Here is a 57,671-nt window from a genome sequence, read left to right as displayed (position 1 = left end):
TGCGGCCACCATAGAACGGGTTGAATCCGCACCCTTTTCAGCTGCTTCGAGAATTCTGTTCCACATTTCCAGGCTGCTCAAGCCGTGCGTTCGCGCGTCAACAGCCGTTTCCATCGCCGGTATCCATGCATCCAGCATGGTTTTATCGCCACGTTGTCCCTTTCCGCGTTCCTGAATGCCTCGTGTGATCGCCTCGACGATGCCGGCCTGGTCCTCGGCGTCGAGGCTTTCGCGCGGTTTAAGGGCCTTGGAAGCGTGGCGAAATGCCGTCGCATAGAGGGGACCGGTGGAAGCGCCCACGGTGTCGAGAAAAGCGGCTGCAGCTGCGGCGAAAATCTCGGAAGGGAGTATGTGCTCCAAATCCAACTTGGCAAGCGCGCTGTTGATGGCTGAAAAGCCCAGCACCATGGTGATGCCGTGATCCGCATCGCCAATTGCTCCGTCGAGATCGGAAAGTCGTTCTTTTTCCTCCTTCATCGAAAAGGCAATGAGCTGGAACATTCGGCTTAGACGACGCGCTGCAGTTTCCTGCATTTGTACCTCCCAGACAATCTGGAATTCATGTAACCGCCGAAAGCGGCTTTAATCAGTTGACCCGCAGAAAAGCCGTATCGCAAGGATGCGACAAGAGATCGGACAATTCCTGATCGAGGTGCATGACGGATATAGATGCTCCGTTCATGTCCAGCGATGTGCAGTAGTGGCCTACCCAATTGGCTTCGATTGTTATTTGCTTGGCGCTCAGCCGTTGTTCGACGCGTCGGAACAAAATGTAGAGTTCCATCAGCGGCGTTGAGCCGAACGAATTTACCAGTACCGCCACCCGATCTCCCGGCGATGCATTCATCTCACTGAAAATCCGGTCCATGATGTGATCGACAATGGCATCGGCGGACATCATTTTCTCGCGAACAACGCCACGTTCGCCGTGAATACCCACGCCGATCTCCATTTCTTCAGCGCCGATTTCGAAATTGTGGCGCCGTGTCTGGGGCAGGGAACAGGGCTCCAGCGCAACGCCCATCGTAAAGGTTCTTCGGTTGGCCTTGCGCGTCACCGCTTCGCATGCCTCGAGCGACATGCCGCGGTCACACGCTGCACCGGCTGCCTTGAAGATGAAGAAATTTCCCGCTACGCCGCGCCGACCGTCGCGATCCTCCACTGGGGACGACGATATATCGTCTGTTGTCAGAACGGTCCGTGTGGGAATGCCAGCTTCCTGCGCCATTTCGGCCGCCATCTCGAAATTCATGACATCCCCGACATAGTTGCCATAGACGAAGAGGACGCCTTCTCCGCCGGAGGCGGCCTTGGCGCATTCGAGAATTGGGGCAGGGGGAGGCGAGGAAAAGACATTCCCGATGGCTACCGCATCGGCAAGCCCTTTTCCGACATAGCCCAGAAAACACGGTTCATGCCCGGACCCGCCGCCAATCACCAGTCCTACTTTTCCCTGTCGGGGCCCGGTCCGTGCGACGAGCGCGCGTTTCGATCCGTTGATAGGAGCGAGATAGGACCGGTGCGCTCTGGTGGCGCCATCAAGCATTTCCTCCACGACATCGTCGGGACTGTTCAGAAACTTCTTGATATGCGTGCGGTAATGGCTGGACACGTGGGCCGGCTCCGCACGCAGCTTCTGCGAAAGCTTGCTGTCGATTTCAGTCACGCCATCCGCGTTGAGGATACCGCGTCCTGTCGCGGCATCGGTAATCAGAATGTTGATATAACCGCCCCGCAAGGCGGCGAGAATTGCAGGTACTTTGTCGAAACCACCTGCAACTGCGATGCGCATGTCGATGTTGCGCAACCTGTCGAGCGTAATACCGATGGTCCTGTCGTCAAGCGGGCCTGATACAGGCTGTCCATGAGAATCGATGAAGCGCCCGGCGACGACGCCGACGGCATTCTTGGCCAGATATTCCTGTATGGAGACGTTCTCGAAAAAGCCGCTGGTATGAATCGTGGAATTCGGTCGGAGCGAAGAAATACCGAACAACGCCTTGTTCGCGTGGTCCAATGCCTGGAACTGCTCCGCAATAATCGGTTCTCCGACTATTGCTGCCTTGACGTGAGCACTGGATACGATAGCTGGCGCTGTGATGTTGACGAGATGCGCATTTGTCGCCCGTGCCATGGCTGCCGCGCATAATTCGGGGGTGTAAGCGAAACTGGCGCGTGTTCCACCGGTAGCCTGAACGACGGTCACATCCTGCAGATTGGCTATGCGGGTGTTCTCAGCGATAGCGAGGACCGTCCGCCCCCAGGCGACAGCGAGCGTATCCCCGGATTTTAGAAGCTTGGCGATTGCTTGCGCAGCTGCGGTTCCAAGCCGGTCGATAAGCGCCTGCGCGCCGTCATCATTTGGCACTACCAGACAGTCGTTCAATCCGAAATGGCGCTTGAGTTCCTGCGCGATTGCAAGGGAACCGAGGCGCGCGGGTTCGATCGAGATGTTGACGATGCCACGGCTACGGGCATCCGCCAGATAGCTGTTCACGGTAGCCCGCGAAATCCCCATGATTTCAGCGATTTCACCCTGCGTGCGCCCATCTTCATAATAGAGCCAGCACGCCCAAACGTACGGATCGTCACCATAGCGCAGCGGAATGCCGTGGGTCGGTTCCACCTGTCCAATCTTGCTTGCGGTTGTTTTTCCGTTTGGCGCCATGTTCTCTGCACTGAACCTCTTGTTTCCTTCTAAACATATCCAACAAAAGTGCGAAGCGGTTTTGTGTTGGATAATGCGTAAAAACAGAAGATTGAGCGGTTCTGCTGAACCTGTCTTAACCGGACTGCTCTATCGTCGGGTTGCCTGGCAATACAACGGTTTTGCTTGGAGTTTTTTAGAATGCGCGGAAACAGCAGGCCCGGTTCCTGGCTTTACACCGGGCCTGCTGATCGTCGGTAATCCCTACTGGAACCGCACCCGTGCGCCGTCGGAAAGTTCCTTGAGGATAATGGCGCAGGATGTCGCTCCGGCATCCAGAACACCCAGCGACCTTTCGCCAAGACGGCTGGCGCGACCGATCTTCGCCACCAGATCGATCGTCGAATCCCGGCCTTTCTCAGCGGCTAAGACGAGAGCTTCGAGGGCCTCGGCAAATGACTTTCCGGCAGCGGTGGCTTCATCGAAAGCTTCGATGGCAGGCACGAGCGTGTCCAGCAATGTCTTGTCACCGACCTTTGCAGAGCCGATTGACTGGATACCTTCAAGCCCGGCGTGAAGCATGCGGCTGAACGCAGCCGCATCGATATTCTCGATCCCGTCTATTTTTTCCGCAAATTCGGTGAACATCACGCCGTAAAGCGGCCCCATCGAGCCGCCGATCTCGGTCATGAGCACTGTGCCAAGCGTATCGAGAGAAGCGGCCAGTGTCTCGTTCTTCCCCTTCAGTCGTTCGGCGGCCATGTTGAACCCCTTGGCCATGTTGACGCCGTGATCGCCATCACCGATCTTGCCGTCGATCTCGCTGAGATAGGCGCGGTTCTCGACAATCCGGTCGGCCATTGCCAGCACGATGTCTCCGGCTTTTGCGTTATTGAGTGTTTGCACAGGTCTCTTCCTTACAGAATGGTGGTGCAGCGCACTTCCACGTCGAGCAGTTCTTTCAGTTCGTTGTCCAGCGCCATGATCGTCAGCGTTGCGCCGACCATTTCAAGCGAAGTGAAATAATTGCCGATATAAGTGCGATGGATTGTCAGTCCGCGTGCCCGGATCTCGGATTCAATCGTGTCGTTGAGGATATAAAGCTCGTTCAGCGGCGTTGCGCCCAGACCCGAAATAAGCACGGCCACTTCGGTGCCTTCAGCAAGTTCGTGGTCATCGAGCACGATCTGGCACATATCTTTTGCGACTTCGGCTGCGGGCTTGAGCGGCTCCACCCGCACCCCAGGCTCGCCGTGATGCCCGATCCCGACTTCCATCGTTCCCGGCGCGATCTCGAAATTCGGATGACCGACGGCAGGCAGCGTGCATGGACCGAGCCCCACACCGATCGAACGGCAGTTATCGATGGCCTTCTGCGCTGTGGCGCGAACCTCCTCCAGCGCGGCTCCAGTTGCCGCTTTTGCGCCGCCAACCTTCCACATGAAAATCTCGCCGGCAACGCCGCGCCGCTTTTCGCGTTCGTCGGCAGGGGCTGAACAGACATCGTCGTTCGCGACGACTGTCGCAACTTCGATGCCGTCCTTGGCGGCCAACTTGGTCGCCATCTTCACATTCATGTTGTCGCCCGCGTAGTTGCCATAAAGGACGACAACGCCCTTGCCGCCGTCTGCTTCGCGTATGGCATCGTGAAAACTCTTGGCGGTTGGCGAGGAAAACAGTTCCCCCACCGCTACCGCATCAAGCATGTTCTTCCCCGTGTAACCGATGAAAGCGGGCTCATGACCGGAACCGCCACCTGTAACGACACCGACCTTGCCGGCGACGGGGGCATCTTTCGCAGCAATGACACGCGGGTTTTCCGCGAGCCGGACGATGTCGGAATGAGCTTTGACAAAACCCTTCACGGTATCTTCCACGACTTCGTCCGGATTGTTGATGAAGCGCTGCATGATATCTCCTGTAAGATGAATGAGCGCTGGGCTCAAAGAATGGTATAGCCGCCGTCGATCAGGAGATCGGCACCAGTAATCATGTCGGCTCCTGCAGATGCGAGGAATACGGCTGCTGCGGCAATCTCTTCTGGATAGGCAAAACGCCCTGCGGGGATACGCTTCTTTGCGGCCTCGCCCTTTTCACCGGCCCAGGCCTTCTTGCCGAGTTCCGTGAGCACGATGGTCGGTGAAAGTGTGTTGACGCATATTCCATGCTTGCCCCATTCGGCTGCGAAGGTCTTCGACATGCCGATGACGCCGAACTTCGACGCGCAGTAGGCGACGTGTTCTTCAATAGCGACTGTGCCTGCCTGAGAGGCGAGATTGATGATCTTGCCGCCCTTGCCCGCAGCGATCATGGCGCGACCGACCGCCTGAGTAACGAGGAAACTTCCTTTCAGATTATTGGAGATGGTCTTATCCCATTCATCGAGCGAAATTTCTTCTGCGGGAGCCAGATAGACGACACCTGCGCTATTGACCGCAATGTCGATTGTGCCGAACTCATCATTGACCGCTGCGATTGCGTCATTGACCGACTGCTGGCTCGAAACATCGCAAACGAACGGCTTTGCGTTTTCGCCGAGTTCCGCGGCTTTGGCTTTCGCAATATCAGCGCTGATATCGAGCACTGCGACTTTGGCGCCTTTGGCGATGAAAGCTCTGGATATTGCAGCACCGATCCCGGAAGCGCCTCCGGTCACGATTGCAATTTTTCCGGAAAGCGGGAAGTTCAGGTCAATTTGGGGAGCTTGATCGGACATTTTGTGCCTCGGGAGTCTGGTTTGTGAGCCTGGCGGCCCGGCATCCCTATCATGACTTTCACGATAAGTGGCGGGGCCGCCCAGGCAGCGTTACTTGCGGCTTTCCAGGAGCTTGTCGACGTTTTGAGCGGTCACGGGCGTCCATGGAACATTGTAGTTCTTGTTCTTGCCGTCGTTAAACGGCATATCCGGATACTGCGCCCAGATATCGGATTGAGGCTTGTACTCGCCCTTCTTGGCGTGGAAGATCGCAAGGTCGAGAGCGCCTTGTGCCTGCGCATTTGCATCCTGCAGAATGGAAGTCATCGTGCCTTCCTTGACCGCATGCAGTGCATCGGTAATACCGTCGATGCCGGCGATTGCGAAATCACTCACCTTGAGGTTGGCGGCCTTGATCGCCTCGATCGCTCCGAGCGCCATTTCGTCATTCTGGCCGATCACGCCCTTGATCTGACCGGGATGTGCGGTCAGCCAATTCTCCATAAGGGTCTGCGCTTCAGCGCGAGACCAATTCGCAGTCTGGTCTTCAAGAACATTCACGTCCGGGCATTCGGCCAGCGCTTTCTTGTTGCCTTCCAGACGGGAAATCTGTGCGGATTGGCCGATTGGTCCTTCAAGGATGACGACATTTCCCTTGCAGCCGATCTTGTCGAGCACGTCCTTGGCTTCCATATAGCCCGACACCGTATCGTCGGAGCCGACATAGGCCGCGAGCAAATCGGAGTTGACGCGTGTGTTCGAACCTACAACCGGGATGCCTGCGTCGCTGGCGGCCTGAACGGCGGTAGCACCTGCCTCGATATCAATAGGCACGAAGATGATCGCGTCGAACTTCTGCGTAATCATCGTATTGAACTGTTCCTGCTGGACCAGCGCATCATAACGCCCGTCGAATATAGTCAGGTCAACCTCGCCGTTCTTGACCGCCGGATGCTTTTTCAGGGCTTCCGACCAGACCTGCATGAACTCGGCATTCAATCCGTAAGGCGCCGCGCCGATCTTGAGCTTCTTGTCTTGTGCCAGTGATGGCGTAACGATTAGTGCGGACGCCGCAGCGAGCGCGATCAACAGTTTTTTCATTGCAATCTCCTCCTTGTTGATTTGGCATACCGATCAGTATGCCGTTCTTGAAAATGGGGGCGGTGCGGCTAGGCAATTTCCCGTTTGAATTGAATCGGAAGAAATGCCCTTCCGTTTGCTTTTGCGCATGTCCTTACCCCGAAACCGTTTCCTGCTTTCGGGAGGCCTGCTCTAGGCGCCCTGGTTGCGTTTCTGATCAAGCATGACCGCGCCTACGATGAGTGCTCCCTTCAAAACCTGCTGGTAGTAGGACTGGATACCCATCAGATCGAGACCGTTGTTCATGACACCGATGATGAGCGCGCCGATGAGTGTTCCCGTGATGCGCCCGACGCCGCCCGACAGGCTGGTGCCGCCAATGACGACCGCTGCGATGGCATCGAGTTCATAGCTGATACCCGCTTGCGGCAGCGCCGATCCGGTGCGGGCCGACAGGACCATGCCTGCAAGGCCGGCCAGCCCGCCGGAGATGACGTAAACAGAAAAGCGCACCCGTGATATGTTGATGCCAGAAGTATTCGCGGCGTGGGGATTGCCGCCAACAGCGTAGATATAGCGGCCGAACCGCGAGCGATTCAGAATCCACCATGATACCAGAAACACGATCGCGAGCAGAATGACAGGAACCGGAACGCCGAGAATGTTGCCGGTTCCAATCCAGCGAAAATCCGGGACAAGGGCGGGTACCGGCTTGCCGCCGCCGTAGATCAAGGTCAGGCCGCGCGCTGCGGAAAGCATGCCGAGCGTGGCCACGAATGCCGGAACCGCGAAGCGTGAGACTATCGTGCCGACCAGCGCGCCACAGCCGATGCCCACGAGCAGGCCGACGGGAATGGCTATGAACGGTGAATATGGAGCCCCCGCAATGCCTGCCGTCGCCGACGTGGTTGCAAGGCTGGCGCTGACGATACCGGCCAATGCGACCACAGAGCCAACGGAGAGGTCGATGCCACGCGTCAGAATGACGAAGGTCATGCCGATGGCGAGAATGCCGTTGATGGAGGTTTGCAGCAAAACGTTGGAAATATTGCCTGCTGTCAGGAAATACTCGTTGGAGAACGAGAGGATCGTGGCCAGAAGCAGGAAGGCGATGAATATGCCATATTCCTGAACGACCAGCCTGCGACGTTCGGAGCCAAACCAGCTGGTTGGTGAATTATTCTCTGTGGTGGACACTGTTCTACCTCTCCAGAACCGGCCGCAAGTGCTGATGCAGGCGACTGTTCTATCTCCTTGGTCTCAACCGATACGCGGTGCTTCCGTGTCAATCTTCATGTCGAAAGATGCACCAGCGTCTGCGCGTTCGTTTCCGCCCTGCGATAAATGCCAACCGATTGTCCCCCGCGCATGACCATGATGCGATCGGACATGCCGAGAACCTCATCGATCTCCGATGAGATCATGACTACAGTTCCGCCTTCGGCGGCAAATTCGCAGATGACGCGGTAAATTTCCTGTTTTGCGCCGACATCGACACCGCGCGTTGGTTCATCAAGCAGCAGAACGCGCGGGCTTCGCAGGAACCATTTTCCAAGTACGACCTTCTGCTGGTTGCCACCCGAAAGGCCGGAAACCGCCATCGTGTCATGCGCGACCTTGATCCTGAAACGCTCGATCATTGCCCTGCTGGCTGACGATTCCTCGCGTCGGTTCATTGCAAAATGCGGGCTCATCTCGGGCAGGCTGGCAAGGCAGATATTGTTGCGAACGCTGTCGCCAAGATTGAGTCCGGTGAGTTTTCGGTCCTCCGTCACGAAGGCGAGCCCGAGCGCCATGGCATCCGAGGGACGCCGGATGCTTATCGTCTCACCTTCCAGACGGATTGCGCCTTGGGAGGCTTTATCCAGTCCGAAAAGACAGTTGAATATTTCCGAACGACCCGACCCCATCAATCCGTAGATGCCGAAGATCTCACCCTTGTGCGCGGTGAAGGAGATATCGGTTATCTTGCCTGGTGCGCTGAGGCCCAAGACCTCGAGGCCTGGAACTTCTGTCGGGACATTCGTCTTGATGTATTCGTCACCCAATTCCCGTCCGATGATCAAACGGATCAATTCTGCGCGCGTGATAGCTCCGAGATCGCCGCTGTCGATATAGCTGCCGTCGCGAAACACGGTATAGGTGTCGGCAATCTGAAAAATTTCCGACAGGCGATGCGAGACGTAAACGACCCCTTTGCCGCTCGCTTTCAGCCGTTCGATCGCGGCAAAAAGCTGCTGGGCTTCCTTTTCGCCAATGGCAGACGTCGGTTCGTCCATGAAAATGACTTCGGCGTCGTGACTGAGCGCTTTTGCGATCTCAACCAGTTGAATCTGGGCGACGGACAGATTCATCATGAACTGATTGGCGCGAATTTTGAATTCGAGTTGGTCGAGAAGTTTTTGGGCATTCCGGTTCATCGTTTTGAAGTCGATGCCGCCGAAACGACGAAGCGGTTCTCTGCCCAGATAGATGTTTTCCGCCACGGTCATGTGCGGGATGGGGCTCAGCTCCTGCTCGATTATGGCGATGCCCGCCTGCAACGCTTCAGCAGGGCTGGAATATGTGACTTCTTTTCCGCGCCGCCGGATATGACCTTCGTCACGGGCGTGAATGCCCATCAAAATTTTCAGAAAGGTGGATTTGCCCGCGCCGTTGCCCCCGCAAAGTGCATGCACCGAGCCGGGCCGCAACTGGAGGCGTCCGTTCCGCAAGGCGGCAACGCCGCCAAAGGACTTTTTCAGCCCCTCCACATCCAGCAGAAGTTCCAATGCATTTCCTCCGGTGGCGGCAGTTGTTCTGCCGCCGGTTTCAACGGCCTCGCCGTCGTTTTGACAATATTCGATAAATGATCGACAAATGTCAACCTTTCATGTAAGAAGGACAAAAAGGGGAAAAGCAACATCAGCCCTGACGGTAGCTGGGCGGCGACAATAACGTTCCTATTCAATGGGTTAAGTGTAATCAGACGGATCGGCAGGTTTTGAGTGTAGATCTGGCCCGTGATTGCGCTTCCAGCTGAGGGATCTCCCGTTTTTGAGAAGATTTCGGTGTTGAGGGGAAATGTGTTGACAAGAGACAGAACTGTCTGACAAATGTCAAAATGTGGAGGCGGTCTTCAAGCTATCACCTGTCAGGAGGCGGCAGGGTTTGAAGAACGAGAAATGCTTCGATAGCGGGAGGATGGACGTGTCATCGAACAGCCTAGATCGACAGACGCTGTTTCTGGCGTTGATCAATGTCGCCGTTCTGGCGGCGGGCGGCTTTCTGGCCGGTTCAAATTTCATGGACAGCTATAACCTGCAATCGATGGCGTCGCAGGTTCCCGAATTGGGACTGCTGGCCTTCGGTGTCATGCTGGCGATGATTTCAGGCAATGGCGGTATCGATCTTTCGGGCATCGCGCTGGCAAATCTTTCCGGCATCGTCGCGTTTCTGCTGACACGCCATTATATTCCGGCTGCCGATGCACCGCTGCTTTTCTCGTGGGTATTTGCCGGTCTGGCGCTGGTCGTCGGGTTGATCGGCGGTGTCATCAATGGGATCGTGATTGCCTATGCGCGCCTGACGCCATTGATCGCAACGCTCGGAACCCAGCTTCTTTTTACCGGCATTGCCGTGTTCCTGACCAACGGCTCCGCCGTCAGCATGGGCTTTATCGAGCCGCTCGATAATTTCGGCAACATGCCCGTTCTTGGCGTTCCGATGTGCTTTGCGCTGTTTATCGCTATCGCTCTGGCGCTGTCATTCCTGCTCAAATACACGCCTTTCGGCGTGAAACTGATGCTACTTGGCAGCAATGCCAAGGCGGCTCGCTATGGCGGTATCAATGAAAGGCGCATGCTTCTCATCACCTATACGCTGTGCGGCCTTCTTGCTTCAGTTGCGGGGATCATCATTGCTGCGCGCAACTCTTCGGTGAAGTGGGATTATGGCGGGTCTTACGTCCTGATTGCGATCCTGATTGCCGTCTTGGGCGGTGTGAAGCCGGAGGGCGGCTGCGGGAAGATACTCTGTGTGCTTCTGGCCGCTACGGCTCTGCAGATACTCTCAAGCCTGTTCAATTTCATGAATATCTCGAATTTCTTCCGCGATCTTGCCTGGGGTGTTCTGCTGATGGCGCTTCTGGCATCGGCACGCATGCACTTCAGCTACTGGCTGCGGCCCAGAAGACAATAGCGACAAGGCTGCGGTTCCGGGATGAAGCCGCCAGTCGAGGACCCAAAAAACAATCTGCTTATATTAATGGAGGAGTCTTATGAGCATGTTTTCCAAACTGATAGCGGGCACGATGCTTGCGGGAACAGTCATGGCCGGCGCCGCACTCGCGGCAGACAAGCCGACCATCGTGACGGTAGTCAAGGTTACTGGTGAAAACTGGTTTACCCGCATGAACGAAGGGGTTGATGCTTATGGCAAGGACAATGCCAATGTGAGCGCCAGCCAGGTGGGCCCGGCAAAGGCTGATGCCGCGCAGCAGACCCGCATCATCGAAGACCTCGTTGCCAAGAATGTCTCGGCGATTGCCGTTGTGCCGATGGACCCTTCTGCACTTGAAGGCGTGCTACGCCGCGCTTCACAGCGCGGCATCAAGGTCATCACCCATGAGGGTGACAGCCTCGTGAATACCGATGTCGATATCGAAGCCTTCGACAACAAGGCATTCGGCGCGCGTATCAATGAAAAACTTGCCGAATGCATGGGCAAATCGGGCAAGTGGACCTCGTTCGTGGGATCGCTTGGCAGCCTCACGCATAATCAATGGGTCGATGCCGGTGCCGAAAACGCCAAGCAGTATCCCGATATGGAACTGGTGGCAGAGAAGAACGAATCCTTCAATGATGCCAACCGGGCCTATGAAAAGGCCAAGGAAATCCTCCGTAAATATCCGGATATCAAGGGCTTTCAGGGATCGTCCGCTATCGATGTGATCGGCATAGGTCGTGCCGTGGAGGAAGCGGGACTGCAGGACAAGACCTGCGTGTTCGGTCTCGGGCTTCCGAAGGATACCGGTCCATATCTCGAAAGCGGTGCTGTCGACCAGATTTTTTTCTGGGACCCGAAGGATGCCGGCTACGTCATGAACAAGGTCTCCGATCTCGTTCTCAAGGGCGAGGAAATCAAGGATGGCATGGATCTGGGTGTTCCGGGTTACGAGAAGATGACCGTCATCAAGGGGCCGGGCAAGGGCATCATCATCCAGGGCCAGGCCTGGGTTGATGCGGACAAGTCCAACTACAAGAACTTCCCGTTCTGACTACGAAGCAACGCGCCACGCTGACCTCCAGGGCCGCCCGCACCACAGCGGCCCTGGAGGGACCATCCGGAATTTCAGGAATTCGCCATGCTCGCCACCGATACAACGACACATTCTGCGCCGCCGTTTCTAGAGGTCAGAAACGTCAAGAAATCCTTTGGCGGCGTAAAAGCACTCAAAGACGTCAGCCTGACAATTGAGGCCGGACAAATCTACCATTTGATGGGAGAGAACGGTTGCGGCAAGAGCACGCTGATCAAAATCCTCTCAGGCGCACAGCCCGCCGATGAGGGGCAGATACTGATCGACGGCGAGGCGACCGGTGCAACGGCTGGCGATCTTGGCGCTATTGGAGCGCTTCGTGCAGGAATAGAAACTGTTTATCAGGATCTGTCGCTGCTACCCAATCTCTCAGTGGCAGAGAATGTAGCATTTACCGAACAACTCGTTGAAGCTTCCGGGCGTCTTGCCCGCCGGTTGAATATTTCGCTTCTGAACGAAACTGCGCGGCGGGCGCTTGCGGAAGTGCATTTGCCTACAGACAATGCGTTTCTTTCGCTCCGAACCGACACGCTGCCGCTGGCAACGCGCCAGTTGATCGCCATTGCGCGCGCGGTCGCTTCCGAGGCACGCCTTGTCATCATGGACGAGCCCACGACATCGTTGACCCGCCAGGAAGTTGAAAACCTGCTGCATGTGGTGGAACGCCTTCGCAGCAAGGGTGTGGCCGTGCTGTTCGTCACGCACAAACTCGATGAGTGCAAGTCTCTTGGCGGGCGTGCAATCATCATGCGCGACGGGCTGAAGGTTGCCGAGCTTGATGTCGCCTTGCACAGCAAGGCGGAGTTCAGTCATTGGATGACCGGTCGTGAAATCAGCGAAACACGCTATCGCACGGATCCGAAACTTGGCGAAGTCATGCTCGAAGTCGAAAAGCTTGGCGATGGCAAGGCATTTCGGGATGTTTCACTCAAGCTTAGAAAAGGTGAAATCCTCGGTATCACTGGCCTGCTGGATTCGGGCCGCAACGAGCTTGCGCTCGCTCTTGCTGGTGTCAAAACAGCAACAACCGGAAAGATGCGCTTGAACGGGCAGGAGATCGCACCGCAGTCGACGGCGCAAGCCATTGAATATGGGATCGGTTACGTGCCGGAAGACCGGCTGACTGAAGGTCTTTTCCTCGAGAAACCGATTCAGGACAACATTACCCTTCCGATCCTCGACCGGTTGCGCAATGCGCTTGGCGTGATTAGCGTCCGGCGTGCGCGTAGCGTCGCCGAGCAAAGCGTTGCCGACCTGCAGATCGTCGCGCCGGACGTAACCATACCGGTGCAGTCCCTGTCCGGAGGCAATCAGCAGCGCGTTCTGATCGGCCGATGGCTGACGATCAACCCTCAGCTTCTGATCCTGCATGGTCCGACGGTGGGGGTGGATGTAGGCTCGAAGGACACGATTTTCCGTATCATCCAGCGTCTGGCTGATGATGGTATGGGCGTCATTATCATCAGTGATGATTTACCGGAGCTTTTGCAGAACTGTGACCGCATTCTCGTCATGCGTCAGGGCCGTATCGTCGCTACGCACGCTGCCGAGGACCTGAGCGAAGATGCCATCTACCAATCCATGGCCAGCACGTCGAAGGAGGTGGCACAATGACTGAGATCGCATCTGCTTCGGTTTCGGATAAGGGTCGGGGCGGCATTGGCTCGCGTCTCTGGGATCTGCTGGGGCGCCGGCCAGAAATCTTCACACTGCTTCTGATTATCGTCACCTGTCTGGTGGTTATCGGTGCCAATCCTGATTTCCTTCAGATGAGCAATATCGTGGATATTCTACGCGCTTCCGTCGTGAGAGGATTGTTTGCGATGGGCGTGCTGGTCGTGCTCGCTTCCGGTGGGATCGACGTTTCATTCACGGCTATTGCAGCCTTTGTGATGTATGCTCTGACCATGCTGGTCACGAACTGGTTCCCTGAAATGCCGATGACGATCACCCTGATCCTTGCGGCTCTGGGCGGCGCGGCGTTTGGGGCTCTGAACGGCCTCCTCGTCCAGAAACTGCAAGCGCCCTCGCTGATCGTCACCATCGGAACGCAATATGTCATCCGCAGCTTTCTGCTGACCTTTGTCGGCACTGCGCTGTTCATGAATATTCCGGCGGCAATGGATGCTTTCGGCAAGGCCTCGCTCTTTACCCATCACGCATCGAACGGCGTCGTTTCAGTACTACCAGCCACGGTTCTGGTTCTCGTTGCCGCCGCGCTGGTAACATGGTTCATCCTTGAGCGGACGTTGATGGGACGGGCAATCTTCGCTGTCGGCGGCAATCCGGGCATAGCCGAACGACTTGGCATCAATCTCTTCCGCGTGCGTATTTTCGTCTTCGCCTATGCGGGGCTTCTGGCTGGTATTGCGGGCGTGGTTCACGTCTCAAGCAATCGTCTCGCCAATCCATTCGATCTTGCCGGTATGGAACTTGAAATCATCGCTGCTGTCGTGCTCGGCGGTGCGCGAATTACGGGTGGTTCCGGTTCGGTGATTGGAACACTGTTGGGGGTGCTTTTGATCACGATCGTCAGCAACGTTCTGATCTTCGTGGGAATTCCGAGCACGCTGCAGCTTGCCATTGTGGGCATTTTCATCCTGCTTGCCGGTACGATCTTCGCCTTGCGCAATCGCAGTTGAAATCAAATCGGCCGCGCTTTTCTGTCACAGCACAGGTGCGGCCTCACGTATTTTCTGGGAGGGTTTCATGTCACACGATGTGTCGGTCGTAGGGCTTTATATTCTTGATGTGCTCGGTCGACCGGTCGATGCAATTCCACCGGGCGGGAATGTCGAATTCATTGATGAAATTCGGTTGACCGTCGCGGGTACCGCTGGCGGTACGGTTGTCGATCTGGCCAAGCTTGGTCTCAACTGTCTGGCCGTCGGTGCCGTTGGAGACGACGAGAAAGCCGATTTCGTCATTGCGACGCTACAAAGGTTCGGTGTCGATACCGCGCAGATGCAACGTCTCAAAGGCGTGCCGACCTCAGCGAGCATCCTGAATATTCGCCACAACGGCGATCGTCCGGCTCTGCATGCACGCGGGGCATCGGACCATTTCGAGATTGCGGACAGTGCGCTGGATGCAGTGCTGGCGCCGCCGATCATCCATCTTGGCGGAACTGGTCTTCTGGCCAAGCTTGATGGCGAACCCAGCCGAAAGCTTCTTGCTGAAGCGAAGGCACGCGGAAGAACGACGACCTTCGATCTTCTCGGTGCAAATGATGGCACTCTCGACCTGATTGCTCCGCTTTTCCCGCATATCGACTATTTCATGCCTTCCATCGAGGAAGCGAAGCAGATTTCGGGTGCTGAGGATGTTGAGGGCGCAGGCGTCTTCTTTCTTGAGCGTGGCGTGAAGCATTGTGTATTCACGCTCGGCGGTGACGGCGTCTGTTTCATGGACGCATCAGGCCAAATCGTGCGCCAGCCTGCTTTCCAGATCGAAGTCGTGGATACCACCGGATGCGGCGATGCTTTCGATGCCGGTTTCATTGCGGCCTTGCATCACAAGATGGATTTGAAAGCGGCCTTGAACTTCGCTCAGGCGTCGGCCGCGCTCGTTGCAACAGGCCTCGGCTCGGATGCGGGTATTCGCTCCTTCGACGAGACGCTGGCGTTCATGAACACCGTGCCTGTCCGGCAATAGTTTAACAGAGGCGGGTGGGTTTAGAAGACCGCCCCGCCTTCTAATCAGCAAGGAGCCGTTCGGCAGCCTCCATATCGGTCACCAGATGCGTGGCATACCCGCCCGCCAGAACAGCGCGAATTGCTTCGACCTTTTGCGCGCCACCTGCAACGCACAACCTGTTCGGGACGCCACGCAGTTCATCAAGCTCGATGCCGATGACGCGCTGGTCGAGCTCGCGGACAATCTGCTTTCCGTCTCGATCAAGGAAGCGGCAGATCAGAACCGCCGCCGCCCCTTCACGTGCATAAGCGTCGATTTCGTCATTGCTGGTCACATCCGCAATGCGCATCGTGCTTTCGGCAGCAAGACCGCCGACGCCGAAAACAATCATGTCGGCCTGGCCGATCAGTTCGAACTGGCGCTGGAGTACAGGTTCGCCCATCAGCGCATCTCGTAGTTCAGCCGTGCTGAGCACGGCAGGGGCCAGCATGTTGATGCTGGTGGCGCCCATGTTGCGCGCCATGATGGAGGTGCAAAGCTCTGCGGAAAACTCCCGTTTGCCGATGGATGAGCCTGTGACCTGTACTATCGTGAGCCCTTCCATCGGCTGCGGCAGCGAAATTGCATCGGCAATGGCGAGTACCGTGCGTCCCCATGAGACGCAGATAGTCTCGCCGGGCTTCACCATACGCTCCATCAATCGCGCTCCGCCCGCGCCCAGCGCTTTCAGGCGAGCTTCGGCGGTGATTGATTTTTCGGATGGAATGACGAGTGCCTCCGCCAGCCCGAACCGCGTCGCCAATTTGCGAGCGATATGCGTGCGTGTCGCGATTTCAGGGTTCATCAGGATGCGCACGACACCTCTCTGCCTCGCCTCCTGCAGATAGTTGACGATGGTTGCGCGCGAAACACCGATCATTTGCGCGATTTCGTTCTGGGTCAGCTGGTTCTCGTAATAAAGCCAGGCTGCCCAGACAACGGCGTCATCGAACTCGGCCGGGATAGCATGCGTAGACGATGTTTGAGCGCCCGATGTCATACTCGTTTCCTGTTGTCTCTGTTGTTCCTGAGTTGCACAGAAAACCCTTTCGATCAACACGACAATCAATCGAGTTGACTAATGTCAGTTATTGGTGTCAATTGTATATGAGAGGAAGAGGAATCTCCACAAGTCTTTGTTGCGCCGTGGAAAATGCGAGGTTTTCCACGATGGCGCCTTTGTGTCTGCACTTCAATGCGCAGGCTTGCAGCTAAGGGAACGGCGGATGAAATCGAATTGGTCACAAGCGGATTTCGACAGGATTGTCGGTGTGTATGAACGGGCAGGCGTGAACCGCGATGTCGCGATCCGTACTTATACCACGCGTCTTCTCGGTTCCGAGCCCAAGCTGGTTTTGCACGGCGGCGGCAACACCTCGGTCAAGACCACGCTGATTGATCATGACGGCAGTGAAGTTTCCGTACTGTGCGTCAAGGGCAGTGGGTGGGACATGGGCAGGATTGAGCCGGCAGGTCTCCCCGCTCTGCATCTGGAACCGTTGAAAGCGATGGTGAACTACGAAACCTTGTCGGATGACGATATGGTCATGCTGCAACGCCGCTTGCTGCTCGATCCCGCAGCGCCCAATCCATCCGTGGAAGCCATCCTTCATGCGATCCTGCCATTCAAGCATGTCGACCACACGCACGCCAACGCGATCGTGGCGCTTACCAATCAGCCGCGGGGCGAAGAGATCATTCGGGAACTATTCCCGGAGATGATTATCGTGCCTTATGTCATGCCGGGCTTCGATCTTTCGAAGGCGTGTCTGAAGGCATTTTCCGCAAGGCCCGATGCACCCGGCATGATCTTGCTGAAGCACGGTATTTTCACCTGGTCGGAGGACCCGCGTGAAGCCTATGAAAATATGATTGCCGCGATTGACCGTGCTGAAAAGCGCATCGCGGAAGGCAGGTCACGCCCATTCGGAACGGCGAGCGCAGCACGATCGGCTAAAACCCTGGCCTCGGCGGAGGAAATCGCACCTCTATTGCGTGGAGCGATTGCACTCCCTGGCAGGGGAGAGGGACGGCCGCGCCGCTTCATTCTCGAGCACCGCTCTAATGACGATATTCTTGATTTTTGCGGTGCGCCGAACATCGCGGATCTGGTGCGGTGCGGGAATGCGACACCAGAACATGTCATTCATATCAAGCGCTATGGCGTGGCGCTGCCAAGGCCGGAAGCCGATAACTTTGAAGCGTGGACAGTCGGCGTAAAAGAGGCGGTGGCCGCCTATGCGGCCGACTACACGGCCTATTTCGAGCGTAACAATGCGCGTGTCGGCGGCGGCAAGAAGATGCTCGATCCGATGCCGCGCGTTTTCTATGTCGAGGGTGTGGGACTTTTTGCGGCTGGAAACACGCAGAAATCCGCTGGCGTCTGCGCGGACGTCGCCGAAGCGACGATTGAGGTCATTCGCGGTGCCGAAGGTATCGACCGTTTTGAAGCACTTTCCGAAGAAGACCTTTTTGACATCGAATACTGGTCACTGGAACAGGCAAAGCTTACCAAGCAGACCGAAAAGCCGCTCACTCGGCAGGTGGCGGTCGTGACAGGCGGAGCAGGCGGTCTCGGTCTGGCTATCGCGGAGCAACTGAAAAATCAGGGTGCGGAACTTGCGCTGATTGACATCGATGGGGAGCGTGTAGCCGCGGAAGCGAAGCGGCTGGGTGGCTTTGCCCTTGCATGTGACCTGACTGATCCCGTTGCGGCGGACAATGCACTTGCACAGATCGCCGCAAAATTTGGCGGGGTTGATATACTCGTCTCCAATGCGGGTGCAGCTTTTCAGGGCGCTTTGACCTCTGTCGATGACGATCTGTTCAAGGCTGCGTTCGATCTCAATTTCTGGAGCCATCATTATATTGCGCGGGCTGCGATCAAGGTCATGCAGAAGCAAGGCACCGGCGGTGCCATCGTGTTCAATGTCAGCAAGCAGGCCGTAAACCCGGGGCCTGATTTCGGCCCTTATGGCACATCGAAGGCGGCATTGATGGCACTGATGCGTCAATATTCCCTGGAGCATGCCGCTGATGGCATTACGGTAAACGCGGTCAATCCAGATCGAATACGCACGGGCCTGATGACCGACGAAATGGTCGATGAGCGTGCGCGGGCACGTGGTGTGACCCCGGAAGTCTATATGCGCGGCAATTTGCTGAAGCGTGAAGTCTCTGGCGAGGACGTTGCCGAGGCGGTTCTGCATCTGGTGCAGGCACGCGCATCCACTGGCGCTGTCATAACCGTTGATGGCGGCAACGTGGCGGCGATGATGAGGTAAACAGGTGCCAGTCGGGGTCCCGCCCGTTTCACCCTAAGCTTGATAGTTCGTTGTGATCGGGCGGTGTTAGGGAACCTTCTCGCCTGTTACGCCACTCCACGACAGTCATCATCCAGATGTGGAATATCAGAACATAGGTGAGTGACCCTCAAGGTGCGCTGAAGAACCCGATGGAATTACGGCTCCCAAAGCTAGGAACCGCCAATTGGGTTTTCCAGTCGCCAGGCACCCTGCATAGGCTTTCTGAGCAGGTTCCCCTGCTAGTACTAAGCCAATAAATTACATTTACCTAATATTTCAATCATAAGTCATAAACAATAATCAGTTAGTAATTTTACGATTAACCAAAACATGCGTTCTAACTTGTTCCGGTAATACTTGATGCGTATAACCACGCTGGTTGATTCAGTTTCGTTAAGGGGAGGCAATCATTACTTTTGGTTGCATTTTTCTCCCTGCACGGCACTTATTTTTTAAGGCGCCGCTGGTGCGAGGAGAAAGCATGTCTGGCAGTTATTCAATCTGGAAATCTTCCCGTCGAATGTTGGCGCGCGGCGTTGCTGTAGCGCTTGTGACTGCAGGTCTTATCCTGCCTCAGGCTGCTTATGCATGCACCAGTTTCATTCTTCCGACAAAAGACGGCAGTTTCGTTTACGGGCGCACGATGGAGTTGGGTTTTAATATCGATTCCAAAATGATCATGATCCCGCGCAACTTCAAAATGACTTCGCAGCTTTCGGCCGATACCGCAGGGAAGACGTGGAATGCCAAGTATGCGGCTGTAGGCATGAACGCCTTTGGCCTCCCGGCACTGATCGATGGCATGAACGAAAAAGGTCTTGCGGGTGGCATCCTCTATTTCCCGGATTTTGCGCAGTATCCTGATCCGTCCTCTGTAAAGCCGGAAAACAGCCTCGCCCATGGGATTTCCTGAGCTGGGCGCTGGGCAATTTCTCGACAGTGGCAGAAGTGAAAGCTGCGCTCGAAACGGTAGCCGTCGTGGGCGTCAAGCAGTCTGATATGGGCTTCGTCCCACCGGTCCATTACACGCTGCACGACACAACCGGCGCGTCGATAGTGATTGAACCGGTCGATGGCAAGCTGAAGGTCTATGACAATCCGCTAAGTGTCTTGACCAACGCGCCTACATTCGACTGGCATATGACAAATCTGCGCAACTACGTGAATCTGTCGCCAAAGAATGTCAAGGCGCTGAAAATCAACAATGAAACCATCAAGCAGCTGGGCGAGGGATCTGGCATGCTCGGCGTACCGGGCGATATGACGCCACCGTCGCGCTTTGTTCGTGCCAGCGCCAATCTTCTATCGGCTCGCAGCGTAGGAAGCGGCATCGAGAGCGTGCGCCTGGCGGAACACATTTTGAACAGTTTCGATATCCCGATCGGCCTTGTTCAGGGCGAAGCGGGTGAGGAAGACAAGCCTGTTGATTATACGCAGTTGTCGACGGTCGCCGACATGAAGAATGACGTGTACTACGTCAAGACCTATGAGGAACAAATCCTGCGGGGAGTTTCCCTCAAGGACCTCGACCTTGATGTCAAGGAACTTCTGACGATCAAGATTCCGACAGCAGTGGAGTCACTGCCGGTCTTGAAACAGAAATAAGGAAAAAGGAGCGGCGCGAGCCGCTCTTTTGCTTCACGCGCGGTTAATTTTCTTCGAGCCGCGATCAGACGTCAGTTCTTTGTCTTTGGAACTTGTGCACCGACGCCGGTGGGATATTGCGGAACGAGCGGCCAATCTCTTCCGTTTTGAGTCCGAGTGCAGAGAGCAGTTCTGTATGGACGGGACAACGCATGGCGTAGGTGAACTGATAGAATGAACCGAGCTGCGCGAGATAGTGGAAGCTCCCCCGCAAGACCGCTTCCACCTGCACTTTATCCATCGCCAATAGGCCGAGACCGCTGACGATGTTCTTGCAGGACCCCGGCGGTAAAAGGTCGAGCGCGGCGAGTTGTGTCGCGTCGGCCTGAATGACAGTTGAACGCGGAAAGCGTTTGCGTAACATACTCACAAAATCCGGATTGAATTCGATCAGTATCAGATCGCGGGGATCGACGCCTCGTTTGAGCAGAGCATAAGTGAATACGCCCGTTCCAGGGCCCAATTCGATGACGGGGCCGGTGCCCGGGCTGATTTCGCGCGTGATCAACCGGGCAAGAGACGGCCCGGACGGTGCTATTGCGGCAGTTAGCAGCGGATTGCGCAACCATGCAGCAAAGAAGGGAACGAAATCTGCAATTGGCATTCGGCGGCTCCTCGTGAAAACTGTTCTCCGATTCGTCCGGCAGAACCGCTGCAATTTCGAAGCTTCACCTGTCAAAGACCTGTCGTCCGGGTCGCGTGTAATCGTAAAATAGGCCGGGGCTTCGGGAACCGTTGGCCGATGCCAGCCTGATGCCAGACACGATGGGTACACCGAGCAAATGCGAGCAGGAAAAGGCACGGCAGATGCGAATTCTGGTGGTTGAGGATGAACGCGAACTGGCGTCGATGTTGGAACAGGTTCTAACGTCGCAAAACATGGTGGCGGACACTGTCGCTACCTGTGCTGAAGCCGAACATATGCTCGCGGAAGATTGCTACGATGCCGTCATTCTGGACCGCCGTCTGCCCGACGGGGATGGATTGTCCGTGCTGCGAAGATTGCGCGGCCGCGGCAGTTCGATCCCGGTTCTGGTTCTGACTGCAAATGGCGATTTGCCGGATCGCATTCACGGCCTCGATAGCGGTGCTGACGACTATCTGGGCAAACCCTTTGCTTTCGATGAACTCATGGCGCGGTTGCGGGCAATATTGCGCCGCAATGGCGATGTTCGCCCTGACATTGTCCGACTCGGCCGTGTGTCCTTTGATTTCATCGCCCGCGAGGCTTTTGTGGGCGAGACTCCGCTTTCCATGCCGCGCCGGGAACTGCTTGTGCTTGAGGCCTTGATGCGCCGAAAAGGACGTATGGTGCAAAGGCCAGTTCTGATGGAAGCGGTTTTCGGCATGAACGATGAAGTGGAGCCAAACGCTCTCGACACGCATGTCTCGCGCGTGCGTCGAAAGCTGGCAGCGGCGGCTGCGGGCGTCACGCTGAACGGTGTGCGGGGTGTGGGCTATCTTTTGCGCGAGACCGTTAATTGAAAAAACTACCCTCTTCTCTGAAGTGGCAGCTTATTACTCGGATCGTCTTCGCACAGGCGTTTATCGTTCTATCAGCGCTGGCACTTTTCGTTGCATTTCTCTGGCTGTCGGGTTTTGTTCACGAACGCTACGATCGAGGCGTAATAGACGTCATCAAGGAGGCGGTGAGCCGTGACGGGGACGGGCATCTAACCCTGAAAAACACGTCTGGACTGGCGGCGTTGCGTCGAGATGAAAAATCGCTCTGGTTTATCATTCACGATGCTTCCGGCAATCAGCTTATTGAAGGCACCGTGCCAGACGCCTACCGGACAATGAGCAACGCCCTGTCGAACGTGCTGGAAGCCCGTCTTGGCGACGATAAGGCCGGGGCTTCCAGGCCCGATGCCGTCATAAGACGGGAAGACACATCTGTGGGGCGCATTCTGATCATGGCAAGCACGGGAGGTGGTCTCACCTTCGGGCGGCTGGCCGAAGCGGTCGGGGAAGGATTCAAGATGCTCGTTCTTCCGGGTCTTCTCCTTGCCGCCATGGCAGCCTTGCTGGTCATTCCGCTGGTTGTGCGTATGACATTGAGGGGAGCCTCGGCAATCGCTGAGAAAGCCTCGCAAATCGAGCCTGAGCGGCGTGGAATCCGTCTGTCTACTGAGGATGTTCCTGCCGAGCTTTCACCATTGGTGGACGCGTTCAACGGCGCACTGGAGCGCCTTGATCAAGGATACTCGCGTCAGCAGCGTTTTTTGGCACAGGCGGCGCACGAATTGAGAACCCCGATCGCAATCCTCTCCGCCCGACTGCATGCCCTGCCGGAAAACGAAGTGAAATCTGGCCTCACGCGCGATGTGGCCCGGCTTGGAACTTTGGCGGGCCAGCTTCTCGACCTTCAGCGACTGGAAGGGCAGTCAAACAAGTTTCATGCGGTAGATATTGTCTCCGCTGCCCGGCAGGTGATTTCGGATATGGCGCCGCTCGCATTCGCTGCTGGACACGACGTGGTTTTCGATAACGATGCCGAAGTCATTAACGTCCGTGGTGATCGTCAGGCGATAGAGCGTGCCATTACCAATCTGTTTCAGAACGCGATTGATCATGGAGATAAGCAAGGGACGATTGCAATAAGCGTTCTGAGGCCAGCCGTGATTGAAGTTGCTGACGAGGGCAAAGGTATTCCTTCGGATATGAGAAGGAGCATCTTTGAGCCCTTTAGTCGCCTTGATGACCAAGGCCCCGGGGCGGGCCTTGGGCTTAATCTTGTCCAACAGATCATGGCGCTTCATGAGGGAACCATTGAAGTGGGTGAAGCCAGCTCGGGCGGCGCACGCATGAGGCTGGTCTTTCCTCAAACTGTTTCATCTTCAAACCGGTAGGCGATCTGCGGCAGGCCTGTTAATTATTGCCCTTGCGCGTAATCAGGTTCGCTCCAATTTTCCAGAAAGCGATTTTTGTGTTGCTGCGTCGGCTGCCGCATCCTTCGTTAATTGCGGGATCGGCGGGAATCCGAAACCCAAACGGGGGAAAGGGAACTCCGCCACGATCAAGCCAATACGCATTCAGATCCGGCAGCTTTCTTTTTCGCCGTTTCGAGGTGCGGTGATTGATGACATGGTTGGAGTTGCTGACTGCAATCAGATAGGAAGTGGCGCCGTGCGCTATCAAACCTTTCAGCACGAGCATGATCGCATCTTTCGGTCGCAAACCGCCGAGATCACGGGTTGCGGAAATTACCGCGCGTTTGGCGTCTGCACGGGCCGACCCTTGCAATCCGCCGACGATCAGACTGTATGATTGGCCCGGACGACGCACGAACACGAAGCTCGCCATGCAGAGAAGTGCGTCATCTGTCGCGTCCACCAGGCGCACCGTAAACGCGCCTTCGTGCCGACTGCCGCAATGATCGGAAAGCAGCAATTGGAGGTGATACGCGCGTTCCCGGCCACAAATCGTCCCAAGCTCGATCTTTTCGCCTCGCCAGAGCGCTTGCAATACGTGTGGGCACAATAACTGCCGTGCCAGTTCGAAATGCTGGGTGAGAATGTTGAACCGGGTTTTCCACGCCATCCGATGCACGAGGAATGACGAGAGGGATTTGCGGATAAGATCGTCGTGAGGCGGAGCGAAGGTGTGCTGCTCGGTGTATTCACCGAGAAATCTAAGCCAGCGAAGAGTGAGTCTAGGCGACAGACTGCTTCTAAGCATGAAAGCCAGAGTTTTGCGGAACTTCAGTCGCGAAAAAATGCTGACCGTCTGCCGCAACATCGAATGGGAAGCAGCCAGATGCTTCAGGGGCACATTCTGGTTGCTTGGCTCGGCACTATGATGGGGTTGGCCTGGTTCAGGCCTTCTTGTGGCGGACGTCGAATGGGAAAGTTGTTCAGCCAGCATGATCATTGTCCGTTACGGCGGGTAGGATGCGTGCCGGAATTTTCGTCAGCTTTGTCAAGGTTCGATGGAGAATTGTCGTGTGCTCGGCGAGCGTAAAACCGCATGCCGAATTGCTTTACGCCGTTGTCGATCGCCCTCGCCTGGCTGGAAATTCGTCGCCAGAGCCACATCATCAGGCACAGGACCAGCCCCCAGGCGACTATGACATCGGACAGGAAATGAGCGCCGAAGATAACCCTGTTGAAGGAAACGAAGAACAGGATCGGAACTGCGACCACAGTTCCTACGGATCGCCATTGCAAGGGAACGAAGACGATAAGCGACAGGGTTGCGGCGGCTACCGCGGCCTCGCCCGAGGGAAAGGAGCAACTGTGCCTGCAAGCGGCCGCATATTGCCATACGGGCGTAAAATCGGCGGTTCCACCGAATTCGACGATTTCGCGCGGACGAGCTCTTCCAATGGTGTTCTTCAGAAACTGTACTGTGACGAGCGGACCGACTAAAAAACTCAGCAGTACGAACAGGGCTTTATGCGGCGGGCAGAAGGAGAATTTGCGCGGCAAGAAGGCATACAAGCCCGTTGAGAGTAGCATCAAAGGCAAAAGGTAGATCAAGCCCTGCCGGTTTATATCGCGCACAGCTTTCAAAAACGGATTCTCAGACAATGGAAACCCATGGCCGTCCGCAAAAACGCGCGAGATGGTGAGGTCGACCGACGGAAACACCACGAGGATGAAGCTTGCAGCAAGAATAGAGCGAACCACAAACTGCGTCTGGCGGGACGCAGACTTGTAATGTTCGGGAACGCTGGCTGCCGAATGAGAATCGCTTGAGCCAAGGATAGTTTCCTGCATGTCGACACCTCGAAAGAGTTGAACGACCGCGATTTGAAGGCCGATTATCAAGACTCTGCGAAGATCGAACCGGCAAAGTGTCTAAAACCGATCTTCGGATGGCGCGCATATTGTTTGGAAATTGCACGTTGAGGATTTGCCGGTCATAGTCCGCGCAGATTTTACCGGGATTATTATCAACGACCTATATCTGGAGCCGCCAGTGGACAACAGTCTCGTTCTTATTGTGGAGGATGAGCCGGAAATTGCGCAAATCCTGGATGCCTATCTCGTGCGGGAGGGCTATCGCACGGTGCGGGCCGCCGATGGCGAAACGGCGCTGCAACATCACGCGCTGCTGTCGCCGGATATCGTTCTGCTCGATGTTCGCATTCCCAAGCTTGATGGTTTTGCCGTGCTTGCACGTCTGCGACAAACCAAAAACACGCCGGTCATCATGGTGACCGCGCTGGCCGAAGACATAGACCGGCTCAGCGGACTTCGCCTCGGTGCGGACGATTATGTCGTCAAACCCTTCAATCCGCAGGAGGTTGTAGCTCGCGTCAAGGCGGTGCTCCGCCGTACAAAAGGCGATCAGCAGGAGACGCTCCGCCGCTTCGGGGCGATTGAAGTGGATTTCAATGCCTACTCGGCTTTCGTCAATTGTAACGGAGAACGGATTGCCCTCCAATTAACACTCAGCGAATTCAGAATTCTTGCTTACATGGTGCGACGTCCCACGCACGCCTTCGACCGTGCCGATATTCTCGATGCCTGCCTGCCGGAAAGCGACGCGCTGGTCCGCACGGTGGATACGCACATATCCAATCTGCGAAAGAAGCTCGAAGCACTTGGGCAGAAGGATTTCTTCCCCGCCGTCCGTGGCATCGGTTATCGCTTGGCAGACCCCAAATGAAGCTACCCACGCTCCCTCTTGCCACGCTGACTGCCATCATAATTGCTGCCATGCTGGTGCTCAGTGTCGGACTGGCCTATCTGGGGGTGACCTCTTATGCCGCTTATCTGGAAGAGGGCGTAGTAAAGAGCCTGCCCGCCAATGCGGCGCAGGCTTACCGCGATATGAATTCCGGCATCGTTCCGGAACCTGCCGCGATCAGGGAACTGTTCGACCATCTTGATGGTCTTTCTGATCCGGTCGACTTTCAGCTCTACTTGTCCGTGCTTGTCTGCGGTCTGTTTTCGGCGCTTATTTGCAGTGTCATCGGAATATATCTGGCGCGACGGATCGCTCGGCCTCTGGAGCAGCTGACGCAGGTAGCGGAGGGGCTAAAATCGGGGGACTTTACCGTCCGGCTGGCGGAATCTCATACGAGCACGGTGGAGGTCAAGAGCCTTATCGAAAGCTTCAATGCATTGGCAACCAGCCTTGAAACTATGGAAGAACGTCTGCGCTTCAACAATATGGCTGTAGCACATGAGTTGCGCACACCACTGACCATATTGCGTGGCTCCATGCAGGGCATGGTGGACGGCGTATTTCCGATGGACACGAAGACGGTGGCGAGCCTTTTGCTGCAGGTGGAGGGGTTGTCCCGTCTTGTCGAGGATCTGCGAACGCTGTCGCTGGCGATAGGACAAAAACTCGTCATGGACCGCGAGCGCTTTGAAGTGGCGGAACTGGTGGACGCCGTAATCGATTCAGCCAAGCCGATGCTCGAAGCAAGCAAGCTTACTGTCGAAAAGGAATTGTCGCCAAGGACAGCGATAGCCGATCGCCAGCGTATTCGGCAGGCCATACTCGCGCTTCTGGAAAATGCCTGCCGTTATGCTGCCGGTGGCGGAGTGTTGCGATGCCAGACTGAACTGACCACTGATGGCTTCATCGCCATACGCGTCCTGGATCGAGGTCCCGGCTTTCCTGAAAATATGGGCGACATAAACGTCAATCCCTTCTGGCGAGGGGACGCGTCTCGTTCGCGGGCCACCGGAGGAACCGGACTGGGCCTTTCGGTTGTGCAGGCGATAGCGGCAGCCCATGGTGGAAAGCTCGAACTCCAAAACCGGCCTGGCGGGGGCGCCATCGTATCCATTCTTATTCCTGGGGACTCTGCAGAGCGTTGCTCCTGATTGCCGCAGCGCACCTCAGAGGGCTTGGCGCGCGCTTCGCACAAAGGGGGTTGTTTTCCAAACCCTGCTCGCCGAATCCTCAACGCCATCAAATTCTCGAAAAGTTCGCAGTCACGTCGGAACTGGAGGGGCTGCCCGAGCACGTGCGGCGCAGCGCTTTACCACGGACGACAAACTGGCCCTGTTGGCGGCTCATGAACCATGCGCAAATTCCGCGAACAGCGAGGATAAAGACCGCTATTATTACGATAATGAGCAGTTCCATAAGGTTATCTACGCCGCCAGTCATTGGGGCTTCCTTGCCGAACAATGCCTCATGCTGCACATATGCCTGCGACCTTAACGGCGCTTACAATTGCGCATCCATAATCGTATGCGTACTTCAATTCAGGAACACACTGAAATCCTTGATGCTATCGTTGCAGGCGACGCCTCTGCCGCTCGTGAACTGCTTCGCAATCATGTCGCAATTCAAGGCGACCGCTTCAATGATCTGATGTCAACAATAGCAAGTGCATTTAGTCGGAAAGAGTAATCTTCGGAGATGAACTGGGAGTCCTGCTTAGACCTTTTACAGGGTGATGAGTTTGATCGCTGTCGCAGTTACTCAGTGCGAAAGAGTGACATATCATCGCAATCGCCCGCCTGATTGGTCTGAAGACCGGGAAGGGCAGTTTGATCTAGTCATTCATTTGGTAGCATGCTCGGGAAGAATGGCAATATTTCATGCAACGACCTGATGAGACTCATTCTCCCGTTTTCGGCGCGACTTCCCATCGAAAGGCGGGTCACGCTATGCCGTCATAGAATAGCTATCAGGGCCTCGGCTGCGTCTCCGTCTATAATCAGGCCGTTCACGATCCCGCTCTTGAGCAGTGCTTTGGCGGCAACGGCCTTCTCCTGCCCGGCGATGAGCAGGACCACCTGAACCTTCTTCAAGTCGGCGAAGCTCAGAGCAATGGTCCGCTGGTTCATCTCGTGTTCGACCTGCTGCCCGTTCTCGTCAAAGAAGATGCCGTTGGTGTCGCCGATGGCGCCGGCAGCACGCAGGCTTTCCAGTTCGGATTTGCTCAACATGTTCTGGCGGCGCAGCAGCGAATCCTCTGTCAGTTCACCGGCACTGATGAAGCAGACGGAAGCGGTACGGGCAATTTCCAGCGCGCGTGCCACAGAGCGTTGGGAGATGAGAACTTTTCGATCTTCGGCGGAATCGGCGATGAAGGGTACAGGAAGGAAGAAGCCTTGTCCGCCTGTCCGCCGCGCCAGCATATGCACAACTTCGAACGGATTATAGGCGGAGTTTGCGGTCAGCGATCCCATCACGGAAATGAAGCGCGCCTGCGGTGCACGTACACCAGCAAGTTGCAGCGTCATCTGTTCTATGGTTCGCCCCCAGCCGGTGCCGATTGTTGCATCCTCATGATCGGCCAGAAAGCTTTTCAGATAGGTGGCGGCTGCAACACCGACAGCTCGGAATGATACCTGTTTGCGGATTTCAGAGGCAGTGTCGTCATCGGATTGAAAGCCAAATGGCGGTGTTGAAATACAAAAATCCAGACCGTACTGACGCATCAGCTCATTTTCCACGGGCAATGTGCCAGCGTTCTGATGGTCGATGGAGATGCTGACGAGACCGCTTTCGCGGGCTTCGCCCAGTATCTTGTTTACACGGGCCCGGGTCAGGCCGAGACGGGATGCTGTCGCCTCCTGGTTGAATCCTCCAACATAGTAGAGCCACGCCACGCGCACCATGAGGCTGTCTTCGGATTCGCTCATCTGTCTCTCTTTCGATTTTTCATTCACCAAATTACAAATGTATTTCTATTTGACATTTGTAATTTGGTGACGCTTAATACCAATCGTTCCGGCGGACAAGAGCGCGAAAGGGCAGTGAGGTCAATCGGAAACGAAACTGGCGCAAGGCGACGGAATGGTGGTTCTGGAGGAGCAGAAACAGGCATTCGCCGATGCGACAGAAGGGGAGAACGGCGGAGCGCCGATGGCGCTTTTCGCGATGGTCACGGTCCAGTTCGACGTCAAGCGAACTGAATGTGCCTGCAAGCAGCAATCAAAGTCGGATGTGGAGCCAACCACATGGCTTTTGGGAGGAAAAAATGGGTTCTGGATTTTTCAAGAAAGCAGTGGCTGTCACGGCCCTTGCCATGCTTATGGGCACGGCAAGCGCTTCAGCTACAAATGTAGCCTGGGTGCATTCCAACGCTGCTGCGCAGTCCGAGCAGCGCGCAAAGGCGGGCTTTGATGCCTGGCTCAAGGAGACGAACAAGGACTGGAGCATAAGCGTGCTTGATAGCGGTGGCTCCGGTGAGCGCACGGCGTCGAACATTCAGGATGCGGCCTCGCGCGGGGTGGATGCGATCATCGTCAGCATGTCGGATTTGCGCGCTTCACGCGCTGCCATCGATTCCGCTGTTGCGGCCAAGATTCCGGTTTTCGCTATCGATAGCGGCCAGGTCGACGGTGTGGTGGTGGATGTGACCACCAATAACTGGGCAATGTCGGCCGATGTGTCGCCCTTTTTGCTCAATGAGATGGGCGGCAAGGGCAATCTTGTCTTCCTGCGTATGGCTGAGCACCATGGCACGCGCAAGCGCGGCGACGTGATGGAGACCGTGCTGAAGGAATACCCGGAAGTAAAGGTAATCGCTGAGCATAATATCGACTACACGGCGTTCTTCGAAGACACGACCAAGACCATGCAGGACTATGCATCGCGCTTTGGCGAGGAGATCAATGCGGTCTGGGCCCCATGGGATGAGCCTGCACAGGCCGCGATCAACGCGCTGAATGCCGCTGGTCTGAAGAATGTCAAAGTGATTGGCATTGACGGCCATCCGCAGGCCATCGAAGAAGTTTGCAAGCCTGACAGCCTGATGATCGCGACGGTCTCGCAGCCATTCGAAAAGATGGGTGCGCAGACTGGCGAATGGATCGAGAGCATAGTGGTCAAGAAGGATGACGCCGCGAAGGTCATTCCGTCGAAGACCGTTTATCTCGATGCGCCTCTCGTCACCAAGCAGAACTGCAAGGACTTCCTCCCGAAGAAGTAGGCAAGCCCCCAACGTTGCCTGCATCTGGCCGGAGCGTGATCGTTCCGCGCTCCGGCCCCTTTTGGAATAGATTGAATTCATGGGAGTTCTCCGATGGCGGTAAGCCTGTCGCAGATCGTTATGTCCTATCCCGGAACGCTGGCACTGGATCAGGTGAGCGCTGAGTTTCGGTTTGATGAGGTGCATGGACTGATCGGAGAAAACGGCGCGGGAAAGACCACTCTGGTCAGCATTCTTGGCGGTAGCAAAAGCCCGACATCCGGCACAATCACCATTGATGGTGCGCCGGTGAAGCTGACAAGCGCCGGGGATGCGCTGCGCAAAGGCATCGCGCATGTATCGCAGGAGGGCAGTCTCGTGCCCGGGCTGACCGGCGCAGAGAATATTCTGCTTGGCGACGAGCCCCGGCTTGGGCTCGGTGTCATTGATAAGCGCAAACTGCTGTCGCGTGCCTGCGAACTGCTCAGGCGCTGGTTTCCGCAAGTTTCCATCGATCTCGACCAGCAGGTCGACATGCTGCCGATGGCTGACCAGAAGATCATCGAGATTGTTCGCGCACTGCGTGGCGATGTCCGGCTGCTCATCCTTGACGAGCCCACGGCCACCTTGCCTGCACGCGAAAAGGAAAGCCTCTGGGAGATTATCAGGACTTTGCCGCAGCAAGGGGTTGGCATCGTGTTGATCAGCCATTTCCTCTCGGAAATAAAAGCACTGAGCGATAGAATTACGGTCCTGCGCGACGGCCGACATGTTGCGACGCTTCGGGCTGCTGAAGCGAGCGAAGCCGGGCTGATTGATCTGATGCTGCAACGCACTGGCGGAAAAACGGCGATGGCGTCGGAGAGCAGCCAAAATCGCAGTTTCGGCCCCGTGGTTCTGGAAGTGAGTGACTGGCGTGCAGGCAATGTCGAAGTTGACAAATTTTCCATCCGTGCCGGTGAAATCGTCGGCCTGATCGGTTTGACCGGTGCCGGCCATTTTGGCTTCGCTCGTTCGCTCTATGCGGGGAGTGGTGTCACCAGCGGCAGCTGCCGTTTTCGGGGCGACGCCATCGCCCGGATCGATGCGCGTTCCATGCAGAAAAAAGGCGTCGCTCTGGTCCCCGATCACCGCATGGAATACTCGCTGATCGGCGATTGGGATGTGCGTGAAAACCTTGCTATGGTGCATCCGTCATTTGCGGCCATGGGCGGCACGGGCGTGCTGTCGATGCGCCGTGAAGCGCAGGAAGCCGACCGCACCATGCAGCTTTTGAACGTGAAGGCGCATTCGCGCAATCAGTTCGTGAAGGACCTGAGCGGCGGCAACAAGCAGAAGGTTTCTATCGGCAAGTGGCTGTACGGCGCAGACGACCACTACCGGCTGATGATTTTCATCGAACCCACCGAGGGTGTCGACATTGGGGCCAAGCGTGAAATTCATGCTCAGATGCGCCGGCTCGCCGACAAGGGCGTGGCAATTCTGGTCACTTCGTCCGACCTGCTGGAAATTGCTGACGTGGCAGACCGCGTCATCCCCTTCGTGAACGGTTCTACGGGTGCTGAAATTCCGCGTGAGGCCTTTTCCGAAGCGAAGTTCATTGCCGCAATGGCAGGAGTTATCCAATGAATACACAAAACCCCGCCGTTGCCCCACGATCGTCGCGTCACGCGCAGAGCTTTGGCAAGAAGCTTAAGGGTGAATGGCTGCTGAAATATTCAACGCTCTTCGTGTTGCTCCTGCTGTTCGTGGGCTTTTCGCTGACAGTGGACCGCTTTCTGACGGCCAACAATCTGCTCAACATCCTCCAGCAGATTGCCATGCTCACCATCGTCGGCGCGGGCCTGACCTTCGGCTTCGCCGCGCGCGAAATGGACCTTTCGGTCGGCTATATGGTCGGCATGGCCGGTATTGTGGTGCCGCTGCTGCTGGTTGCGGGCACGCCTTTGCCATTGGCGTTGCTGGCCGGATTGGGGGCAGGATTTGTCGTCGGTGCCGTCAATGCGGCGCTCGTCACCCTGGTCGGCGTACCCTCACTGATTGCGACGCTGGCAGTAGGCTCCATTCTATATGGGATCAACTTTCTGATGACGGGCGGACGCGCGATCTATGGCGGGCTTCCGGCCAGCTATCTCTGGCTGGGACAGGGGCAGCTCTTTGGTGTTCCCGTGCTTGCCTATGCCATGGTCGTCGTGGTGTTCGTCGCCTGGTTCCTGATGGAGCGCACGGTCTTCGGTCGTTACATTTACGCTGTGGGCGGCAACCTCAAGGCTGCGGAGCTGTCTGGCGTGAACGGTCGCTTCTATCGCGCCGCCGCCCTGATCGTCTGCTCGATTTTCGCAGCCGTTGCAGGGGCGCTTCTGGCAGCGCGCCTCGGCTCCGGCCAGCCGAATGCCGGCGAGCGCTATCTCCTCGACGGTTTAGCTACGGTATTCATCGGCATGACCATGTTCCGTCCCGGTACGGCGACGGTTGCCGGAACTTTCTTCGGCGCGCTGTTTATCGGCGTCATCAATAACGGCCTCAATCTGATTGGCATGGATACGTATATCCAGAGCATCGTGAAGGGCCTCATCATTCTCGTCGCGGTCGCGGTTGTCTCGCGTACCACCAAACTAAAGCTCCTGTGAGGGCATTGAACCGGACATCATGAAACATTTGCAACAGACAGGTCTGTCGGAGGCGCACGTGCAAAATCCGAGTAACTCCAATCTTCTCGAACTCTATCGAACGATGCGCCGCATCCGCACCTTTGAAGAACGCGTCGGCGAACTCTTCGTGCGCGGCCAGACGGCAGGTTCGATGCTTCACCTTTCCATTGGCGAAGAAGCCGCTGCCGCCGGTGTGTGCGCCGCCATGCAGCCACAGGACACATTTACGACGCATCATCGCGGCCATGGCATCTTTCTCGCCCGCGGCGCCGATCCCAGGCAGATGATGGCCGAAATCGGCGGCAAGGAAACCGGCTATTGCCATGGCAAGGGCGGCTCCATGCACATTGCCGACATGGCACTCGGTCATCTTGGGGCCAACGCTATCGTAGGCGGCGGTATCCCATCTGTTGTCGGGGCAGGCCTGTCGAGCAAATACCTGAAGAAAAATTCCGTTTCGCTCGCATTCTTTGGCGACGGCGCGATGCAGCAGGGCATTCTCTATGAGAGCATGAACATGGCCGCCCTGTGGGGCCTGCCGGTGGTCTTTGTCTGCATCAACAACCAGTACGGCATGGGAACGCGCGTCGATCAGGCGACCGCCAACACCGCCTTTGATCAGCGGGCCCACGCATTCGGCCTCAACGGAAGGGTTGTCGATGGCATTGATGTCGAGGAGGTCAAGCACGCTGCCCAGGGATTGATCGATGATGCGCGGCTCGGCAAGCCGGGCTTCCTGTCTGTCACCTGCTATCGGTTCTTTGGTCATGCGCGCATGGATAAGAGCCCATACCGCGCAGAGGCGGAAGAACTCGAAGGTCGCAAGAAAGATCCTGTAAAATTCACGCGCGACCAGCTCTTATCCTCCGGTTTCGCGCAGGAAGCCTCACTTGACGCCATGGATAGCGACATTGCTGCCGAGATGGACGCCACCATCGACTTCACCGTCGAATCCAAGGCGCCGCCGCTCACTTCCATGTTCAAGGATGTTTATGCGGTAGGGGAGCCCGAGCCCGAACCTGTCCGCACCCGTATCGACCGCATACTTTCCAAGGATGAAGCATAATGGTTGCCATGACTTACCGCGACGCGCTGCGCAAAGCGCTGGATGACGCCATGGCGGAAGACAACACCATCGTCGTGATCGGCGAGGAGGTCGGGCGCTATGGTGGTGCCTATGGCGTTACGAAGGACCTTATCGGAAAGTACGGTCCTGAACGCCTGATCGATACGCCCATATCCGAACCGGCTATTGTTGGTACGGCGGTCGGGGCTGCGATGACGGGGCTGCGGCCAGTTGCCGAGCTGATGTATATCGATTTTCTCGGCATGACGATGGACCAGCTTGCCAATCAGGCAGCAAAGATACGCTACATGTTCGGTGGGCAGATCGGCGTGCCGATGGTGCTGCGCACCCAGGGCGGTACCGGACGCTCCGCCGGTGCCCAGCATTCCCAGAGCCTTGAGGCATGGATAATGCATACGCCAGGTCTGCGCCTTGCCATGCCCGCCACAGTCCAGGATGCCTATCATCTGCTGCGCCAAAGCCTGACGAAGCCTGATCCCGTGGTCTTCATCGAGCACAAGGCGCTTTACACCCGCAAGGAAGAAGTCGATCTCGACGCCGAGCCGCTTGAATGGGGCAAGGCTGCGGTGCGCCGCACCGGCAAGGATCTCGTTATCATCACCTATTCGCGCCAGCTTCATTATGCACTCGATGCCGCCGAGAAACTTTCCGCGAAGGGCATCGAAGCGACGGTCGTCGATCTTCGGACGCTTAACCCGCTCGATTTCGACACAGTGCGTGAACATGTCGAGCGTGTCGGCAAGGCAATGGTGGTTTCCGAAGGTGTCATGACTGCAGGCGTTGCGGCCGAGCTGGCCGCTCGCATTACCGAGGAATGTTTCGACTATCTCGAACAGCCCGTTGTACGTGTCGCCGGTGAAGATATTCCGATTTCGGTTTCGCAGGAGTTGGAAACCGGAAGCGTTCCGACGCCCGATTTCATTCGTTCCGTTGCCGAGAAGATGCTGTCATGACCGAACGGATTCTCAAAATGCCACGCCTTGGCGAGACAATGGAGGAAGGCAGGATCGTCGGCTTCCTCGTCAAGCCGGGGGACAGTTTCAAGCGCGGGGATTCCATAATAGAAATCGAAACGGACAAGACCGTGGCTGAGTTTCCCGCCTTGGGTGACGGTACGTTGAACGAATGGATCGGAGCTATTGGCGATCAGGTCATGGTTGGTGCGCCATTGGCGCGTATCGATATCGGCGATGGTCCCGACTGGACGGATGAAGGTGGCGAAAGCGCGCCTTCTCCTGAAGAACCGGCTGCGTTGCACCCCGCACGCGCAGCCGGTTCGCAGAACGAACGCGTTGTCACCGACCTCGCTATGCCGCGTCTTGGTGAAACGATGGCAGAAGGCCGTATCGTTCGCTGGCTGAAGAACGCAGGCGAGAGCTTCGAGCGCGGCGAGGCCGTGCTTGAGATCGAGACAGACAAAACCGTTGCGGAGTTTCCGGCACTGGCGAGTGGAACGCTTGTCGATATCTTGCGCGAGGAAGGCGAGATGGTCACGGTTGGCGAGACCATAGCCCGTATCGAAGTGGCCGCTGCAGTTGCGGCAACGCCTGAAGTGGCGGTGCACAAGGCTGAACCCATTCGGCCTGAAGCCAAAGCGTTAGCCGCCAGACAGATGACTCCGGCAAGAGAGGGCGAGCGGGTCCGGGCCACGCCGCTTGCTCGCAAGGTTGCCCGCCAGAATGGCATCGACATCAATTCGCTTTCGGGTAGCGGACGCCGGGGGCGGATCGAGAAAGAAGACGTGCTGGCGGCGTCGAGCAATTCGAATTCAAACAGCGCTGTGCACTTTGCCGATCTGGCGAATGGCCGTGTCGCCTATCTGGATCAGGGTCCCCAAAATGCCCGCACAATCCTGTTGCTGCACGGTTTCTCTGGTGACCGGACGACCTGGACCGGTATTGCATCGGGTCTGCGCCGGGCGAATTTCAGGGTAATTGCGCCCGATCTTCCTGCTCACGGACTGACGACCATCAATGCGACGAATGCGGATGAACTCAGCGCATTCCTGCCCGCATTCCTCGACGCTCTGGGCATTGCCGAGGTGGATGTCGTTGCGCATTCTCTTGGAGCCGTCGTAGCTGCACAATTTGCAGCTGTGCATGTGAGCCGTGTTTCGAGCTTGACGCTGATCGCTCCTGCCGGCCTCGGTTCTGACGTGGACGTCGGATTCATTTCCGGCATGGCCCATTTAACAACGGCAGGCGAGGTCAGCCATCTGCTGCGTCGTATCGTTGCCAAGCCCGCAGAGCTTTCGCCGGAACTGGCGGCGAAGTTTGCTAAAACCATGGCCCAAGGGCGTCTCAAGGCGCTGGCAGCAGCCATTGTGGCCCCTACAGGGCAAAAGATCGATATTGTTCCGGGACTGGAAAAGCTTTCCCGCGCGAAACCGGTACGTGTTCTGGTCGGTCTTCTGGATCGCATCATTCCATGGCAACAGGCGACGACACTTCCGCCTTCCATTGCGGTGCATTTTCTCGGCCAGTCCGGCCATATGCCGCAATGGGATCAGGCCAAGGACGTTCTCGATCTGATTTTGAGTTCCATCGGAGGTTCCCATGACTGAGGACGTCAGGCTTCGTCTCAAGGAAGCGCAGGCTCGGCTCGGCGCTTTTGCGAAAGCTGCGCCCGAATTGATGACTGGCTTCGCCAAGGTCAGCAAAACCGCAACCGCTGCCGGCGCGTTTTCGTCCGGCCAGCGCGAATTGATCGCTGTCGGTATTGCCGTCGTGAAGGGATGCGAAGATTGCATCCTTTACCACGTGGATGCAGCGATCCGGCATGGAGCAAGCGAGCAGGAACTGATCGAGGCGCTTGAGGTAGCCGTTGAAATGGGCGGCGGACCGGCTGTCATGTATGCGGGCAAGGCGCTGGAAGTGTTTCGGAGCCTGAGTTGAAACATGCGCGATGAGGTATGCGAAGACTGGAGGAGTTTTCGCATCTGCCTCGGGAGGAGTTGAATGGCTTATTTTCTCACCGCCGATGGAGGAACGGAAAGTGTCCGCGCGCGGGTTTACGATCTTTCGGGCACGTGCCTTGCAAGTGCCGCAGTTCCTTATGAGACCAAGTTTTCCAGCGGCGCTCGTGCCGAGCAGAACCCCGAAGACTGGTGGTCAGGCTTTGTAACGGCTGCGCGCAAGGCGATTGCGGATTCGTCCGTCGACCCGTCCGCGATAGAAGCAATCACGCTGGCGACGACGAGCTGCACGGTCGTGGCTCTGGACGCGGCTGGTAAACCGCTGCGTCCATCGATCATCTGGATGGACGTTCGAGCAAGTGCCGAGGCCGATGCTGTCCTTGCCACTGCGGATATTGCCTTGCAGGCCAATGGCGGGGGGCGAGGACCGGTTTCGGCGGAATGGATGATCCCGAAAGCACTGTGGCTCGCGCGGAATGAGCCGGAGATATTCGAAAAAGCAGATACGATCTGCGAGTATCAGGATTTCATGACACTGCGCCTGACCGGTGAAAAAGCTGCCAGTCTGAACAACGTGTCGCTCCGCTGGCACTATTCGACGGATCGCGGCGGTTTCCCGGTCACACTCCTGGAGAAACTCGGCCTCAGTGATCTATTGCAGAAATGGCCTTCTCGCGTGGTCGCACCCGGAGAGGTCATCGGCGGGCTGTGTGCAACCGCTGCTTCCGAACTCGGCCTCTCGCAGAGCCTAAAGGTAGTGCAGGGGGGCGCTGATGCACTTATCGGCATGATAGGACTGGGCGTGGCCAAGCCCGGTCAGCTTGCGCTGATAACCGGCTCGTCCCACTTGCAATTTGGTGTTGCGGACAAACCTTTGCACGCGCCGGGCATATGGGGCAGCTATCCCGACATGGTCTATCCGGGACGCTATATTATCGAAGGCGGGCAGACTTCCACCGGCTCGATCATCGCATGGCTCGGACGCCTGATGAACGGGACCATGGACATGGAAGCGCTCAACGCCAAGGCGGCTGCGCTGGAGCCGGGCGCTGAAGGGCTTCTGGTGCAGGATCATTTTCAGGGCAACCGCACGCCCTATACCGATGCCTTGTCTCGTGGTGCAATCGTCGGACTGACGCTGGCGCATGAACCGCATCATATCTTCCGTGCCATCATGGAAGGTATCAGTTTCGGCACCCGTACTATTCTTGATGCCATGGCTGAAGCCGGTTATCGAGGCCAGGAAATCACCGTCGGCGGCGGTGCGAGCGCGTCCCCGCTCTGGCTGCAAATCCATGCCGACACTGCGGCCTTGCCTGTCTGTGTGCCGCAGTCACGCGATGCGCCTTCCGTGGGAGCTGCGGTGCTCGCTGCGCATGGAGCAGGCCATTTCGCAACCATCGATGAGGGTATTGCCGCCATGGTAAAGCCCGGCAAGCGCATAGAGCCGCGTCCGCGCGAGATGGCTCTCTACAATGAAATCTATCAGCAATATCGGGCGCTTTATCCGGCATTGAAAGCCGTTCGGGCTACCTGAAACATTGTCGCGGGAGGACTGAATGCTCACTGATTTTCAACTGACCGGCAAGCACGCCGTTATTACAGGTGGCGCGCGGGGTATCGGGCGTGCGATTGCCGAGCTTTTCGTTGAAGCCGGCGCGACGGTCATCATCACCGACCGCGACGAAGCGGCTGCCAGGCAGGCGGCTGCGGAACTCAATGCCCGTCGTCCTTCTTCTGCGAGCATGTACATTCTGGACGTGACCGACCGCGATGCGGTGGAGCGAACCGCCGATGCTATTGCCGCGGAGTTTGGCGTCCCGGACGTCCTCGTCAACAATGCGGGCATCGTTCGCAACAGTCCCGCGAGCGAAACATCCGAAGCGGACTGGCACGCTGTAATCGACATCAATCTTAACGGCGTCTTTTATTGTGCCCAATCCTTCGGCAAGCGCATGGCCGCTGTCGGACGCGGCACTATCGTCAATATTTCGTCGATGTGCGGCGAGATCGTCGTCTATCCGCAGCCGCAGGTTGCCTACAACGCCGCTAAAGCCGGAGTAAACCTCATTACCAAGTCCTTGGCTGTGGAATGGGCAAAGCAGGGCGTTCGCGTCAATGCGGTTGCACCCGGCTACACCGCGACGGAACTGACGCTTGCTGGCCGCAGCAATGAGGAATGGTTCTCAACCTGGATGCGCATGACGCCACAGGGACGGCTGGGAGAACCGAGAGAGATCGCGAATGCCGTTCTGTTTCTGGCGTCCGATGCTGCAAGTTTTGTGACCGGCACCGTGCTTGCCGTGGATGGCGGCTATACCGCGCTTTGATTTTGGGAGAATGAAATGACAGAACAGGCAAAAATCGCCCTCGTTACCGGTGCAAGTCGCGGTATTGGCCGGGCCATTGCAATCGGCATGGCCAAACGTGGCTTCGATGTTGCTATCAACGACATCGAGCGCCAACAGGATGCCTTGCAGGAAGTAGCGCGCGCAATCGAGGCCACAAGCCGGCGGGCTCTGACCGTCTATGCTGATGTGAGCAACAAAGCCCAGGTAGAAGCGATGGTCAGCAATGTTGTTGATGTGTTCGGCCGCATCGATGCTCTCGTAAACAATGCCGGGATTCTGATCGCCGGTGATGTCGAGCACCTGAAGGAAGAGCACTGGGACAGTGTGCTTGATGTCAACGCAAAGGGTACGTTTTTGGTCGTTCAAGCAGCGCTTCCTCACATGAAGCGGCAGAAATACGGTCGCATCGTCAATATCGCCTCCATCGGCGGCAAGCACGGTGCGCTTGGACAGGCCCATTATTCCGCATCGAAGGCTGCCGTCATGGGCTTCACCCGCGTTCTGGCCCTGGAGGTCGGCACGTATGGGATTACGGCCAACTGCATTTGCCCTGGAATTATTCTGACGGACATGGGGCGGGTCAATCTGGATGATGCCGCCGTGCGCCAGGCGTGGCAGGAAAAGACGGCGATGCGTCGTATCGGCGATCCGGAGGACGTTGTTGGGCCGGTCGCATTTCTGGCATCTGATGATGCCGCTTTTGTTACAGGACAAAGCCTCAACGTCGATGGCGGTATCGTGTTGAGTTAGAGGGGGATTGGAAACGGGAAGCTTCTTGAGGCAGTCAGCAGGCCCCTATCGCGAAATGATCGACCTTGGCTCAATCTTCGGAAAGAGAGGTGTCCAGAACCTTTTCGATCATTTCTTTTGCAAGCTGCACAAACATATCCGTTTTCTCGCGCCTCTGATCGAGGCAAGCTTCGAGCCACAGACCATCCAGTATGGCGTGCACACAAATGGCGGCGCGTTCGATTTCCGCAGGGGTGAACGCGCGTCCTTCGGCGGTGAAAACTTCGGCGAGAAGCGGCTCGGTTGCCCTGCGAAGGTTTGCATAGCTTTCATCGCGCACCGCCATGATCATCGGATCCACGCGATTCTGACTGATGAACGTGGCCCAAAGCGACAGCATCCGATCATCGGAGGCTTGCCCTTCCAGTGTTGCCTTGATGAATTGCAATAGCCGCTGATGCGGTTTCCCCTCTCGCCCTTCCAATATCGCCATGCTGGAAGCGGTGATCAGCTCCATTGTACGACGATAAGCTTCGACGATGAGATTGGCCTTGTTCTCAAAGTGATGGCGTATCAGCCCGTTTGTTACGCCCGCACGAGCGGCAACGGCACGCACGGTCGTGGCCTGAATCCCGACCTCGGATATACATTCCAATGTCGCTTCAATCAGTTCGCGTCGGCGTTCGCTTTCTGGGGCGCGTTTGAACAGGCTCGTCATGAAGCGCAACTCTCCTTTGGATTATCTCTCGCATATATGAGGGCAAAGGCAAAGCATGGAGACGCACTATTATGCACTTGCATAATAGTGCGTCTGTGTATAGCTTTCAGCATAAAGAACTGCTCAGGGAGAGTTTCAACAGGGCGGCAGGGATATCTCTTTGGCCCCCGCTTGCAGAGCGTTTTTAGGCTCCAAAGTGTGTCGAGCGGAGGCTGAAGACTTTGCGTGAAACACAAACCAATAGTGATTAACCGGCAAAGCGAAGCTGCGCTTTCCGGAACAATGGAATTATGCCCATGCGCGACCCGCGTTACGACATACTCTTCGAACCCATCAAGATCGGTCCGGTCACCGCGCCTAACCGTTTTTATCAGGTGCCGCATTGCAGCGGCATGGGTCATCGCTATCCCGACGCTGATCGACATATGCGGCGTATGAAGGCGGAAGGCGGTTGGGGTGTCATTGCCACACAGGAAACCGAAATCCATCCCACTTCCGACATAACGCCGTCCAATCAGGGCAGGCTGTGGGACGACAAGGACATTCCTCGTCTCATCCAGCTCACGGAGGCTGTGCATGAGCAGGGAAGCCTCGCAGCCATTCAACTCGTGCACAACGGCATCCACATCGCCAACCGACTGACGCGACTTTCACCGATCGGACCGTCCGACATTATGGTCGATGTGGAAGATCCGGTTCAGGCGCGCGCCATGGATAAAAGCGACATAGCCCAATTCCGCAAATGGCATCGCGATGCGGCCTTGCGCGCCAAGCGTGCGGGCTTTGACATCATCTATATCTATGCCGGTCACGACATGACGCTTCTGCAGCACTTCCTGCTTAACCGTTATAACAAGCGCACGGATGAATATGGCGGCAGCTTTGAAAACCGCCTGCGTCTGTTTCGCGAGGTGATTGCCGATACGCGCGACGCAGTAGGCGATAAATGCGCCATTGCGGTGCGATTTGCCGTAGAGGAGTTTTTGGGCGCGGAAGATCTGACCCATGACGGTGAAGGACGCGATGTTATAACAGCGCTGGCCGACGAACCCGACCTGTGGGACGTTAACCTTTCAAATTGGTCGAACGACAGTCAGACCTCCCGGTTCTCGCAGGAAGGCTTTCAGGAGGAGTTTGTTTCCTTCGTAAAACCTCTCACCTCGAAACCCGTCGTCGGGGTAGGGCGTTACACTTCCCCCGACGCGATGGTGCGTGCAATCAAGAAGGGCATTTTCGATCTGATCGGCGCAGCGCGGCCATCGATTGCCGATCCCTTCCTGCCAGCGAAAATTCGCGATGGCCGTATCGACGATATCCGCGAATGCATCGGCTGCAACATCTGCACGGCAAGCGATAATACGGTTGCCCCGATGCGCTGCACGCAAAATCCGACGATAGGCGAAGAATGGCGCAAGGGCTGGCATCCGGAAATCATTCCGCCCCTGCAGAAGCAGCAATCGGTGCTCATTATTGGCGGCGGCCCCACCGGGTTGGAAGCGGCGCGCGCCATGGCGCAGCGCGGCGCGGAGGTGGCGCTGGCTGAGGCTACACAAGAGTGGGGTGGTCGCGTTACGCAGGAATGCCGCCTTCCCGGGCTTGCTGCCTGGGGCCGTGTGCGGGATTGGCGCCTTGGCCAATTGCGGCAGGCATCCAACGCGCAACTTTATCTTGATAGCCGGCTTAGCGCGGAAGATGTTCTTTCCTTTGGCATCCCGCACATAGCAATCGCCACAGGGGCGCGCTGGCGTAACGATGGTGTGGGGCGGGTTCATCGTGACCCGCTCGATTATCTCGCAGAGGGGACGACAGTCGGCGTCAATGCACTGCTCGAAAACGGCGTGGCTGCGCTTGCGAACGATGGTCCGGTCGTCGTCTTCGATGACGATCGTTATTATATGGCGAGCGTTCTTGCCGAGCTTATCGCTTCATCAGGGCGATCCGTGACTTTCATCACTCCTGCCTCGATTGTCGCGCCATGGACAGAACACACGCTCGAACAGATTCGCGTGCAGCGTCGCCTGATTGAAAAAGGCGTTGAGATTATCCCGCTGCATCAGCTTGCAGGACGGACGAACGATACGCTCAATATCGCCTGCTCCTATTCCGGAAAAATACGGACGATCGACTGTGCGACGCTGGTTCCGGTCACCTCACGCCTGCCAAACGATCAACTCTGGCATGATCTGGTAGCCTTGAAACATCAATGGATGGATCATGGTTTGGAAACCGTCGAACGCATTGGGGACTGCCTTTCTCCCGGTATCATCGCGACCGCAACCCATGCAGGGCATGGCTATGCGAGAAGCCGAGGTTCCCAACCAATGGAAGCTGATTACGATATTTACCGGTGAGGATTGCTAGAGTTGGCGCTGCGCTTTCCGGCTTTTTATTGGTGAGAACAAAACCGTGGGAGAACGTCCTGATGATTTTGGCGAACTTCCTGTTAGTCGCACCGGAACTCTATTCATCGGTGCTGGCTTGATATTGTTAATTCCGCCGGAATTCGACCATATTCCGGATTGAACGCTTCGAAGATGCTGGAAGCTCGCTGAAATTGTGCTAGCCAATGCCAACTGCGAAACCCAATGTTGTTTGTCAGCCGGAGCGTCCGCGTAGTGGTGCTGGCATAATGACTATGTAGGTTGCACTTCATCCAAGTAATCAGAACTGGTGACGGGACAGTGGTGTCAGAGCCAGCTGATGGTGGTCTACCGGATGCTCGCTTGGTGAGGTTTCCTGACAATTTGTCTCCTGGCCTCATAACTTCTTAGCGGGAATACTTGCTTGCGCGTGTGTCGCGGCGAACATCCTACTAAAGGCTGCCGAGACACTTCAGTGTTCAACGATGGCGCATCACTTGCTTCGCTGCTCGAAATTCCAATCGCAGCCACCAGAACCGGGATGCGGCACGAGTGATACGGTGTGGGTGCGAGTTGACTGGAAATCTCGCTCCAAGGTGCCACATCGCCTGACAAAAGGATAGCACCGTGCGGCTCCGAATATCGGCGTCATCCAATCCAATATGTAAGCGCAGATCGGCGCTGCATCGCATAACCCAAATTGCTTCCTAGCAAGACTGCTCCGCCTTCAGCGTGGTGTTCAATTTGCCACAAAAAACCTCGGCGCGGGGGCTGCCGAGGTTGCGCCGGAAAAGCGGGGGCTTCAACAGCGCGTTTTCATCATGTCACAATCCAGGGAATATGCAACCAGCTGCCAAATCGCTTAAAGCGTCCAGCCGTAAACCGCGAGAGCTGCCCCACCAACGGCACCAATCACCGACCACCCAACCATGCTAATACCCATGAAGCTGTGATAAGTGTCCGCTGAAATTTTCTTGAAAGCTGCGGCCACAAAAAGGTTTGCAGCGGCACCGACGATCAGACCGATACCGTTGGCGACGTAAGCGGCTGGATGAAGCGCCATGCTCTGCATGAAATACGGCCGCAGTAGGAAAGTCGCTCCAAGCATCCCTGCAATCAGCACAAATACCGATACCATTCCGAAGCCTGACCATCTTACGAGCATTTACTGAATTACCTTTGTCTTGAGGGGACGTATGGCGATAATGACGCTTGCTCGTTGGTCGAGCAACCCACCGCTAGACGTTTCCTCAAGAAAAACCGTTCGTGTCCTCACTCCATCATCGAGTTTCAGGCACGCAATCCAACAGACAAAATAAGGAGAATACAATGGCCAAGGGAACCTTTGCTAAAGCGATGCCGCCTGTCTCCTCGGAAGAGGACGGATACGTCGACCGTCCGAAAGAGCCGGCGGCGCGACGAATATGGGCATCACGCTCTCTACGCTGTCCGCCTGGAGGGGCGAAAGGTATCGAAAGTCGAGGTGAAGGCTCTGGCCAAATCCAAAGCAATGGATATCTACCGTGAGAACTACTTCAGAAGATTGTCCGCGTCGATCAGGACAGCGTCGTCGGTCGCGCCCCTGTTCGGCCTGATCTAACCTCAGAAGTAGGTCCAAAAACTGATCCGCACTCTCATCTGAAAAGTCCGTTGCCAGGCGCAATTCCAAAGTTTGGGCGATTGCTTAGGCAGACTGCAAGGTCCCCGGTATCACGCCGATTGCGCGCCGTGCTTTAAATGGTATTTTTTGACTTCTTTCATAACCTGTGACGTTAAAGACGGTTGAAACTCCGCGAAGTTGGGCGGTGGATGGACTTAACCGTTATAGCTAGCGAACTTACGGATTTCGCTGCGATTTGCAGCGCGAGCACCTGTTGGATCTTAAGCCGACTGATCTAAAAATGGGGCTCCGGATTCTTCCGAAGCCCTTCTTGCGTAATGTCGCTCTTACCTGCGATAGGCTAAACCACCCCAGATGCGGCCTTCGTCACGATGACGACCGCCATGGACCGCACCGATGTACGCGGCCACGGCTGCAACGAGCGCAGATGCCGCAAGGAGGAACGCCGTCAGAATACCAGTTATTCTGGCCTTCTCAGCTGCGTCGGCTGCCTTTGCTTTGACTTCTTCCGCGGTTTTTGCAGCCTGGGCCTGAACGTCAGCAATCGCCTTTTTCGCTTCTTCCACTCTGGCCTGAGCTTCGGTGCGCAGTGCCTGCACACGCTCTACGGACTGGTTTACACGCGCCTGTGCGTCGGTTTGACTAAGGCCAGTTCGACTAGCAACCTGGTTAGTGAGCCATGTACGATCCGCGTCGGAGATTTCACCCGTGCTTAGGAGATTTCCGAGGATACCACTGACTTGACGTTGGAAATCCGCCATATTCTGGGCTTCCTGGCCAACCACCGAGCTACCCTGGCCATCCGTGCGCAGGAGACTATCCGTGAGGTAATCCAACGGGTTTGTTTTCAAACCCTCTGGCAACATTTGTTCAACGGATGGAGCAGCCGCTTGACCTGCGCCCTGGGCTAACCCGGACACCGCTTGCCCGGCGCCTGAAGCAAGTCCACCAGCTAATTGACCAGCACCTTGCGCAGTTGCACCAGCCACAGTTCCTGCGGTCTGCACAGCGGTTTCAGCGGCACTTCCAACTGCTTTTGCGCCGCCGGAGATAGCGCTAACGAGCAACAGCGTCGATATGATTGTGCCAAGGCCCCATACAACGAGGCCGTTTAATCCGTCTCGAACGGTCAATTCATCGCGTGTAGCTGTCCCAGCAGGTCGCCGCATTCTTCCGGTGATGTAGCCACCAAGCATGTAGGAAGCGACCATTGATATGATCATAAAAAGCGCAGTGACCACGAGCCAAACTACGCTTATGTCTCCCCCTTCATCGACGGAGAATGAACTTAAACCGAGACCACTGGCAAAGGTGGTGAGGACAGCCATAACACCAGATGCGACTGTGGCGCCAGCGAAGATGGCGGCCCAGTCAACGTAGCCGCGATCATTCGTGTTTTCTACAATAGTTGGATCTACCATCAGCGTAATCCCAGAAAAGAGAGGATGAACAACACGATAACGACTAGACCGACTAAATAGATAATGGAGTTCATTTTGAGTATCTCCTTTCGACAAAGAAGCAACCGGCTTGCAATTCTTTATTGCGGCGGGTTTTTCTATCTGTGACAACTCGCCAGCCACCAAAAAGTTTCAGCGAAAGGCGATTATTGGTTTGATCAATCTTTCGATCGGTCAGGGTAGGGCTCTTTAGGTACCCGTATATTAGGATTGCCCGGCGCGTTTGTTTGCTCGTGCGTGGGTTTCTCCTGATGGTCCCTCGGTTCGACCGGTGATGGGTCGGTTGCGTCCTTTTCCCGTACCAGATCGGGATCTGACCATGGATTTTTCTTCTGGGCCATTTTGCTCGCTCCAAAGCCTATTTCGTCTTGCTGGTTTCTTTCTTCAGAGAATTCCGCAGTGCATCCATGATATTAATGACATTGCCGGTGGCTGGTTCCGTTTCGGCCTTTTTGGACTTTGCTTTTACCGGTTTCTTCAGCGACTTCTTTTTGTCTGCGATTATGTCGAGGAGGCGTTCCTGCACTGGATCGTGAACCAGGTCGGGGCTCCAATCTCGTGTTTGCTTTTTTATGAATTTCTCAATCAGAGGAAGCGCATCGGAGCCGGCTTTTTCATTGCCGATCCTTGCAAAATATAAATCCTCGTCGCGTACTTCATCGCCATAGCGCAGCGTCCAGAGAACTATCCCTTTACCTCTGGGCTCCAGCATTACAGCCCGCTCACGACGAGACAGGACCAGCCGGGATATACCCACCCTATTCTCGGCTTTCATTGCTTCACGAATGACAGCAAACGCCTCCTCGCCGACGGGATCGCTCGGGGTTAGATAATAGGGAGTATCGAGCCATATCCATCCAATGCTCTCGCGTGAGGTGCACCCCGCACGCGCCGATACCCGTAACGAACCCGTGTCTGACAGATGTTCTTGTTCCCGACCTTCAGTTCAGCCTGCTCGTCGCGCCTTGACTTGTAGACATAAAGTGACCGGTCAATCTTGAGCACCGAACAGGCGCGTTGTACCGAGACTTTCCAATCCGACTTAATAGTGTCGACAAGCGCTCTTAATGGGATGGTTCGCCTCGTCCTTCCACCCCACATAAGGGAGACGAACAAAAAAGGGAGGATCGTCATGAGCGTTCGTAACAAATCCCGAGAAGCAGCCGTATTGCGTCGACATTGGCAAGAACGTGTTCCACGTCGTCGGATTGGACCCTGCTGGTCATCATCCAATACAAAAGGCGACTTTCCGGCGTGACACTGTCCTGCAATTCTTCGAAGGAGCTACGCCGACAATCGTTGGAATAGAGGCATGCCCCGGTTCACCGTGGCTGGCGAGGAAGCTCCAAGGCTTTGGCCACACAGTTCGAATTGTTGCTGCAAAATTTGTGGAGCCCTTCGTCAAATCCAACAAAAGTGACATCATTGATGCCGAAGCTATAGCCGGGGCCGTGACACGGCCAACAATGCGGTTTGTCGAGGTGCGTACGTCTGATCAGATCGATGTTCAGGCACTGCATAGAGTACGAGGTACGAGACCGCCTCCTGGCTCAGCGCACCAGGGTTATATGCCAGATGCGCGCCTTCTGCCTCGAATACTGCATTGCGATGCATCAGGGGCGGGTAAGTTCAAGGCGGACATGCCGAGGGTCCTGGAGGATGAGGACAACGACCTGTCGGCACCAATGCGGCAGTTGCTTATGTCTCTCTTCGAGGACATTCGCTATCTTGAGCAAAGAATTGCTGAAGTGAGCCGTCAGATCGAAGCAGCGGCCAACGCGGACGATACCGCCCGTCGCCTCATGACTGTTCCCGGCATCGGGGCATTGACTGCTACTGGGCTATTGGCTGCAGCGGGAACGGGTCGCCAGTTCAAAAGGACTCGCGACATGGCCGCCTGGTTGGGACTTGTTCCGCGAGGGCATTCAACTGGAGGGAAAACCACATTACTGGGTATCAGCAAGCGGGGAAGGTATATTGGCAACAGAGTACATGGCCTATGCAATATAATCTCACAGCGAAGCGTCTCCTATTAAGTAGATGAGAGGCTGTTGAGCGATGGATTATGGTCAGTTTCTCATTACAATAGCCGCGACGCCCTCCCGCTGCGCCGTTTGGCGTTGTTGTAATAGTTGGAGGCCTGCTGGACGGAGCGATGGCGGGATTGTTCCATGGCTTCGGGCAGCGGAATGCCACGATTGGCTGCTTCGGTGAGATAGCCGGAGCGCAGGCCGTGCGCGGAGAATTCACTTGCATCGAGACCAGCCATTTGCGCGCGTTGCTTGACGATCCGGTTGACCGCGCTCGGTTCCAGAGCCCGCGCGGAAACGTTGCCCCAACGATCCACTTTGCGAAACACGCTGCCCTTGTCGATTTTGGCGGCTTCCAGCCAGCGCGTGAGGGCTTCGACGGGTCGTCCGGTCAGATAGACCATCTCGTCCTGATCGGCGCCACTGGTTTTGGTCCGGCCGAGATGAATGGCGAGCGAGGGGAGGGGAGAACCATCGTCGTCAGTGACAGGCACCTGTTTGACAAACTGTTCTACGCGCAAGCCCGCAATTTCACTGCGCCTTCGTCCGCCCGAGGCAAAGGCCACCATCAGGATGGCCCGATCCCGCAAAGCGGTGAGATCCTCGCCGGAACAGGTCGCCAGCAGCTTGCCGAGGATATCACCAGTGATGGCGCTGGCACTCTTGCGGCTTGGTGGTCGGTTAATGGCGCGGACCGCAAGCCTGATCGCCGATTTGACGGCCGGTGACGAAAACGCCCCTTCCAGGCCGCGCCAGCGGGTCAGCGTCGACCAGTTGGCCAGACGCCGGCGCACGGTTGCCGGCGCATGCGGTCCGGACACACGCAGAAAGCCTTGGCTGCGCAATACCTGCTCCACAGTGGACGGCATGCCGTGCTCGGGTTCGATTTCGCGCTGCTGCGGCCGCCACAGATGATGGGCCACGAAGTTCAGGAGCAGGGCTTCCGGTGCGGGAAAGGGGAGGGGTCTGCCGGTTGCGGCCATTGACCAGGCTTCGAGATAGGCCAGGTCCGACGTCAGGGCCCGCAGCGTGTTTTCGCCCATGCCTTCATTGACCAGATGACGCAGCGTTTCGACATCCTCATCCGTCAATATCCCGGCGAGCCTGCCGCGGCGGCTCAGCGGCAGAACAGCCGCTATCGTATCTAAAGTCTCGGTGCGTTTTTCAATCGAACTTGACGACGAGCTGCTCATTTCGGCAGTCCGTTCTCGTCATATAGTTCATCGTGGTTCGAAGTCTGGTGCGTGTTTGCAGGCCTTCCCTTAAGCGCCAGCGCCCAGACTTCATCCCATGTGCCCTGGCCGTTCTGCGAAATTGGCACGATCGCGGCAATAGGATCGCCAGCTCGACAGATGACAACCTCGTCATCGCGCAAAACGATGTCGATCAGTTCCTCAAATCGCTCCGCTGCCTCGGCAATGTCCACGAATACCTTCCCCGCCACTGCCCTTACCAGACGCGCTCATGCAGAATCGCGTCGAAGGCCAGATCCGTCGAGATGAAAGTGCAGTGCTCAAGCCGCGCCTGAGCGGCGAGAATCCGGTCCCACGGATCGCGATGTTCCCAATCAAAATTTGCTGCAAGTTCGGCATGCAGATCGGTGATGGCTAGTGTTTGCAGGCCGCTTTCCGTGACGGCTGCCCGCAGTTCCTGGGGCTTGAGATCAAGCTTGTTCAGGCGCATCTTGTTGTCCAGTTCGTAGAACGTGACCGCACTGACGAGGATAGCATTTGCCTTGTCCTCGATCAGCGATCGTGCCTTCGTGGACAGGCGATCACTACCGATTGTCCACCAGTAGACGGCGTGGCTGTCGAGCAGGATTTTCATTGCGTATTTTCGCTATTGTTGGATTTGCCTTGCCAGACGCCGGTATCATCATTCCAGTCGCCGGCATCGATCGCCGCCTGCTCTGCATCAACTGTATCGAACAGGTTGTCGGGCAGGCGACGATGGCGCAACAGGCCAAATGGGCGCTTGCCACCGTCAGCTGCTGGACCGATGCGGGCGTAAACTTCGTTGCCACGCATGATGACGATCTCTTCGCCCTGGTTGGCGCGATCGAGGACTTCGGCGAAATTCTTGCGGGCTTCGCTGATCTTGTAGCTTGTCTGGGGCATCGGGACCTCCGAAATTGGCCGTACGCCATTGATACCATTGTTTTACAGCACGTACAAGTGCCTCGTACACATCACCTTCGATAAGAGGTACTTATCGGAGGTTATTAGCCCATCCCGACACCATCGCCAGTGCCGGACAGTAAATATTCTCTGGTGTCCGTTTGAAAAATTGTTTACAATAAATTCAATGCGTTACGATCTCGACCAATTGCCTCTGAAGACCCTGCTGTCATCGTTGGCCCGTGCCAGTGAAGCCCTGGCGCGTCTGGATGAGCGTCTTGCTTCTTCGCCGGTCGGCACAGGGCTGATCGAACGGTTGCATTTTGCCGATGCCTGCGCCTCGCTGTGGCTCGACGGCGAACTCGTCGAGATGGAAGATCTCGTCCTGCATGAAGCAGCCCGCGATATCCGCTCACCGAGCCACGCCCTGACCATTGCCCGCGATGTGTTGCAGACAAGGCGACGCATCGTGGCGCAGGCGCCCGATTGGGCGCTGAGCCCGAACGGTTTGCGCAGCCTTCGGGTTGGCGGGCAGGCGTGGCCTGCACCATCGCCTGGTGGGGGCATCGCCGCGGAGTTCGAAAGCGCTGTGGTGCCGAATGCGACGGTCGATGGGCAGCATCGGAACGGGGAGGGGAGAAAAAATCGTCTGGATGACGGGCTCGACCTGCCCGGCGTTGATCTCGACGCCATCGACGCGGTGCTGGCACGCTCCGAAACGGTTTTGGCCAGGGCGAAGGAGCCAGAGTGGTTGCCGAGGAGGGAGGCGGACCCGCTGATCCGCGATCCCGACTGGGATGAAGAGGAACGGCTCGACGAATGGCGGACGGTGTTACGTTCGATCAGCGATTTTCCGCCGGTGCTGCAGGCCATCCTGGCACTCGATGCCTGGAACGAGCTCGCGGTTTTGCAGCGGGCGCCGTGGCTTGGCCGCTTGCTGGCCGCATCCCTGCTTCGGCGCGAAGGTCTGACCACGAAGGCGCATCTGCTCGCCTTCAATGCCGGCCTGAAAACCATCCGTGTCGAACGGCGGCGTCATCGCAATTTTGATACCCGGCTACTCGCCAGTCTCGACGGGCTGTTGGCCGGTATCGAGCTCGGCTTCAAGGAGCATGACCGGCTGCTGCTGGCACGCCAGATGCTGGAACGGCGGCTGAAGGGCAGGCGGGCCTCGTCAAATCTGCCGGGACTCATCGAGCTGGTGCTGGCGAGGCCACTGGTTTCGGCGGGGATGATCGCCACCGAACTCGACATCACGCCCCGTGCCGCACTTCGCCTTGTCGAAGAGCTCAATCTGCGCGAAATGACCGGCAGGGGGCGGTTTCGGGCGTGGGGAGTGATTTGACACGTGTCTGACCCAGGCGCTTTTGAATGATTTTGCACGAATTACGAACGAAATATTTTAACATACTTAGCGACAAGCCGAAGGAGTTGCTTCACCGAAGCGATAGTTAGCAGCAGCGTAAGGGCGAGCGTGAGCACGAACATTGCTTTGACGTCGTCAAACGCCCACTCGGCGTGATGATGCCATATTTCAATGATGATGGCCGCCCCTCGTGGTGCCAGTATTGCGATTGAAGCTAGGGCCGCGAATGCAAGCGGCAAAGCCTTACTCAGTATAGCACTCACAATCTTCGCTCGTTGAGGTCCTCGATCGTCAGGGTCGGCAGCGGGCTTTAGATCAAGTGCAGCTGTTACATCCGGTAGCCAGAGAGTGTAGAGAGCGGTAAGGACGGCCAGTACGAGGCTTGCCGCGGATATGGCGTCAGACAAATGATTTGAAGTGCTCATGGATAAAGATTCTGGAGTTCAATGAAGGCACCATTTGCCACAAGATATGTGTCAAAAGTCCCCGGCTTACGCCTAATCGGGCTGCGCGGGGCAACAGCTGCAGACAGCTGAGCGTTGAGCATTTCGATCACTACAGCGTTTGGAAACCGTGCGACTCGCTCAGCGCCGTCTTCACCTTCACAAGCTGCGATAAAACGGCGGGCCGCCGCCTCCATTGTTTCTTTCAGACGCGCCCGATGTCGGGATAGCGTTGTCCGCAGAAGCGCTCGGCCTTGCAAACTCGTAAGATTAAACAGACGGGCGATGTGCTCGTCTGTTGGGAAGCTTTCGGTAGGCAACGCACGTAGGATTTCCGCCAAACGACGCTCGCGCATATCTGCCACCCCTGTAAGGGCCTGGCCAGCGAACATTTCAACGTATTCTCTTAGGGCTGCCGGCGCATACAGCTGGAGAATTTCTCCTACATCTTCTTGGGCGCAGCCCAGTGTGTCAGCGAGAACCGCAGCATGATCGTCGGACAAATCGAAACTAAAGTTTACGAGAATTTCGGGCATCGTTTATCCTTCAGGCCAATGATATGGCACGAGTGCGCTATCTCCCCGCCACTCCCTCACGATAGAGTCTTCAAACCAATCGTCAGTGAGGTGCGCGTGATCAAGAACGATTACTTGGAAGTCCGGCTTGATCTCTTGGCAAGCATGGGCCATCAGCTTGAATAGGGCTTTGACGGCAGCCCTGTCAGCATCCTTTTCAATCTGCTCGAGTCCGCCTTCCGAGATATCCGGCGGATAGTAGGCTTGTGTGGGCTGATCGAAAATGAGGAAGCCAGGTACGGGGCGGTCCCGTTCGCGAAGCCACCAGTGGATCGCAAGGTGGCTGAGCACGTGATAGCCCACCCAGTTTTCGCCACTTCCCATTCGGTTCAATGGGATTGGGCCATCAACAGTGTTGGCGACCACCGTGAGCTTCTTGACGTCCAATCGCAGCGAGCTGCCGTTATGTTCCAGGTCAAGCAGCTCGGAATAGTCCGTCATCTTCTGGCTGATGAAGCTCAGGATCGTCTGCAGTCGCGATTCTATATCGTCGCTGTTGATGCGGGAGCGAACCGCAGCAATCAAGCCTTTGATCTGCTCGATCTCCGCTGCAAGCTCCAGATCGTCCCGATCCGGCGCCATCGCTTCAAGAAATTCCGCGAGCCGACCAAGGAAGCGGCCGCGCGACACGATCAGGTCCTGACGGGCTTTGGCGGCCTCATCATCGAGGACAGCGCGCTGGAGTTCCCTTTGAACCAGCTTCAGATTGTCGGTGGCTTCGCCAATCTTGCTTTCGAGATCAGCGATATGCCGTTGGATATGGGGATTGTCGCGATAAAGGCCATCAAGCTGGGTGCTGACCCGCCGCAGCGAGTCCCGGACCTGCGTAACGCGTGGAAGAGGGGACTCCAGATGCGAATCGCAGAAGGGGCATTGGTCCGGCGATTCGATGTCGGAGTTGAACAGCTCGATGCTCTTCAAGCGGGATCGCTGTTCGCTGACCTCGCGGGAATATTCGGTCTGGTCGGAGAAAAAGGCTCGTGCGGCTCGAATGTCCTGATTGAGATCTCCCAGACGCTCCTGAAGCGTGCTCTGCTCCCCACGGAGGCGCGCAATGGTCTCGCCGAAATCGGATGTGAGGTCGGGTTGATCGATAGCGCTCTCCCCGATCCTTGCCAGGAAGGCGAAAACACTATCGTCCACAGCCTGATAGTCCTGTCGGATCAGTCCGACCTTCTTTCCTTCGTTCAGAATCCTCGTCAATCGCGACCGGCTGACATCAACTGCCTGCACGTGCTTAGCCTGCTGAGCCTCTAGAAGCCGCAACTTCTTTTGGAGTTCGTCCAACTCCGCGAAAAGCCGGAAATGATCTTCATCGACGGCACCGAGAAAATACGGGAGGGTGTCTTTCATCGCTTGAGGCAGGAACTGCTCATTCATCCGATGGAAGAGCTGGTCCTGGCTGGCGATGGTGTTCTGCTTCTGGAAGCAAAGGAAAAGCGCGTGTCCGATATCTGCTTCCAATGGCGGTCGGGTGCCTGAAGTTGGTCGGTGCTCATTCTCCTGGATCCCCGCAAATCGCGTCACGAACTCCTTGAGGCTCTCCTCGGTGGTGTTTTTCGTTATCTCATCAAGGGAGGGATAGGCGAGGTTTTGACCGCGGCAGAAAAACACCTTGGAACCCGTGCCCGCGCCCGGACCTGGGTTGTCACGGGCGATGAATACCTCGTCCTCGCCCTTGGCAATGTGCAGACCGAACCATGACACCTTCTTGCGGATTGTTCCTTCGGCGACATTGTAGCTACCGCGACCAAGGCAGTAGTCGACGATATCAATGATCGCCGATTTGCCGGTCTTGGATTTGCCTGTGATAATATTCAGACCGGTTTCACGAAACGGAACGATCTGCTGTTCGCCGACGTGGCTATAGATGACAATTGCCTTGATAATGAAACTCATGGACGTACTCCCAACGCCGCTGCGATGGAGGTTTCAGATCCGGATTTTGCAAGCCATCTACCCATGAACTTTGATCTATCTATGATTTCTTTAGTTTCTGCAGTGGTGTCGTCCAAGAACGACTTTGGAAAAGTTGCACGGCGTTCGCCGGCCCGAAGGTTTCCCTCATCGTCGACAGTAATCGTCTTTGTCGCGAACCCGAAGAGCACGCTCTCTTTCAAATAGGGCGTCAGGTTCTGCGCTCTCGACGCGAATCCGATGAGCAGATCCTCGTTATCCTGAATCCACGCATATAGTGATGTGACCGTCGAATAAGGCAGCCGCTCCCGGCTGCTTCGATGCAAGGCGGTCGATAGCGCAATAATCAGCAGGAAAAGCGACGCTCCATCACGGCCATCCTTGGTGAAGCCGCGTAAAAATTCGTGCGAAAGCGCACAGAGAAACGAGGGGCCGAAGAGGTTTGCTTCCTCAGGAGGGCGTCGAGCCCAGGTATCAAGCCGAGGCATCATCAACTCCGACCGAAAGATGATCTATGTAATTCGGATGCCATCCGACCTTCACCCGGTCAGCTAATCCATGGAATGATCCCGCCGTGATCCACGTCTCGATCACATTGCGGAATTCGATCTGCTGCTGGCTTGCCCAGTGAAATACTTTTCGCCCCATCGCGTTCTTCGAAGCATCATCGGCCGTGTGGGCTTCGCCACACTCTTCCTCGAATTTGCGCTCCCAGGAATCCTGGAGCTTTGCCTCATATCGTGCGACGTCGCCGTCAAGGAGCAGGTTTTCTCTCGCCCATTTTGATCGCTGAGTGTTCGACCGATAGAAGTCCTGAATTCCGCGCTTTATCGCCGTCTCCGACAGCTGGATTAGACGCATCTGCTTGACGTAGGTCTCGTCTTCGTCCTCAATCGAATAGGGCCGCTCGCCGAACTCGCTGGGATCGCTCACAGGAAGGCCAACCGGTCCGTAAAATGAGGCGAACTCCTGTGCCTTGATTGCTATGTGCTGGACCGGAATATCGGATGTCTCGGAGCCAACGAGGCGTTTCGCAACTGCGCCAAGCCACCAGCCTTCGAGCGATTGCGCGACCTTGTCGGCGGAACTGGCCGACAGGATGCGAAGCTCGCCTTCGACTTCGTCGAGAACGTTGTGCAGATCTGGCGCGCCATCCACCACGGTAATTGTGGCGAGCAACACATCGGCTTCCTCATCGGTTAAGGCTAGAAAGTCGTTACGGCCCGCCTCCGATGTTTTGTTGGTTGATGTGCGCGCGGCCGTTGCCAGTCGCTGTCTTGCCATCTGACGTTCCGCAGGTCCGCAGCCGGCGCGTAGCATGGCGAGGCCCCCATCATCAGGCGCTGTCGCGGTCGTAATGAGAAACCGCCGCGTATCGGCATTCGAAAAGGAGCCTGCCTTTAGTTGTGAAATCCAGATGCGAAGGGTTTTCCAGACATCGACACTGTTATCCGTGACGTCCTTCGGACCGATATGATGCTTGGCTTGGACGACGCAATGCGCGAGATCTTCTTCATGGAAAGCTATATCGTCGAACTTTTCGATCGAGATATGGCAATTAGGTTTAATCTTCATCTCACGGATCGCAAGCAGTAGAGCGAGCCGACATTGAAAAAGATAACCGGCTAGCGATCCTGATGCATCATATTGATTGGATTTCTGCAAACGACGCCCCCACGAAGTTGATGGAGCCAAGATAAACCAACCTAACGAGGAAATTCTACTAATAAATTGTGGGTTTCCACGGTTGCTGATGCATTTTCTGCACCTCTCACAGTAGGTGCCAGTTGCCCATATCGCACTTAGCCGAAAACAGCTGCGAAGAATCTTGAATGGCAATCAATTAATTTCCGGCCATCGTTTAGCGTATTGTGCCCAGAGTGAATTGTTCGCAACCGCTACGATCAGGACATTGCGGAGCATGTCCCGGGGCAGCAAGCGAGGCGCCTAGTTTGTCGTGGCACGAGTCCTACCCAGGCGGCCGGTTCGCCAGCCATAATGAACGTCAGCGCGCTCCCTACAGGATTGCAAACCCAGCCTAATCTCCACTTATTGTTCGTTTACCAAGCCATCCCGCTGGTCAATGTCGCCTTCACATCGCAGAGAGGTGGCTCGGGAAATCTGCACAGCTCGGATAAGTGGAATTTCTGCCTGAGTTTGGCTTAGATGCCAGGAACAGGAGATACCATGACGAGACGACCGCGCCGGAGCCATAGCCCGGCTTCCAAGGCAAAAGTGGCGCTTGCCGCGATCCGAGGTGAGCAGACACTGGTGGAATTATCTCAGCAGTTCGACGTGCATGCCAATCAGATCAAGCAGTGGAAAGACCAGCTCCTTGATGGGGCGACAGGCGTTTTCGGCGATGAAGCGAAGGCGGAGCCGGCCGGACCGAGCATCGATGTGAAAACGCTTCACGCCAAGATCGGCGAACTGACCTTGGAGAACGATGCTTCGCTTGGGGCTTACGCGGCCCCACTGGGGCCACGGACCCCGCTACGATATCCAGTGCGCTCGGCAAGGCGGGATTGCTGGGCGGAAAGAAATGATCGACCGCGAGCACAAGCTGTCGGTCGTGAGGCAGGCCAGGCTCCTCGGCTTCAGCCGTGGCAGCGTCTACTATTCGCCGCGTCCAGTATCTGATGGCGATCTTGCCCTGATGCGCCGGATCGACGAGCTGCATCTCGAATATCCGTTCGCGGGAAGTCGGATGTTGCAAGGGCTTTTGAAGGGAGAAGGCCTGGAAACTGGGCGGCTGCACGTCGCCACGCTGATGAAGAAGATGGGTATCGAGGCGATCTATCGTCGCCCGAACACGTCAAAACCAGCGCCAGGTCACAAAATCTATCCCTACCTCCTGCGCAAGCTGGCGGTTACCCGGCCCAATCAGGTATGGGCGATGGACCTGACCTATGTTCCGATGGCTCGCGGATTTGTCTATCTCTGCGCCGTCGTGGACTGGTTCAGCCGTCGCGTTCTGTCGTGGCGATTATCGATCACGATGGAGGCGGACTTCTGTATCGAAGCGGTCGAGGAAGCGCTGGCTCGCTATGGAAAGCCGGACATATTCAACACCGACAGTCAGAAGATGATAGCCAGTTCCCGGGCGGTTTGTCTCAAACACCGATCGATCGCTTGGTAGGCTGGCGCTGCAA

Annotated in this window: 48 protein-coding genes and 4 pseudogenes (1 of these 52 running past the window's edge); 26 read left to right on the top strand and 26 right to left on the bottom strand. The window is 56.5% G+C overall.

Going from position 1 to position 57,671, the window contains the following annotated elements; translation table 11 throughout:
* The 8 genes from dhaL (JNC63_RS11290) to JNC63_RS11255 all read right to left on the bottom strand — a co-directional run.
* Positions 1 to 534 carry the 5' portion of a dihydroxyacetone kinase subunit DhaL gene (gene dhaL / locus JNC63_RS11290; protein WP_006469732.1) on the bottom strand. Its footprint begins 114 nt before the window's first position, so 534 of the gene's 648 nt are visible here — the first part of the coding sequence; the start codon lies at positions 532 to 534; its stop codon lies off the left edge, out of view.
* Between the two features lie 52 nt (positions 535 to 586).
* On the bottom strand, positions 587 to 2,668 hold the full coding sequence (locus tag JNC63_RS11285) for a bifunctional sugar-binding transcriptional regulator/dihydroxyacetone kinase subunit DhaK (protein WP_006469733.1): 2,082 nt from the start codon (positions 2,666 to 2,668) through the stop codon (positions 587 to 589).
* A 243-nt stretch (positions 2,669 to 2,911) separates the two neighbouring features.
* Positions 2,912 to 3,553 (bottom strand): dihydroxyacetone kinase subunit DhaL, encoded by a 642-nt coding sequence (dhaL, locus tag JNC63_RS11280; protein WP_006469734.1) that lies wholly within the window; start codon positions 3,551 to 3,553, stop codon positions 2,912 to 2,914.
* Positions 3,554 to 3,564: 11 nt separating this feature from the next.
* The gene (locus JNC63_RS11275; protein WP_025092223.1) at positions 3,565 to 4,557 is read right to left on the bottom strand and encodes a dihydroxyacetone kinase subunit DhaK; all 993 of its coding nucleotides are present in this window, start codon (positions 4,555 to 4,557) and stop codon (positions 3,565 to 3,567) included.
* A gap of 32 nt (positions 4,558 to 4,589) precedes the next feature.
* Complete coding sequence (locus JNC63_RS11270; protein WP_006469736.1) at positions 4,590 to 5,363, bottom strand: SDR family oxidoreductase; 774 nt, start codon at positions 5,361 to 5,363, stop codon at positions 4,590 to 4,592.
* 90 nt (positions 5,364 to 5,453) lie between these two features.
* The gene (locus JNC63_RS11265) at positions 5,454 to 6,443 is read right to left on the bottom strand and encodes a substrate-binding domain-containing protein (RefSeq protein WP_006469737.1); all 990 of its coding nucleotides are present in this window, start codon (positions 6,441 to 6,443) and stop codon (positions 5,454 to 5,456) included.
* 171 nt (positions 6,444 to 6,614) lie between these two features.
* Positions 6,615 to 7,619 carry an ABC transporter permease gene (locus JNC63_RS11260; protein WP_006469738.1) on the bottom strand — a complete coding sequence of 335 codons (1,005 nt, stop codon included), beginning with the start codon at positions 7,617 to 7,619 and terminating at the stop codon, positions 6,615 to 6,617.
* A 95-nt stretch (positions 7,620 to 7,714) separates the two neighbouring features.
* A complete protein-coding gene (locus tag JNC63_RS11255) occupies positions 7,715 to 9,193 on the bottom strand; it encodes a sugar ABC transporter ATP-binding protein (protein WP_006469739.1) in 1,479 nt (492 codons plus the stop codon).
* Positions 9,194 to 9,611: 418 nt separating this feature from the next.
* Here JNC63_RS11255 and JNC63_RS11250 point away from each other — a divergent pair, with 418 nt between their 5' ends.
* The 5 genes from JNC63_RS11250 (at position 9,612) to JNC63_RS11230 (ending at position 15,375) form a co-directional block, all read left to right on the top strand.
* Positions 9,612 to 10,601: an ABC transporter permease gene (locus JNC63_RS11250; RefSeq protein WP_006471931.1), complete on the top strand. Its 990-nt coding sequence runs from the start codon at positions 9,612 to 9,614 to the stop codon at positions 10,599 to 10,601.
* 79 nt (positions 10,602 to 10,680) lie between these two features.
* Positions 10,681 to 11,679 carry an autoinducer 2 ABC transporter substrate-binding protein gene (locus JNC63_RS11245; protein ID WP_006469741.1) on the top strand — a complete coding sequence of 333 codons (999 nt, stop codon included), beginning with the start codon at positions 10,681 to 10,683 and terminating at the stop codon, positions 11,677 to 11,679.
* Between the two features lie 87 nt (positions 11,680 to 11,766).
* Positions 11,767 to 13,335 carry a sugar ABC transporter ATP-binding protein gene (locus tag JNC63_RS11240; RefSeq protein WP_006469742.1) on the top strand — a complete coding sequence of 523 codons (1,569 nt, stop codon included), beginning with the start codon at positions 11,767 to 11,769 and terminating at the stop codon, positions 13,333 to 13,335.
* Positions 13,332 to 14,363 carry an ABC transporter permease gene (locus JNC63_RS11235; protein WP_006469743.1) on the top strand — a complete coding sequence of 344 codons (1,032 nt, stop codon included), beginning with the start codon at positions 13,332 to 13,334 and terminating at the stop codon, positions 14,361 to 14,363. Before JNC63_RS11240 ends, JNC63_RS11235 begins: the two co-directional genes overlap by 4 nt.
* Positions 14,364 to 14,430: 67 nt before the next feature.
* Positions 14,431 to 15,375: a carbohydrate kinase family protein gene (locus tag JNC63_RS11230; RefSeq protein ID WP_006471930.1), complete on the top strand. Its 945-nt coding sequence runs from the start codon at positions 14,431 to 14,433 to the stop codon at positions 15,373 to 15,375.
* Between the two features lie 40 nt (positions 15,376 to 15,415).
* On the opposite strand, the gene JNC63_RS11225 is transcribed toward JNC63_RS11230, so the two are convergent.
* Positions 15,416 to 16,396 carry a sugar-binding transcriptional regulator gene (locus JNC63_RS11225; RefSeq protein ID WP_006471929.1) on the bottom strand — a complete coding sequence of 327 codons (981 nt, stop codon included), beginning with the start codon at positions 16,394 to 16,396 and terminating at the stop codon, positions 15,416 to 15,418.
* A gap of 226 nt (positions 16,397 to 16,622) precedes the next feature.
* Between JNC63_RS11225 and JNC63_RS11220 the strand changes: the two genes are divergently transcribed.
* Together JNC63_RS11220 and JNC63_RS11215 are read left to right on the top strand one after the other, a co-directional pair.
* A complete protein-coding gene (locus tag JNC63_RS11220) occupies positions 16,623 to 18,680 on the top strand; it encodes a bifunctional aldolase/short-chain dehydrogenase (protein WP_006471928.1) in 2,058 nt (685 codons plus the stop codon).
* Between the two features lie 502 nt (positions 18,681 to 19,182).
* A pseudogene (locus tag JNC63_RS11215) lies at positions 19,183 to 20,306 on the top strand (linear amide C-N hydrolase).
* 64 nt (positions 20,307 to 20,370) lie between these two features.
* Here the strand turns inward: JNC63_RS11215 and JNC63_RS11210 are convergent.
* Complete coding sequence (locus tag JNC63_RS11210) at positions 20,371 to 20,949, bottom strand: class I SAM-dependent methyltransferase (protein WP_006471927.1); 579 nt, start codon at positions 20,947 to 20,949, stop codon at positions 20,371 to 20,373.
* Positions 20,950 to 21,152: 203 nt separating this feature from the next.
* Between JNC63_RS11210 and JNC63_RS11205 the strand changes: the two genes are divergently transcribed.
* Both JNC63_RS11205 and JNC63_RS11200 read left to right on the top strand, forming a co-directional pair.
* Positions 21,153 to 21,830, top strand: coding sequence for a response regulator transcription factor (locus JNC63_RS11205; protein WP_075041760.1), 678 nt, complete (start codon positions 21,153 to 21,155; stop codon positions 21,828 to 21,830).
* Positions 21,827 to 23,197 carry a sensor histidine kinase gene (locus JNC63_RS11200; protein WP_075041744.1) on the top strand — a complete coding sequence of 457 codons (1,371 nt, stop codon included), beginning with the start codon at positions 21,827 to 21,829 and terminating at the stop codon, positions 23,195 to 23,197. Before JNC63_RS11205 ends, JNC63_RS11200 begins: the two co-directional genes overlap by 4 nt.
* Positions 23,198 to 23,216: 19 nt before the next feature.
* Here the strand turns inward: JNC63_RS11200 and JNC63_RS11195 are convergent, their stop codons facing one another.
* Entirely contained in the window at positions 23,217 to 24,212 is a 996-nt protein-coding gene (locus JNC63_RS11195; protein ID WP_247644425.1) for a DUF535 family protein, read from the bottom strand.
* 2 nt (positions 24,213 to 24,214) lie between these two features.
* Entirely contained in the window at positions 24,215 to 25,066 is an 852-nt protein-coding gene (locus JNC63_RS11190) for a phosphatase PAP2 family protein (protein WP_006471923.1), read from the bottom strand.
* Between the two features lie 202 nt (positions 25,067 to 25,268).
* Here JNC63_RS11190 and JNC63_RS11185 point away from each other — a divergent pair, with 202 nt between their 5' ends.
* The 3 genes and pseudogenes from JNC63_RS11185 (at position 25,269) to JNC63_RS11175 (ending at position 27,668) form a co-directional block, all read left to right on the top strand.
* Positions 25,269 to 25,961, top strand: coding sequence for a response regulator (locus JNC63_RS11185; RefSeq protein WP_036565313.1), 693 nt, complete (start codon positions 25,269 to 25,271; stop codon positions 25,959 to 25,961).
* Positions 25,958 to 27,133 (top strand): ATP-binding protein, encoded by a 1,176-nt coding sequence (locus JNC63_RS11180; RefSeq protein WP_006469754.1) that lies wholly within the window; start codon positions 25,958 to 25,960, stop codon positions 27,131 to 27,133. The genes JNC63_RS11185 and JNC63_RS11180 overlap by 4 nt, the downstream gene beginning before the upstream one ends.
* A pseudogene (locus JNC63_RS11175) lies at positions 27,042 to 27,668 on the top strand (GntR family transcriptional regulator). Before JNC63_RS11180 ends, JNC63_RS11175 begins: the two are co-directional and overlap by 92 nt.
* Positions 27,669 to 27,934: 266 nt before the next feature.
* Here JNC63_RS11175 and JNC63_RS11170 read toward each other — a convergent pair.
* Positions 27,935 to 28,909, bottom strand: coding sequence for a sugar-binding transcriptional regulator (locus JNC63_RS11170; protein WP_006471919.1), 975 nt, complete (start codon positions 28,907 to 28,909; stop codon positions 27,935 to 27,937).
* 338 nt (positions 28,910 to 29,247) lie between these two features.
* Here JNC63_RS11170 and JNC63_RS11165 point away from each other — a divergent pair, with 338 nt between their 5' ends.
* The 10 genes from JNC63_RS11165 (at position 29,248) to JNC63_RS11120 (ending at position 39,933) form a co-directional block, all read left to right on the top strand.
* Positions 29,248 to 30,201, top strand: a complete 954-nt coding sequence (locus tag JNC63_RS11165; protein ID WP_022568402.1) for a sugar ABC transporter substrate-binding protein — start codon at positions 29,248 to 29,250, stop codon at positions 30,199 to 30,201.
* A 93-nt stretch (positions 30,202 to 30,294) separates the two neighbouring features.
* Positions 30,295 to 31,809 (top strand): sugar ABC transporter ATP-binding protein, encoded by a 1,515-nt coding sequence (locus JNC63_RS11160; protein WP_021586465.1) that lies wholly within the window; start codon positions 30,295 to 30,297, stop codon positions 31,807 to 31,809.
* Complete coding sequence (locus tag JNC63_RS11155; protein ID WP_006469761.1) at positions 31,806 to 32,810, top strand: ABC transporter permease; 1,005 nt, start codon at positions 31,806 to 31,808, stop codon at positions 32,808 to 32,810. Before JNC63_RS11160 ends, JNC63_RS11155 begins: the two co-directional genes overlap by 4 nt.
* A 58-nt stretch (positions 32,811 to 32,868) precedes the next feature.
* On the top strand, positions 32,869 to 33,897 hold the full coding sequence (locus JNC63_RS11150) for a thiamine pyrophosphate-dependent dehydrogenase E1 component subunit alpha (RefSeq protein ID WP_085979586.1): 1,029 nt from the start codon (positions 32,869 to 32,871) through the stop codon (positions 33,895 to 33,897).
* Positions 33,897 to 34,871, top strand: a complete 975-nt coding sequence (locus JNC63_RS11145; RefSeq protein WP_006469763.1) for an alpha-ketoacid dehydrogenase subunit beta — start codon at positions 33,897 to 33,899, stop codon at positions 34,869 to 34,871. The genes JNC63_RS11150 and JNC63_RS11145 overlap by 1 nt, the downstream gene beginning before the upstream one ends.
* Entirely contained in the window at positions 34,868 to 36,481 is a 1,614-nt protein-coding gene (locus tag JNC63_RS11140; protein ID WP_006469764.1) for an acetoin dehydrogenase dihydrolipoyllysine-residue acetyltransferase subunit, read from the top strand. Before JNC63_RS11145 ends, JNC63_RS11140 begins: the two co-directional genes overlap by 4 nt.
* Entirely contained in the window at positions 36,474 to 36,812 is a 339-nt protein-coding gene (locus tag JNC63_RS11135) for a carboxymuconolactone decarboxylase family protein (RefSeq protein WP_021586467.1), read from the top strand. Before JNC63_RS11140 ends, JNC63_RS11135 begins: the two co-directional genes overlap by 8 nt.
* 63 nt (positions 36,813 to 36,875) lie before the next feature.
* Positions 36,876 to 38,369 carry an FGGY-family carbohydrate kinase gene (locus tag JNC63_RS11130; protein ID WP_006469766.1) on the top strand — a complete coding sequence of 498 codons (1,494 nt, stop codon included), beginning with the start codon at positions 36,876 to 36,878 and terminating at the stop codon, positions 38,367 to 38,369.
* Positions 38,370 to 38,391: 22 nt separating this feature from the next.
* Complete coding sequence (locus tag JNC63_RS11125) at positions 38,392 to 39,162, top strand: SDR family NAD(P)-dependent oxidoreductase (protein ID WP_006469767.1); 771 nt, start codon at positions 38,392 to 38,394, stop codon at positions 39,160 to 39,162.
* A 15-nt stretch (positions 39,163 to 39,177) separates the two neighbouring features.
* Positions 39,178 to 39,933, top strand: coding sequence for an SDR family NAD(P)-dependent oxidoreductase (locus tag JNC63_RS11120; RefSeq protein WP_006469769.1), 756 nt, complete (start codon positions 39,178 to 39,180; stop codon positions 39,931 to 39,933).
* A 70-nt stretch (positions 39,934 to 40,003) separates the two neighbouring features.
* On the opposite strand, the gene JNC63_RS11115 is transcribed toward JNC63_RS11120, so the two are convergent.
* Complete coding sequence (locus JNC63_RS11115) at positions 40,004 to 40,630, bottom strand: TetR/AcrR family transcriptional regulator (RefSeq protein WP_039853426.1); 627 nt, start codon at positions 40,628 to 40,630, stop codon at positions 40,004 to 40,006.
* 290 nt (positions 40,631 to 40,920) lie between these two features.
* Between JNC63_RS11115 and JNC63_RS11110 the strand changes: the two genes are divergently transcribed.
* Entirely contained in the window at positions 40,921 to 42,981 is a 2,061-nt protein-coding gene (locus JNC63_RS11110; protein WP_075041741.1) for an oxidoreductase, read from the top strand.
* An 871-nt stretch (positions 42,982 to 43,852) separates the two neighbouring features.
* On the opposite strand, the gene JNC63_RS11105 is transcribed toward JNC63_RS11110, so the two are convergent.
* The 3 genes and pseudogenes from JNC63_RS11105 to ku all read right to left on the bottom strand — a co-directional run.
* On the bottom strand, positions 43,853 to 44,128 hold the full coding sequence (locus JNC63_RS11105; RefSeq protein WP_006472882.1) for a hypothetical protein: 276 nt from the start codon (positions 44,126 to 44,128) through the stop codon (positions 43,853 to 43,855).
* 809 nt (positions 44,129 to 44,937) lie between these two features.
* A complete protein-coding gene (locus JNC63_RS11100) occupies positions 44,938 to 46,032 on the bottom strand; it encodes a hypothetical protein (RefSeq protein WP_006472883.1) in 1,095 nt (364 codons plus the stop codon).
* Positions 46,033 to 46,429: 397 nt separating this feature from the next.
* Positions 46,430 to 46,948 (bottom strand): annotated as a pseudogene (gene ku, locus JNC63_RS11095) (non-homologous end joining protein Ku); the annotation flags it as partial.
* 313 nt (positions 46,949 to 47,261) lie between these two features.
* On the opposite strand from ku, the gene JNC63_RS11090 reads away from it, so the two are divergent.
* Positions 47,262 to 48,107, top strand: coding sequence for an IS110 family RNA-guided transposase (locus JNC63_RS11090; protein WP_006469782.1), 846 nt, complete (start codon positions 47,262 to 47,264; stop codon positions 48,105 to 48,107).
* A gap of 44 nt (positions 48,108 to 48,151) precedes the next feature.
* Here JNC63_RS11090 and JNC63_RS11085 read toward each other — a convergent pair whose 3' ends face one another.
* The 4 genes from JNC63_RS11085 to JNC63_RS11070 are packed head-to-tail and all read right to left on the bottom strand — an operon-like array spanning position 48,152 to position 50,218.
* A complete protein-coding gene (locus JNC63_RS11085) occupies positions 48,152 to 49,294 on the bottom strand; it encodes a site-specific integrase (RefSeq protein WP_006469783.1) in 1,143 nt (380 codons plus the stop codon).
* Positions 49,291 to 49,527 carry a type II toxin-antitoxin system Phd/YefM family antitoxin gene (locus JNC63_RS11080; protein ID WP_006472886.1) on the bottom strand — a complete coding sequence of 79 codons (237 nt, stop codon included), beginning with the start codon at positions 49,525 to 49,527 and terminating at the stop codon, positions 49,291 to 49,293. The genes JNC63_RS11085 and JNC63_RS11080 overlap by 4 nt, the downstream gene beginning before the upstream one ends.
* Positions 49,528 to 49,550: 23 nt before the next feature.
* A complete protein-coding gene (locus JNC63_RS11075; protein ID WP_006469785.1) occupies positions 49,551 to 49,928 on the bottom strand; it encodes a type II toxin-antitoxin system VapC family toxin in 378 nt (125 codons plus the stop codon).
* On the bottom strand, positions 49,925 to 50,218 hold the full coding sequence (locus JNC63_RS11070) for a type II toxin-antitoxin system Phd/YefM family antitoxin (protein ID WP_006469786.1): 294 nt from the start codon (positions 50,216 to 50,218) through the stop codon (positions 49,925 to 49,927). Before JNC63_RS11070 ends, JNC63_RS11075 begins: the two co-directional genes overlap by 4 nt.
* A gap of 178 nt (positions 50,219 to 50,396) precedes the next feature.
* On the opposite strand from JNC63_RS11070, the gene JNC63_RS11065 reads away from it, so the two are divergent.
* Positions 50,397 to 51,563: an RHE_PE00001 family protein gene (locus JNC63_RS11065; protein ID WP_075041759.1), complete on the top strand. Its 1,167-nt coding sequence runs from the start codon at positions 50,397 to 50,399 to the stop codon at positions 51,561 to 51,563.
* A gap of 41 nt (positions 51,564 to 51,604) precedes the next feature.
* On the opposite strand, the gene JNC63_RS11060 is transcribed toward JNC63_RS11065, so the two are convergent.
* From JNC63_RS11060 to JNC63_RS11040, 5 genes are read right to left on the bottom strand one after another with little or no spacing between them, the layout of a single operon-like run.
* Positions 51,605 to 52,009 carry a hypothetical protein gene (locus JNC63_RS11060; protein WP_075041739.1) on the bottom strand — a complete coding sequence of 135 codons (405 nt, stop codon included), beginning with the start codon at positions 52,007 to 52,009 and terminating at the stop codon, positions 51,605 to 51,607.
* On the bottom strand, positions 52,006 to 52,563 hold the full coding sequence (locus tag JNC63_RS11055; protein ID WP_075041738.1) for a hypothetical protein: 558 nt from the start codon (positions 52,561 to 52,563) through the stop codon (positions 52,006 to 52,008). The genes JNC63_RS11060 and JNC63_RS11055 overlap by 4 nt, the downstream gene beginning before the upstream one ends.
* 3 nt (positions 52,564 to 52,566) lie before the next feature.
* Entirely contained in the window at positions 52,567 to 54,501 is a 1,935-nt protein-coding gene (locus JNC63_RS11050) for a DUF3732 domain-containing protein (protein WP_075041737.1), read from the bottom strand.
* Positions 54,498 to 55,007 (bottom strand): three component ABC system middle component, encoded by a 510-nt coding sequence (locus JNC63_RS11045; protein WP_075041736.1) that lies wholly within the window; start codon positions 55,005 to 55,007, stop codon positions 54,498 to 54,500. The genes JNC63_RS11050 and JNC63_RS11045 overlap by 4 nt, the downstream gene beginning before the upstream one ends.
* Positions 54,994 to 56,358 (bottom strand): ABC-three component system protein, encoded by a 1,365-nt coding sequence (locus tag JNC63_RS11040; protein WP_374846333.1) that lies wholly within the window; start codon positions 56,356 to 56,358, stop codon positions 54,994 to 54,996. The genes JNC63_RS11045 and JNC63_RS11040 overlap by 14 nt, the downstream gene beginning before the upstream one ends.
* A 348-nt stretch (positions 56,359 to 56,706) precedes the next feature.
* Between JNC63_RS11040 and JNC63_RS11035 the strand changes: the two are divergent.
* A pseudogene (locus tag JNC63_RS11035) lies at positions 56,707 to 57,616 on the top strand (IS3 family transposase); the annotation flags it as partial.
* Between the last annotated feature and the right edge of the window lie 55 nt (positions 57,617 to 57,671).

Origin of the sequence: Brucella ciceri (genome assembly GCF_041930145.1) — a bacterium.
GTDB lineage: Bacteria > Pseudomonadota > Alphaproteobacteria > Rhizobiales > Rhizobiaceae > Brucella > Brucella intermedia.
This window is presented reverse-complemented; position numbering and strand designations above follow the sequence as displayed.

Coding starts and splice junctions, on each gene's coding strand:
- JNC63_RS11225 (WP_006471929.1), bottom strand. CDS start 16,396: ATGACATCGGGCGCTCAAACATCGTCTACGCATGCTATCCCGGCCGAG.
- JNC63_RS11210 (WP_006471927.1), bottom strand. CDS start 20,949: ATGCCAATTGCAGATTTCGTTCCCTTCTTTGCTGCATGGTTGCGCAAT.
- JNC63_RS11195 (WP_247644425.1), bottom strand. CDS start 24,212: ATGCTGGCTGAACAACTTTCCCATTCGACGTCCGCCACAAGAAGGCCT.
- JNC63_RS11220 (WP_006471928.1), top strand. CDS start 16,623: ATGAAATCGAATTGGTCACAAGCGGATTTCGACAGGATTGTCGGTGTG.
- JNC63_RS11205 (WP_075041760.1), top strand. CDS start 21,153: ATGCGAATTCTGGTGGTTGAGGATGAACGCGAACTGGCGTCGATGTTG.
- JNC63_RS11135 (WP_021586467.1), top strand. CDS start 36,474: ATGACTGAGGACGTCAGGCTTCGTCTCAAGGAAGCGCAGGCTCGGCTC.
- JNC63_RS11045 (WP_075041736.1), bottom strand. CDS start 55,007: ATGCCTCGGCTTGATACCTGGGCTCGACGCCCTCCTGAGGAAGCAAAC.
- JNC63_RS11115 (WP_039853426.1), bottom strand. CDS start 40,630: ATGACGAGCCTGTTCAAACGCGCCCCAGAAAGCGAACGCCGACGCGAA.
- JNC63_RS11180 (WP_006469754.1), top strand. CDS start 25,958: ATGAAGCTACCCACGCTCCCTCTTGCCACGCTGACTGCCATCATAATT.
- JNC63_RS11140 (WP_006469764.1), top strand. CDS start 34,868: ATGACCGAACGGATTCTCAAAATGCCACGCCTTGGCGAGACAATGGAG.
- JNC63_RS11230 (WP_006471930.1), top strand. CDS start 14,431: ATGTCACACGATGTGTCGGTCGTAGGGCTTTATATTCTTGATGTGCTC.
- JNC63_RS11165 (WP_022568402.1), top strand. CDS start 29,248: ATGGGTTCTGGATTTTTCAAGAAAGCAGTGGCTGTCACGGCCCTTGCC.
- JNC63_RS11235 (WP_006469743.1), top strand. CDS start 13,332: ATGACTGAGATCGCATCTGCTTCGGTTTCGGATAAGGGTCGGGGCGGC.
- JNC63_RS11130 (WP_006469766.1), top strand. CDS start 36,876: ATGGCTTATTTTCTCACCGCCGATGGAGGAACGGAAAGTGTCCGCGCG.
- JNC63_RS11070 (WP_006469786.1), bottom strand. CDS start 50,218: ATGCCCCAGACAAGCTACAAGATCAGCGAAGCCCGCAAGAATTTCGCC.
- JNC63_RS11105 (WP_006472882.1), bottom strand. CDS start 44,128: ATGGTATCGGTATTTGTGCTGATTGCAGGGATGCTTGGAGCGACTTTC.
- JNC63_RS11190 (WP_006471923.1), bottom strand. CDS start 25,066: ATGCAGGAAACTATCCTTGGCTCAAGCGATTCTCATTCGGCAGCCAGC.
- JNC63_RS11110 (WP_075041741.1), top strand. CDS start 40,921: ATGCCCATGCGCGACCCGCGTTACGACATACTCTTCGAACCCATCAAG.
- JNC63_RS11125 (WP_006469767.1), top strand. CDS start 38,392: ATGCTCACTGATTTTCAACTGACCGGCAAGCACGCCGTTATTACAGGT.
- JNC63_RS11100 (WP_006472883.1), bottom strand. CDS start 46,032: ATGGTAGATCCAACTATTGTAGAAAACACGAATGATCGCGGCTACGTT.
- JNC63_RS11085 (WP_006469783.1), bottom strand. CDS start 49,294: ATGAGCAGCTCGTCGTCAAGTTCGATTGAAAAACGCACCGAGACTTTA.
- JNC63_RS11120 (WP_006469769.1), top strand. CDS start 39,178: ATGACAGAACAGGCAAAAATCGCCCTCGTTACCGGTGCAAGTCGCGGT.
- JNC63_RS11145 (WP_006469763.1), top strand. CDS start 33,897: ATGGTTGCCATGACTTACCGCGACGCGCTGCGCAAAGCGCTGGATGAC.
- JNC63_RS11160 (WP_021586465.1), top strand. CDS start 30,295: ATGGCGGTAAGCCTGTCGCAGATCGTTATGTCCTATCCCGGAACGCTG.
- JNC63_RS11265 (WP_006469737.1), bottom strand. CDS start 6,443: ATGAAAAAACTGTTGATCGCGCTCGCTGCGGCGTCCGCACTAATCGTT.
- JNC63_RS11060 (WP_075041739.1), bottom strand. CDS start 52,009: ATGAGCACTTCAAATCATTTGTCTGACGCCATATCCGCGGCAAGCCTC.
- JNC63_RS11275 (WP_025092223.1), bottom strand. CDS start 4,557: ATGCAGCGCTTCATCAACAATCCGGACGAAGTCGTGGAAGATACCGTG.
- JNC63_RS11245 (WP_006469741.1), top strand. CDS start 10,681: ATGAGCATGTTTTCCAAACTGATAGCGGGCACGATGCTTGCGGGAACA.
- JNC63_RS11050 (WP_075041737.1), bottom strand. CDS start 54,501: ATGAGTTTCATTATCAAGGCAATTGTCATCTATAGCCACGTCGGCGAA.
- JNC63_RS11055 (WP_075041738.1), bottom strand. CDS start 52,563: ATGCCCGAAATTCTCGTAAACTTTAGTTTCGATTTGTCCGACGATCAT.
- JNC63_RS11270 (WP_006469736.1), bottom strand. CDS start 5,363: ATGTCCGATCAAGCTCCCCAAATTGACCTGAACTTCCCGCTTTCCGGA.
- JNC63_RS11155 (WP_006469761.1), top strand. CDS start 31,806: ATGAATACACAAAACCCCGCCGTTGCCCCACGATCGTCGCGTCACGCG.
- JNC63_RS11285 (WP_006469733.1), bottom strand. CDS start 2,668: ATGGCGCCAAACGGAAAAACAACCGCAAGCAAGATTGGACAGGTGGAA.
- JNC63_RS11240 (WP_006469742.1), top strand. CDS start 11,767: ATGCTCGCCACCGATACAACGACACATTCTGCGCCGCCGTTTCTAGAG.
- JNC63_RS11075 (WP_006469785.1), bottom strand. CDS start 49,928: ATGAAAATCCTGCTCGACAGCCACGCCGTCTACTGGTGGACAATCGGT.
- JNC63_RS11170 (WP_006471919.1), bottom strand. CDS start 28,909: ATGAGCGAATCCGAAGACAGCCTCATGGTGCGCGTGGCGTGGCTCTAC.